The organism is Geminocystis sp., assembly GCF_041753295.1.
Taxonomy (GTDB): Bacteria; Cyanobacteriota; Cyanobacteriia; order Cyanobacteriales; family Cyanobacteriaceae; genus Geminocystis.
On the sequence record NZ_JBGSUU010000084.1, the window covers coordinates 57,672 to 112,031 of the forward strand.

Genomic DNA, 54,360 nt, shown 5'->3' on the forward strand with positions numbered 1-54,360 from the left:
AAATATTTTAAAACGTATCGAACCTTTAATTGTTTTTAGTTATAATATCAATAAAGAATTTGACACTTCTTGGCGAAGATTAAACTCTTTTTCTGTGGAAGAATTAATGACTTTAAATATTGACGAAAAAAATGCTTTAAAAATTGTTATTGAAAGGCAAAAAAAAGGAAAATATCAGTCTCTTTTAGATGTGAGAAAACGTACAGGAATTCCTATTAATATTTATCGTCATTTAGTTTAATAAAAATTTTAAAAACTTCTTAATAATTTACTAAACTATTATTAATTTCCTCTATTAACAATAATAATTTTATTCCCAATAACAGCGTTACGAGCTAATAAATTATTATTAGCATCTTTGATGTTAAACTTATAGAAATTAAGGTTTTTAACTTTATCAAAAACATCATTAACAACATTATTTTGCTCATTTTCTGTCAATTTATACCAATCTTGACTAAAGGTAATTACTAAGTTATTTGTGCTAAAATTTGCTTCTATATAAAGAATTAATTTATTTCCGTATTTATTAGTTATATTTGTTATTTGATTTTCAATATTTGTTAATAAAGATTGCTCTGGAGTTACATTTAAGTTTAATTCTTCTACTTTAGAGTCTTCTGATAAATTGTTGGTATCTATTTCTAAATTTGTATTTATTTTATTTTCTGAATTTGACTCTATCTCTTTAGATTCTGGAGAAATTTCTTCCTCAACTTTTATTTCTTCATCAGGATAATTATTTATAGGAGTATCTAATTTGGAGAGATGATTATTTTCAATAGTTGGCATTTTATTTGTTACCAAAGTTTCTTTATCTTCAACAATTATTTTTTCTTCTTTCGACAGCATTACTAAATTATTTGACTTTAAATTCCAAATAATAATATTAGTAATTAGACTAATAATTAAAAGAATTATCAAGATTAAGTTTAGATTAAATTTTCTTTTAGTTTTGATTCTTCCTTTTATTGTCTTATTCTCAGGATTATTTTCTGATATATCATTATTTTCGGGTAATTTATTTCCTGTTTCATTTTCATTAGTAATACTAGCTTTTTTTAGTTGTAAATAATCTACTAAAGCATTACTAGAATCGACTAAATTTTCAACTATGGTTAAGTTAGGTAAATCTTCAATAGAATTATTTTTAATGATTTCTATAGCTTTTTCAAGTTGAAGAATAGTTCTTTTTAATGATATTTTTATTTGAATAGATAAGCTTTTATCCGACTTTTGTGAGTTATCAAGCATATTTTATAGAAAAGTAATAATAAGATGAAAGTTAAATAGTTATTCATGAAAATTTTATAGGTTAAGAAAGAAAATTTCAATTATTTAATTATGTTATATCTCTTAATTCTCTTTCTCAATTAATAATTTACCATACTCAAAGCAAAAAAGTCATTACTAATTTATTTAATAATTTTACTACCTCTTTTACATTACTTATGATAAATTGAAAGTAAAAATTAACTACTTTTATCTTTTAATATTTATGGTTAATCAAATCTTATTTAAAAAAAAGATTAATAGACTTTTATTATTTCTCTTTATCTTAATATTTTCTTTCGGATGTACATCATCTCAACCGCCTTTAGAATTTGCACCAAATGGGGAGATAATTAAAAAAGCTATTCTTTTAAATTTAGAAAAAAGTTATAGTAACTTGAGTCGTCAACTAAATACAGAAAAATCAGAGATAAAAATTAATAAAATCGACGTGATTCAAATAAAACCTAATCTAATCTTTAATTTACCTACATATCATTTAGAAGGAAAATATCAAATTATAGTCAAGAAAACTTCATTTCAAAAAAAGATAATTAACAATACATTTAATATTGATTTACAACGACAATCAAAAGGCGATACATGGAGAATATTAATCAAAACTCAAGAAAATAAATCTGAAAAATATTTTAGTTATTTAATTAGATAATATGTATTTTAATTTACAGTTTTTAAATTTATTTAGATTTAACATACTGTCAGATTAAGTTATCTTAAAATGTAGCTATGGTAATAAAGTTTTAAATTTTGTGCTGATAGAAAGATTAAAGGTTTATCTACAGCATTATCGGAATAATCGTTTTAACTTTTTAATAACATTAAACATCTTACTAATTCAATAACATTGGCTACTCTAAAAAATTAATAATATTATCTCAGAGGTTAAATGATGAAAATACTTTTATTAGATGATTTGGTAAATCAAGGGGTTATAGCTTCGGAAATAAGAAGATCATTAAGTATAAATTGTTTTGGAAAAACTTTTCATCGTAAATCTGATTTACCTAAAAAATTTAAAGAAAAAGCATTAAATATTTGCAAAGAAATTCTTGATATAGGAAAAGAAAGTTTTATCCTTGAAACTAATTATTCTTATACTATATGGGAAGAAGAAATTGCAGTGAAAGAAAAGATTAAACCGGAATATTTATCAACAGTTTCTGGGGAGATTAGGGAAAATAAAACAGAAAAAATAAATGATATTCCTTTACCCTTATCCTCAGAAAATAGTAGGGAATTGTTAGAAACAAATTCATCTATGAAGGAAAAAGATGGTAATAGGGAAATATTTGCAGTAGAAAATAAATATAATCTTTTTCAATATACTTCTAGGGAAGATAGAGTAGAAATTATCAAAAAAAGTAATAGTAATAGACGAATTTCGGCACAACATTCAGAAGAAATGGAAGATATAAAAACCTATAGAGGAGTTGTGGTTAATAACAATAAATCTATAGAGGAAGAAATAATTGTCGAGGAAAAAACTATCTCTAAACATAAGGTAAAACCAAGAACTTATAGAGGTATTACTTATTAGTTATTTTTATACTTGCCTTGAATTTTTAACCATAAATCTTCCACTATGGTATAAAAAACAGGTACAAAAATTAAGCATAAAATGGTAGAGGTTAATAAACCGCCAATAATTGCCACTGCCATTGGTTGTCTTAATTGTGCACCTACACCCCACCCCAATGCAATGGGTAACATTCCTAAAATAGTCGAAGAAGTTGTCATTAAAATTGGGCGCAATCTAGTTATTCCCGTGGTTATAATTGCATCTTGACGAGACATTCCTTTTTTTCGCAATTGATTAGCGTAATCCACTAACAATAAAGCATTTTTATCTAATAATCCTAATAAAAAAATTATTCCTAACAGGGAAATCATACCGAAGGCGCTTTGGGTAAAGAGTAATCCTAGCATTGCGCCAACAATAGATAAGGGTAATGATAAAGCTACTACGATGGGTTCTAGTAAACTACCAAATAATGCCCAAAGTAATAATAACATGAAGCTGATAGATAAAACAAAAATGATGCCAAATTGTCTGGCAATTTCTTCCATTCTTGCAGAATCTCCTCCAAGGGAAAGGGTAACATCAGAGGATAAAAGAGGTTGAATTTTCTTCTTGACTTCCGTAGTTAAATCTCCCAAGGCTTCATCTTTTCCTAAATTAGCCGAAAAAGTTATAGCTCTTTTACCGTTAAAATGTTCGATAATGTTTATATTATTGTTTTCTTCTGTAGCATTTTCTGAGGGTGACATCGTTAAATCTGTTAAGGCTGAAAAATTTGCTAATTTTCCTTTAACTTTATTCCCGCTTTGATTCAAAGAAGTAAGATTATCTCCTAATAAACGAAAAGAAAAAGGTTTTTCATCTCCTGTGTCAACAAATTTAATATCTTCTACACTGATATTTACTCCTTTGATAACGGGTAAAGTTTTTCTAATCTTATTTTGTACCTCAAAAGCATTAATTTTTCCCTCACTTTTTAGCTTAATATAAATTTTACCTAAATTTGGTTGCCCTCGAAAACCAACAATATTAAAAATAGACTCGATTTCGGGAATGTCTAAAATTACTTCCTCAATTTTTTCTCCTATGCGGCGAGTGCGTCTTAAAATAAAGCCATTGGGATTTTCTTTAATTTCTCCTAACCAGTTAAAGCTAGAGTTATCTTGATTAATAGAGGAATTTTTTTCCTGCTGATTTTGATTAATATTCCAATCACTAGGAATTTTCGGCAATTCGGTGGTATAAATAATATTAAATTCTGCTCTGTCTAATTGAGGAATAAAACCTTGAGGAATAAAGGGAATTAAAGCGATACCGATGATAAAACTGATTAAAGCGCCAATTAAAACTATTTTACGGTGAGATAATGACCAAATTAATAAGTTACTATATTGTTTAACTATTTTGTGACTAATATTCATCATTAAAGAATTTTCTAGGTTTTGCTGGTGGTTTTTCCTTTTTAACCAAAACATCGCTAACACAGGAGATAAAGTGCGCGCTACTAAAAGAGAAATTATCACGGCGGCGGAAACCGTTAACCCAAAAGGCTTGAAAAATTGCCCAACATTACCGCTAGTTAAGGCAACGGGTAAAAAAACAGCGACGATGGTTAAAGTGGAAGCTGATACAGTTAAGCCAATTTCATCGCTACCTTTTATGGCTGCTTCTTTCGGTGAGTAGCCATTTTCGAGATGACGCATAATATTTTCCACATCCACAATGGCATCATCCACAACAATACCAATGACTAAGGCTAAAGCTAATAAAGTAATAGTTTCTAAATTAAAATTACCTATCGCCATGACAATAAAAGTGCCTAGTAAAGAAATAGGAATGGCTAAAGCGGTGATAAAAGTAGCAGTAAAATTACCAAGAAAAGGAAAAATGACTAATACTGCCAAAATAATTGCTAAGACAAGAGTGTCAATGGTTGCCTGAGTTGCTTCTTTGATATAATTTGCTTCGGTTTGCGCCACATTTATCGTTATCTCACTCAAGGAAGATGACAATTTTTTCATGACAGACTCAACGGATTTCACTACCTCTAAAGTATTACCATCTCCCCGTTTAATAATAGAAATTCCTAAACTTTCTTTACCGTTAAAACTGACAAAACTAGGAGTTATTTTTTCATCTTCAGGAAAATCTAACCCCAAAATATTTACCTTTAAAATACCGTCAATATTTTTTAAAGCTGGAATAATCTTGTTATTGGCTATTTCCGCTATGTCTGCTAAACTTTTTTTCTCGCTAGTTAAAACATAACTAATGGCTGAAGATTCATTGAGATTATAGGGGATAATTTCAATTTTTGTATTTTCTGGCAAATCAACATTAGCGATGGCTTTTTCAATAATTTTCGTCGCCGAATCAAGAGTATCTCCCGCAAAAAAAAGAGAAGTAATTATGGTTTCAGATTTGAAAGTAGAAGAGACGATATTTTCGATAGATTCAAGATTTAATAAAGGTTTTTGCAACGGATTTGTTAATTTTGTTTCTGTTTCAATGGCAGTCTCAAAATTTCCCCCAGCGCGAATAATCACTACAGGAAAAGTCACGTCAGGAAATAAGGCATATTGAAGAGAAGAAAAAGCCAGTAATCCTGCTACACTAACCGCTATCCAAAAATTAATCGTTAACCAAGGATGTTGAATGGCAAGGCGAGAAATATTTAACCGTTGGCGTAAAGAAAAATTCATGAAGAATAATTAATAATTAAGATATAACTAAAAATAAACGTTATTGTTTAAAGCTATTGCCTGATAATTGTTAACTGTCCACTGCTAACTGTCAACTGCCAAATTATGTCAGAATCAAATATTCCTCCTAATAACACCCCAGAAAATTTCATTGACGATTCTCTAACTCCTGAAGAATTAGAAATTTCACCACAAGAACCTGTAGCCTTTAAGACACTTTTTAGTGGTATAATGGAGATGTATAGTGATGAAGATACTGTAGCAAATTATCTCAATGATCATCAAGGGTGGTTTGTACGATGCGCTTCACCAATGAAAGCAAAACCTTTCGGCGAAAACGGTTATACTTTGATTATCGGTAATTATGGCGCTTTTGGCTACAATGTTGAACCAGAAATGACTGTAATACTCACTACTCCACAGTCTAAACATTATTCGATGTATTCGGTGACAAATCCTGAATTTAATAATCAAGGATACGAAGTTAACTATATTTCAGATATGTATATAGAGTCAATACCTGTTTCTCAAGCCTCTGTCGGCATCGAAAAAGTTTATCATCAACAAGGAAAAAACTCTCTGCCTGAAATTATTACTAAAATTAACTGGCAGTTGAATTTACAAGTAAAAGTCAGATTTCCTCATTTTATCTATAAATTGCCCATGTCTATTATTCAGAATACGGGCGATCGCCTTTTAAGTCAAATAGTTAAGCAAGTATCTCCTCGTTTAAGTTATAAAGTACAAAAAGACTTTCATTGTCGTTTCGATTTACCTATTCCACCGAAAACTGCACGCACTTTTAATCCTGTAAAATGATTTTACACAGGAATCAAATATTAGTCAAATTATCAAGAATAAATTATGAGTGAAAATAATCTCAATTTATGGAGAATAATAACATCTGTAACGGAAAAAGCTTTAGCCACAAAAGTTTTACATCCCATGGCGACGAAATATCAAATTGTGGAAGAAAATGACATAAAATTTATTGTGAGAATTTTAGATAACTTAAATCAAAAAGATAAAGCTAAGAAAAAACAAAAAGAAAAACAGAAAGAATCTAACTCAAATTTTAATCCTTTTTTACCCTACGAAAAAGATTTATTTATTGCGGATATTGAGGAAAATCATGTATTAATTCTAAATAAATATAATGTAGTTAACCATCACTTATTAATTATTACCCGTGAATTTGAATCTCAAGAAAATATCTTAACCCTTGAAGATTTTACAGCTTTATGGATAGTTTTAAAACAAATAAATGGCTTAGGTTTTTATAATGGTGGTAAAATAGCAGGAGCTTCTCAACCTCATAAACATTTACAATTAGTACCTTATCCTTTAGTGGATGAAATAGATACTATACCTATTGATGATTTAGTTTTAAGTAATAAAAAAGAAGATAAAATCATTAATCTAAAATCATTTCCTTATCTACAAGCAGTTGCTTTTTTTGAGGATATAACCGATAAATCTCCTGAAGAATTAGGGAAAATAACCTTGGATTATTACTATCAATTACTAGAAAAATTAAACATTAACATTGAAGATAATAAACCATTAATTCATTATAATTTATTAATCACAAAATCTTGGATGATGATAATACCTAGAAGTAAAGAAAAAATGAAATCAATATCTATTAACTCTTTGGGTTTTGCAGGTGCTTTATTAGTAAAAAATGAAGAAGAATTAGAGTTATTACTAAAACATAAACCATTAGAAATTTTAGCTATAGTAGGTTTAAATTAGTTACACTAATAAAATGATAATTCCAGAAAAAAACATCATAATTAACTGTGTTTTATTGACAAAATATAATCTTTAAATTAAGCATAAATTATCAATATACCTATATAATTTCTCAATTATTTCTAAGAATTTGAGATGATTTTAATAGTTGATAACCTATAGCTAGTTAAGTTATTAATCATTTCTGTTCAATTTACGTTAACATAAGATCTTTGTGCTAAAAAAGAGTCAATTATTTAGTACAATAGAACTTCTATTAGTATTTAATAAGTTGAAAAAATATTATGAAAATTGTCTGCTCTCAAATTGATCTAAAAAATAGTCTATCATTAGTAAGTCGTGCTGTGCCTAGTCGCCCTACTCATCCAATTTTAGGCAATGTTTTATTAGTAGCTGAAAAGGGTAAAAATCAGGTGACTTTAACGGGTTTTGATTTAACTTTAGGTATGAGAAGTAGTTTTACTGCTGAGGTAGAAGAAAGAGGTACAATTACTTTACCAGCGAAGTTATTGAATGATATTATCGGACATTTACCCGAAGGGGAGGTTAGTTTTTCTTTTGATGAGGAAGAATTAGATGATAATCCGATGGTTGCCATTAATTCTCTTTCTGGTAAGTTTCAGTTACGAGGAGTAAGGGGTGACGAATATCCTGAATTACCAACTATTGACACCGATGACAAGTTTTTATTGCCTGTAACAGCGTTAAAAGAAGGCTTAAAAGGTGCTTTATTTTCTGCTAGTAGTGACGAGACTAAACAGGTTTTAACGGGGTTACATCTAACTCGTGAAGTTGATGGGTTAGAGTTTGCGGCAACCGATGGGCATCGTTTGGCAGTGGCTAAAATCAGTGAGGAAACAGAAACCGACAATAGTAGTAATTTTGCTCTTACTATACCGTCACGAGCGTTGAGAGAGTTAGAAAAGATGATGGCTAATTCTTCTGCTGATGATTTTGTTTCGTTATATGTTGATGAAGGACAAATAGTGTTTGAATTAGATAATCAAAGTTTAACCAGTCGTAGGTTAGATGGTGCTTATCCTAATTATAATCAGCTTATACCGAAAACTTTTGAGCGTTTTATGGTAGTTGATCGTAAAATGCTTATCAATAGTTTAGAACGAGTTTCTGTATTTGCTGATGGTAAAAATAACATGGTTAAGTTCAACCTAATAGCTAATACTAATGAACTTATTTTATCAGTAGAAGCTAGAGAGTTAGGTAATGCTAAAGAAGCTGTTAATGTCGAAATTACTGGGGATGATTTTCAAATTGGATTTAATATTAAATACTTAATGGATGGTTTAAAAGCGATAAATTCCGATAACATTAAGTTTAGTTTAAATGGTGCTACTCAACCCGTTATTATTAATCCTTTAAGCGGTGTTGATATGACTTATTTGATTATGCCTGTTCAAATTAAAGAGTAATTTTAAAAAATAAGTAATAAGTAATATAAAAATAAGTAATTTTAAATTTATTTGATGCTTTTTTTTGATTGAAAAACCTCGTTAATATCATTTAATTAGGGTTTACTGTTGAAAGTCAAAAAGTTATAATAATCAAAGATTTAAAAATAGTATAATAGAAAAAAATACACAGTTTTAAGAATTTTTATTTAAAAACTCAACACTCTTAATACTATTTTCTCAATATTTTTTCTGTAATTATTATTAATACTAGATTGAGAATATAATTTATAAGTATTTCTCTTAACTCTTCTCTCCTAACTCCTCTCTCCTAATTTTCATGATTAATTTTTAACTGTTTTTTAGCATCTTTAAAAGCATCTTTCATTACTGCTTTAATTTTTTCAGGATTCGGTTTTTTTCCTCCCACAATATCACCAAAATAAGCACAAGCACCTTCACCCAAAGCCCACGTATATGCCCCTGCCCAACTAGCCGCTACAACCGCACCAAAACCGGGTATAAATTTAATTAACTCTCTACCAACAACTTGGGCTAAAAATCCTCCAGCGATGGCACTTATAATTCCTCCAGCTTGAGAAGGGTTAATGGTTTGTCCATAAAGTCGTCCTAAAACCCCTACCATTGTCACTTCTAAGGCAGTTAAAACGGGCATGGTGGCAAAGGGAAGAGGCACGGCGGCAAGGGTTACGGCTATCACCGAGAATGCTAAAATATAGCGTCTAGCAACGTTTTTATAAAGGTTTCCTAACTGAGAATTAACGGTTTCATCTAATAATTGATGAATGGTTTTTGCTTCCGCTGAAGGTAGTAATTCGGCTAAAGAATCTCGGAGATTTTCTAAACCATAAAAAACAGGAATAAATCCATCTTCTTCTAAAGTAAAGTCAATTAAAGTTACTTGATCAAATAAATCACTAAATGTATTTTTTATCTCACTAAATGCCCTATCTATTTCGGGAAAATTAGGAGGATATTTGGGATGATTACTGTCGAGATTAGGATAAAGTTCATGTAAAGAAGTTACTACTAATAAACAAGGAATTTGAGGGTATTTTTTCCTAAGATTTTCAGCAATATTTTTTAAACTATCCGTAGCAAAATCATTAATTTTTACTGTCAGAATTAAAATCCTTGCTCGTTTAGTTTCGATGTCTAATTGAGTAGTTAATTCCGTGATGATTTCTTCCGTATTTTTATCAACATCACCTAAACCAACAGTATCAGTAAAAATCAGTAAAGGCAAATCTTCAGAAGGGTAAGCGTAACGCTTTGTGTATTGCGTATGAGGACGAAAACCCTGCCCCACAATTTCTTCCCCAACTCCTGTCAAACCTCTTACAATAGAGCTTTTCCCGGCTTGGGGTTTACCGATAAGTAACGCTTCTGTGGTAGGCAATTGCGATCGCACAGACTCTAAAATATTAGCAATTTCTGTTTCATCAACTTTGAATAAATCAAGAGTTTTTTTAATAGATGGAAGTTTCATAAATTACTTAATAATGAATAATTAATTATGCTCAATTATGTCCTTAAATCCCCAATGCTTTTCATAGATATTACCCAAAATTTGGAAGTAAAAAGGCACATCAATTGCCATAATATTCATGACGAATAAAAGGTAAATTAACTACTTCTCCTTGCACTTTTCCAATGTAAACTTTTAAGCCAATATCTCCTGCTTTTGTGCGAATATAACCTAGGGCAAATTTTTCTGATTCTGTTTCTAAATAACTGGTTATTTTACCAACTTTTTCTCCTTCAATGGTAATAATATTATCTATTTCAGGATTAATAGATTTATCTAATTTTATTCCCCAAAGTTTTTGTTTAATGCCTTTATAAGTATTTAAACGAGCAATAGTTTCTTGTCCGATATAACAACCTTTATTAAAAGAAATTGCATCCCATAAACCACTTTCTAAAGGATTATATTCATCTGTTAATTCTTTATTAGATGTAGGTTTTCCTTGTAAAATTCGTAAATTTTCGTAGTCTTTATCATTTATTAAAATAGGATTTTTTGATGTTATTCTATCCCAAATATAAGAGGCTTTTTCTTGAGAAATAATTAAATTAAATCCTGTTAATTTTAAGTTACAACCAACGGTAATAATTAATTCTATATCATCAATTTTAATAATTTTATGGGTAAATTCAGCCGATTTTAAAAAGTCAGTATCAACCCATTCTGATAATAAATCTAAACTTTTTTCACCGATTAAAGTAAAAATTTTATACTCAGTAGTTATATCTTTTATCCCTACTTTATCAAAGGGGAAAATATATCTATCCATCCAATCATATAACTTTTTATTTTGTGCTGGAGAAACTAATAATAAAACTTCATTTTCTTGAATATAAGCACTAACTAAATCAATATTTCTTCCTGTAGAATTAACAAAAACTGTATCACAACCTTCTCCTACTTTTAAACCTTGAATATCATTAGTAGTTTGATTATGTAAAAAACGAAGTTTATCATCTCCTGTTACTTTTAATAAACCAAAATTACTTCTGTCAATTAAAGCTAAAGAATTTTTAATAGTATCAATATTAATCATATTTTTTATTATTATTTTTAAAATTATTCAAGATAAAATTTTCAGCTTGAATTAGAGTTTCAGGTGTGCCAATATCTAAAAAAGGTGTTTCCGTTATATGTACTTTTATTTTACAACCTTGATTGAGTAATTTGGGGAAAACATCATATTCAAAACTAAGAGGTTTTTTATCGGGAAATTTGTTAATAACTGAGTGTTTAAATAAATAAACTCCAGCATTAATAACGCCTTTTCCTTGTTGTTTTTCAGCAAAACTAATTAAATTATAATCATCATCATATTTTAACGAACCATAACGAGAAGCATCAGGTAAAGATAACCCTAAAATAACCCCATCAACCTCTTTATTTTCTAACAAGTTATATAAAGGTTTTAAATCAGTAAAAATTAGAGAATCACCGTTAGTTATTAACCATGAAAAGGGTTGTTGATTTGATAAATTTACGGCATTAATAAAACCTCCTGCTGTGCCTAAAGGTTCACTTTCTTGATAACAATTTACAGTAATATTTTTTAGATTTTGCTCCTTAAAATAAGATTCAATAATATCACCTAAATAACCAGTAGAAAGAATAAAATTATCAATATTTTGTTGATGTAAATAGTTAATAATCCATTCAATAAAAGGTTTATTTGCTACTTCTGCCATGGGTTTAGGAATATTAGGCAATAGATGTTTAATTCTAGTACCAAATCCTCCTGCGAGAATAACCGCTACTGTATTTTTGATTTCATCATTTATCATAAAATAGTTATCTATAGTTTAAAATTAGTAATAAATAAAGGAAATATTATCGACAAAAAAGATTTTATTATAAACATAATATTTAAGATTAAATTTAGTTTCTTAACTAACTTATTTAGCTAGATTTTTTAAAAGAATGATTTTAATTTATTGATTATTTTATCTACGGAAAAAGGTTTATTTTTAATAATATTTGGTATATTTTCAGAGAAGGATTGTTGATGATCAAAAAAGCTATTAATTTCTTCAAATATTCTTACTATACGTTCTTTTATTAAAGGTAAACGATAATTATTAACAATATCAATATTAGCTGAATTATCTTGCCAATTTTCCACTGCTTTTAAAATTCTTTGAACATCATATTCTTTAGAATAAACTCGCAATTTATGACAATTAAAGCTAGGATCTAAATAGTCTGATAAAGCATCATTTAAACTAGAAAAAATTGTACATCCACAAGCTATTGCTTCTAACGGCGGTAAGCCAAAACCCTCACTAGCTTTAGCTTGTACCCAATATTCTGTAGAATCATAAAGATAAACTTTAGTTTGATTAAAAATAGTGGCTAAATCTTCTACCCAATAGTCAATTAAAGTCAAATTACAGTGGGGATTTAAGGCTGGTACTAGGTCTTCAATTAAATATTTTGATGACTTGCGTTTCTGTACTAATACATCAATCTTTCTTTCTTCTTGTTTATTCTGATATTTGTCAGAAATCTCGTTAGGAAGATAAAAAATAAGGTTATTCGGTGCAAATCTTCCCCAATAGCCTTGAGAATGTTTACTAACGTTTATTATCGGCACTTTTGATGGTATTTTAAACTTGTATCCCGTACTATGTGCAAAATAAACTACATTAAAATCTTTAAGTTTTGTTAAAAGTTCTTGAATATGAGGTCCCCAATGAATAACATAAATATTATTAGTCGCACTAATGTCTTTAATTACGTCATTTAAGAACAAAATATCCTTCTCTTTTTTCTTATAAGTAACGGGTTGAGCGTAAAAAAAAGATTGTGTCATAGCCATAAATCTTAGTTGCGCAATATGTCCACCGCTATGGATATTCATTTCAGGAAAGAGAAAATACAGATTCCGTTGTGTCATGAATAGTGAATAGTGAATAATGAATAATGAATAATGAATAATTAATAATGAATAATGAATAATTATTAATTTTAATAAGTTTAACCTCAATTCTTCTACTTATTACTTATTACTTATTACTTTATTTTTAAACGTTAGAATAAATAGTATTGCGTAAAATAGTATAACCCTTGATTAATTCTTGAATGCCTCTGGCTAATGTCCAATCAGGAGTAAAACCAGTACTTAAAATTCTGGCATTGGAAACAATATAATCTCTTTTATCAGGATCTTCGCCGATAGGTGCTTCAATATAATAGAAATTGGGTATTTGTTTCTGAATTTCGGCACATAGCTCTAATTTAGACAAGTTAGCGTCTTCTAAACCAACGTTATAAGGTTTTCCTTTCATGGTTTCAAAGTTATCTAAACCGTGTAAAAATACTTTCACCACGTCACGAATATGAATATAATTACGCTTAAAGTGTCCTTCAAATACTACCACCGTGCGATCGCTTACGGCACGATAGACAAAATCATTGACAAGTAAATCAACTCTCATACGAGAAGACATACCAAAAACCGTAGCCAAGCGGAAACTAATACTATTTTCTCTTTCTAAAATGGCTTTTTCAGCTTCTACCTTAGTAACACCATAGGCGGAAATGGGACGTAATGGACTTTCTTCGGTACACATTTTACCTTTTTCCCCGATGCCGTAACCACTGTTAGTAATCGGCACTAAAAATCTTTGCTCTTTACTTGCTAAACGACATAACATTTGAATAGCATCTCGATTGGTGGTTTCTGTGGCAATTTTATCTCTACCGCATAAAGGCGCACCAACTAACGCCGCTAAGGGAATAATGACATCGGCATCTTTAACTAAGTCTTTCATTAGACTTTCTTCACGACAATCACCCCTTACTACTTTAAAAGTATCGTATTGACAACACTCTGCGAGGCTATTTTGACGAAACATAAAGTTATCAACTACAGTTACTTCATAGCCTTTACTCAATAATACAGGAGTTAATACTGAACCGATATAACCACCGCCTCCGGTAATTAAAATTTTCATAATTAGAATATTAAGTTTAAATATTGATTAATGTTTTGCCGTATTTAATCATAAAGGATTACGGTAATTAGGAATTAGCAATTACTTAAAGTGCTGAAGGAGGACGTACATAGTCCACTCCCACAGAGTTTAGGTATAATTTAATGGCTTCTGGAGTGTTTCCTTCATAGGCTACTTTACCATGATCTAGCCAAATTGTGCGATCGCATAAATCTTTAACATATTCGAGGCTATGGGAGACGAACAAAATTGTACTACTTTGTTCCCATAAACTTTGAATTCGAGCGCGGGATTTATGGGCAAATTTAGCATCCCCAACGGATAAAACTTCATCAAGGATAAGAATATCAGGTTGTACATCCGTAGCGACAGAAAACCCTAAACGTGCTTTCATTCCAGAAGATAAGGCTTTGACTGGCACTTCTCCATATTCTTCTAATTCTGCAAATTCAAGAATTTCATAAGTGCGACTTTTCATTTCTTCTTTAGAATATCCCAGTAAAACACCGTATAAAATGATGTTATCTTTAACAGACATATCCATATTAAAACCAGCCCCTAATTCAATTAAAGGAGCAATATTTCCTCTAATTCTCACTGTACCAAAAGTCGGATCTAAAATGCCACAAATAACTTTTAATAAAGTAGATTTACCAGCTCCATTTGAGCCAATAATACCTATTTTTTCCCCACTTTTAACAACAAAATCAACATCTTTTAAAACTTGTTTTTTAGCAGGTTTAACATATTTTCCTTGAAGAAAAGAAAAGACTGTTTTTTTCAGATCATAAGAAAATTCTTCTTGAGTTCTACGCCATAATGAAACATTATTTAATCTAATAACTTCTTGATCCATTTTGATAAAAATAAAGGTAATAAATAATATTTAAAATAAAAAACTTATTTAAAGTAAATCCATGAAAGATGATTGTACACGACGGAAAAATAACCACCCTAAAGTTAAAATAATTATGCCACTAAAAAAACCTTTCATCAAGTGACTAATTTCGGGAAAAGTACCTTCTAAACTTATTTGTCTAATACTTTCAATAATAGGTACTAAAGGATTAAGATAAAGAAAAGGTTGTACTCTTTGAGGCACAATTTCCGCAGGATAAAATACAGGACTGGTAATCCATACAATAAAAGTTGTGATTTCGTAAAAATAACCTAAGTCTCTAAAAAAAACAAATAATGCACTTAAAAATAAACCGATTCCAGTACATACTAAAACTAAAGCAATAAAAGGGAATAATAATAAAAATGCAAAGAAAATATTATGAGTTTTTATTAATGTAACTATGATTAATAACGGTAAAGATCCTACCACAAATTGAAAAACATTTGCCGCAATCATTGATAGTGGAAAAACTGGTAAAGGTAACTTTATTTTATTTAATAAATCACCATTAACAACAATGCTACTTAATGCTTGAGTTGTAGAAGAATTATAAAAATTAATTACTAATAAACCAGTGAAAGCAGCAAACATATAATTAATAATAGAATTACCAAAATAAGAAGCAAATGTTGCTCCAAAAATAACAGTATATAAAATAGTCATAATAATGGGATTTAATAATGACCAATATACCCCTAAAAAAGAGCCTCGATAACGAGTATTTAGACTTTGTGGAACTAACACAGATAATAATTCCCAATAACGAATAATCTCATGCCATAATGGCAGTTTTTCTATGGTATTTAAAGTGTTTTTTTTGCTTAAAATCATAAGTAATTAGAAATAATAATTAACTATTTTTTATCTGATAAAATTATTCTATCTTAGAGTTATATCATTTTTATGGCATTATGTATTGTGATTAACTCGATTATTTATCACTATAAAATTAATAAGTTATCAAGTAAATTCTCTAGTGTATCTAATAAATTATTTGTTGAAAAGAGATCCTTAAGGTAAACTTAACCAAAGATTTAATCTATCATCTTTAAGAAAAAAAATAATTTAATTTCCACAATGATGACTAAACAAAAAACGGCTTTAATTACTGGTGTTACAGGGCAAGATGGTTCTTATTTAAGTGAATTTTTATTAGATAAAGGTTATAAGGTTCATGGTATTATTCGACGTACATCAACTTTTAACACGGACAGAATAGATCATATATACCAAGATCCCCATCAAGAAGATGCTAAATTTTTCCTTCACTATGGAGATTTAACGGATGGTACTACTCTACGACGTATTTTAGAAGAAACACAACCTGATGAAGTTTATAATTTAGGTGCTCAATCCCATGTTAGAGTAAGTTTTGATACTCCTGAATTTACCGTTGATAGTGTCGCTATGGGTACTTTAAGATTATTAGAAGCCGTCAGGGATTATCAACAAAGAACTAATGCTAATATACGTTATTATCAAGCTGGTTCATCGGAAATGTTCGGAAAAGTACAGGAAATTCCTCAAAAAGAAAGCACTCCTTTTTATCCCCGTAGTCCTTATGCTTGTGCTAAAGTATATGCTCACTGGCAAACTGTCAATCACCGTGAATCTTATAATCTTTTCGCTTGTAACGGTATTTTATTTAACCATGAAAGTCCTCGCCGTGGTGAAACTTTTGTCACCAGAAAAATTACCAGAGCGATCTCCCGTATTATAGCAGGACAACAAAAAAAACTATACTTAGGGAATATTGACTCAAAAAGAGATTGGGGTTATGCTAAAGATTATGTTGTGGCTATGTGGTTAATGCTGCAACAAGAAAACCCTGATGATTATGTGGTAGCGACAGGAGAAACCTATTCCGTCAGAGAATTTTTAGAATTAGCTTTTTCCCACGTTAACCTAAAATGGGAAGATTATGTTGCCTTTGATGAGCGTTATTTACGCCCTGCGGAAGTAGAATTATTAATAGGAGATCCTAGTAAAGCTAAAGAAAAGTTAAATTGGAAACCTAGCGTTACATTCCCTGAGTTAGTAAACTTGATGGTAGATGCGGATTTAGAAGCATTAGGTATTACTGATGGGGACAAAGTAAAAGACATAGCTTATATTCGTCAAAATATGTTGCACAACGTCAATTAGTAGGGGCGAATGGTATTCGCCCGAATGATATTCGCCCAAAAAAAGTATTCCCCCAAAGAGGGTTAATGTTATTAACCCCTACAGTCAATCATCAATTATTTATTATTATGTTAGATTTAAGTACAAAAAAAATTCTTGTAACTGGTGGCGCTGGGTTTTTAGGTAAACAAGTTGTCGCCGAATTAATTAAAGCTGGGGCAAATCCCGATAAAATAACCATTCCACGCTCAAAAGATTGTGATTTAACCCAGTGGGAAAACTGTCAAAAAGTTGTCGCAAATCAAGATGTAATTATACATTTAGCCGCTCACGTTGGCGGAATTGGCTTAAATAGAGAAAAACCCGCCGAATTATTTTATGATAATCTCATGATGGGTACTCAATTAATCCATGCCGCTTATCAAGCTGGAGTCGAAAAATTTACTTGTATTGGCACTATTTGTGCCTATCCTAAGTTTACTCCTGTACCTTTTTTAGAGGAAGATTTATGGAATGGTTATCCAGAAGAAACAAATGCACCTTATGGCATTGCTAAAAAGGCTTTATTGGTACAATTAGAATCTTATCGCGCACAATATGGCTTTAACGGTATTTACCTTTTACCAGTAAATTTGTACGGACCTGAAGATAATTTCGATACTCGTAGTTCTCATGTCATTCCTGCATTAATTCGTAAAGTTCACGAAGCACAACAAAGAGGCGATAAAATCTTACCCGTATGGGGTGATGGAAGCCCAACTCGTGAGTTTTTATACTCTAATGACGCAGCTAGAGGTATTGTTATGGGTACACAAAGTTATAATAGTTCAAACCCCATCAACTTAGGCACTAATTCTGAAATTACTATCAAAGATTTAACACAATTAATCTGCGAATTAATGGGATTTGAAGGTGAATTAGTGTGGGAAACTGACAAGCCAAATGGACAACCTCGTCGTTGTTTAGATACTTCTAAAGCAAAAGAAGCCTTTGGTTTTACCGCTAATATTGGTTTAAGAGAAGGTTTAAAAAATACCATTAATTGGTATCGAGAAAATAGTTAATAATTATTGGTATTTTACAAAGAGGATGATAAGGAAAATTTCTTCCTTTTCCTCTTAAATAGCGTAAAATTTTAGATATTTAGACTTGTTAAATGTCAAATAAAAATATCAAAAAATTATTCCGATAAGTTATTAATTAAGGTTTGTTAATGGGAATCAGAAAGCTAGAATAATCAATGCTTTAGATCTATCTAATAGATTAACAAAAAAGTGTGCAGTTTTAAAGATTTTTATTCCTCAAATCAAAACTTTTGATCTTATTCTTTAGAATACTTCTATAAGTATATATATTATTTATAGTCTCAAAACTTTTATTCTTTAGTATTTCCCCTATCTCCCCGTTTCCTTTTATCTCCTATCTCCTAATTAGTAAACCCTTTTTTACTTTTACGATTAGACAACTTTTTCAATTCTCCCGTTTTTATCCAGTGTAAATGTTGATTTAATAACTCTTGTAAATTATAATTTTTAACAATAGTTTCTCTAGCTTTTCTCCTAATTTTTGCCATAATTTCAGGGTTATCTAAAGCATATTCTACCTTATCAGCAATATTTTCTGGAGAGAAAAACGGCACGAATAAACCATTATAATTATCTTGGATTAATTCTTCTACAGGTTTAGTTTTTGAAGCCACAACCACACAACCAGTTGCCATTGATTCTAACATTGACCATGATAAAACAAAAGGACGAGTTAAATAAATATGTGCTGAAGAGACTTGCAACACTTTTAAATAATAATCGTAACTCAATAACCCAGTAAAATGTACTCTACTTAAATCCAAGGATACTTTTTCTAACATCACATCTTTATAGGTTTTACCATCAGGTAATTGTTTCCCATAAGCCACACGATTTTGACCAACTATGACAAAATGAGTATTAGGGCGACGTTTTTGTAAAATATCAATAGTTTCAATAAACTGAGGAAAACCCCGATAAGGTTCCATACCTCTGGCTACATAAGTAATAATTTCCGTAACCTTGCTTAAATCTAAATTAATTTCAGGTATCACTAACTTTGTGTCGGCATTAGGCTTAAAAAATTCTGTGTCAACACCGTCATGTAAAACCGTTATTTTTGACTGATATTCTGGAGGAAATTGTTGTTTTTGCCATAATGTCGGGGATAATCCCCTGTCACAGCTATATAAATCAATCAGAATAGGTGCATTTTTAACCCTAATTCTAGCTTCATCATCCGCCGAAAGAGGATCACTGGGATCGAAATCGGCATCACTACCATGAGCATTATAAAACCACTCAAAATAACATAAAAATTTGGCACGAGGAAAAATATCTTTAATAAATAAAGTTGGCCCCCAGCCCGAATGACCATATACAATATCAGGATAGAAGCCTTCCTGTTTTAATTGAGTTGTCACACGATAAATTGCTTGTCCCTGTAAAACAGCATTTTCTAAATTACGAATATAGTGATGAGTTTCGATTTTAGCTTCTCTCGAAGGTTGATAAATTATCTTTTTTATCCCCTCTATTTGTCCTTCTTCTCGCTTTGTAATAAAAATTACTTCATAATTAGAGTCTTTCCCTAAAACTTGACATAAATGACGAAATTGTGCGGGAAAATTAGGGTGTATGAATAAGACTTTTGTTTTTTCTTTAAACATAAGCTAAAAGTATTTTTTTTTACGGAAATAATTACAATTTAAGTATAAAGTTTAACCATAGAAATTTCATTTTAATCTCATTAAACTTAATAAGTATAAATACTCATAAATATTTACTATCTTTTGTAATCATAAAATATTCACCTTTACAAACAATAACTTATGTTGTAAATTGGGTAGAATAATTGATAAAAAAATATACAAAGAATAGATTTAAAAAATTATAATTTAGTCACAGTGATAATAGTGAGTAAATGATAGAGTTTTTGGTAGTAGAGGAATTAAATGAATATCGATAAATAAACATTAGAGGTTAAGATCATGGAACTAATTATTTGTTTAGCATTAGCTTTGTCAGTTTTTTTATTTTTAATTACTTGTATCGTAGGTATCGTTTCCGCTCCAACTCCTATTCTTTTAGCTATTTTACTCGGAGGAATGTTACTTACCCAAAAATCTATCACTAAGTTTAATGAGTCTGACATAACCTTGGTGGATGAAAGAGATAAAAATAGAATTGAAAAAGTCGAAATAGCTTCTAATCCAGAAGTTAATCAAGGTGAATTTAAAACTAAAAATTCTATGACTTATCGGGGTTTTAACTATAATCGAAATAATAACCTTGATAAAACTGTTAGCTATAAACCCAGTGGCGTAACTCATTATCGAGGAGCAATTATTGATAAAAGTAAAGAAAAAATAGTTTAAATTCAGCTCGTGGATTAATCTAAAAATACTTAATCGAGAAATTTATAAATTGCCTAACCTCGATTATTTTGAGTAAAGGCATTGATTTTACCTAAAAATTCTTCTGTAAGTTTACTAAAAGCTTTTGAACCGCTAGAATTAGGAGAAGTTAATACCGCCGGCATAAATAAATCTATGGCTTTCGCTACATTTACATCCATAGGAATATCCGTAGTAAATAGTTGATCTATGCTAAAGTCTTGTTTAACTCGTCTAATTACTTGATCATAATACTTGTCATAACGTCCAAATATCCCCCCAGCTTCAGACAAAATAAACACAATCCCTAATAATCTTAAATCAAGAGGGTTATTATCTTGATGATTCTCTTTTAACTTTTTAACTCTCCTTTCTAATAATTGTATCCCTACTAATGATAACGGTTCAGGACGTGCTGGTAATAAATAAAAATGACTAGCCGCAATGGCGCTTCTGGTGAGAAGATTATACCCGGGTGCGCAATCCATAATAATAAAATCATAGTCTTCTATCACTGGTTGTAGAATATTACGGATTAATAATCTTTCAAAATTATTCCACACTGACTCAAAATTTTCGATTTTATTTTCGTTAACGGCTTGTTGATGCAACATTTCCGATACCACATATTCATCGTATAAATCTATATCTCCGGGTAATAACTCTAACTGAGGTAAGCCACAAACAGATTTAGTAATTAAGTCATGAATATCTAATTTCGAGTAGGGATTAGGCACAATTATATTATCAATTAAATAACTCAAAGTTTTGCGCTTTTTCCTTAACTTCCCAAATTCATGGGGCGGTAATAAACTTAAAGTCGCACTAATTTGTGCATCTAAATCTAAAACTAAAACTTTTTTATTAAAATTTTTGGCTAATGAAGTAGCTAAATTTACCGTTAAAGTTGTCTTACCTACACCGCCTTTCATATTAACGGTACTAATGATATATCCCATAATATTTATTGTAAAATATCCATAATAGATTGTTTTTGTTCTTGATCATATCCCCAACGAACTAAAAACTCTTGATATATACCTTTTTCTTCTTTAATAGTATTCAGTAATAATGCTATTTTTTCTTGAATTTGTGGCATTGATAATTCTTGAATTAAATTCAAACTTCTTTGAGTAACTCTTGCTGATTTTTCCGACATTTCTACATTTTCATTTCTTTCGTGGGTTATTTTCATCGCCGTTGACATGGCAATATTTTTTACTAATAACTCACTAACAATTTCAGGAGAAGTTTTTAAACCTTCAATAATACCTGATGATTTTTGATCAACCATAGCATTATCACTGGTTAAATAAGTAACAAAAAACCCTCTAGCTCCGTTTTCTGATAAAACTAAACATGATACTATAGTTTCTTTTTCTTCTTCTGATAGTTGTGAAATTTGATTGATAAAGTTTTCTGTTAAAGAAATCGCCTCTTCAAAGGTAATATTTTTCTCTGCTGTTAAATTCATAAATATCCTGTCACAATAATCTTATAGTTGCTTACTTTATAACAATTTTAAACAAATTCAGGTGAATTCCTATAACTATTTCCTTATTTTATTACAATAATTATTACATAAAAAATACTAAACCTAAAGAAATTAATAAAAATTAACCTTAAAGATCCCTATCGTGATAAAATTGTGACAAATAATTTCCCAAGAATCTAGCCGTCAAAGTGATCAATACTGAATCAACTCCCATGACAACCATCTCTCAAACCACTGATATTGAGAGTTGTACCCCAGAAGTAAAGGAAGATTCTATGAAAGAGTTTTATCAACTCCGTAATAATCTCCTCATCGGTACTATTTTAATCGCTGTCGTTAGCTTTATTTTAGTTTGGTGGTTTTATAGCTTCAATACTAGCCTCAATTATTTATTAGGGGCTTGTTTCAGTTTGGTTTATGTGAATATGTTGGCGAGGGAAGTTGAAAGAGTTGGTACGTTTAAAAAACGTATTGGAATGACGAGATTGGCGATTTTCATGGGTTTAATTATCGTTGCAACTCAAAGGCAACAACTACAAGTGATTCCGATTTTTCTCGGTTTCATGACTTATAAAGCCTGTATCCTTTTTTATATTTTACCTAGTAGTTTATTGGGCAATCTAAATAAATCAGATAAAAATGGCTAATTTTATGATAAATTGTCAAAGATTCCTAAAATCAGGAAAAATCTTGTTCAATGGACCTTGCAAATACATTAAATCTATTAAACTCTGTTAATTTAGCAGCTATCGAAGTTGGAGAACATTTTTACTGGGAGATCGGTAAATATAAAATACATGGACAAGTATTTCTTGTCTCTTGGTTCGTAATTGGTGTTCTACTTGTAGCTTCAATTGCTGCTACCCGAAATGTTCAAAGAATCCCGACGGGTTTCCAAAATTTTATGGAATACGTCCTTGATTTCTTGCGCGGTTTAGCTAAAGATCAAATCGGTGAAAAAGAATATCGCCCTTGGGTACCTTTTATCGGCACATTATTCTTATTTATATTTGTGTCTAACTGGTCGGGTGCTTTAATTCCTTGGAAGTTGATTGAAATCCCCGAAGGAGAATTGTCCGCTCCGACTGTTGACATCAACACTACCGTAGCATTTGCGTTATTAACATCTTTAGCATATTTTTATGCTGGAATTAGTAAAAAAGGCTTAGGTTATTTCGCTGATTATGCCCAACCTTCTCCCATTATGGTACCTTTCCGTGCCATTGAAGATTTTACTCGTCCTCTTTCCCTAAGTTTCCGTTTATTCGGGAATATTCTAGCGGATGAATTGGCGGTAGGAGTACTGGTTTTATTAGTACCTTTAATTGTACCTTTACCTTTGATGATCCTCGGTTTATTTACTAGCGCTATCCAAGCGTTAATTTTTGCAACCCTAGCGGCTTCCTATATTGGAGAAGCAATGGAAAGTCACGGCGAAGAACATCACGATTAATTTATAGCTAATAGTTAGATTCACTTAATTAACTATAAATTAATGACTATTTTACTTAATATTAGATAGTAGTTTGTACCTTGACAACTTAAGACATATAGTTTTACATTGTTGTCAATAATTTTAGGTACGAAAGTCTGACTAAAATAAGTCATAAAAATAATCAAACTGGCTATCATAAAAACCCAAAATATAGTTAAATACTTTTTGGGATAAAATTAATGACCATTGTGTGATTAACTATCATAAGAGAAAGATTGCTCAATTCGTTCTCTTATAAAAACCAAAAACTAAATTTTTTGTAGTACTAAATTAATTAAAAGGAAAAAGAAAGAATTATGGAACCATTAGTCGCTGCTGCTTCCGTCATCGCTGCTGCTTTAGCTGTAGGTTTAGGAGCTATCGGACCTGGTATCGGTCAAGGTAATGCTGCAGGTCAAGCAGTAGAAGGTATCGCTCGTCAACCCGAAGCTGAAGGTAAAATTCGTGCTACCTTACTTCTTAGTTTAGCGTTCATGGAAGCACTAACTATTTACGGTTTAGTTGTTGCATTAGTATTATTATTTGCCAATCCTTTCGCCTAATAAGTTAATTAGATCTAGGATAACTCAAAGTACAAAATTCAGGTATTAGGTTTTAGGTTTTTCGAGATTTTTTTTTGAGAAATCTGATCCTAAAGCCTAAGTACTGAACAAAATATACAATTGCAGTAATATTTCTAAGCATAATTGCACATTAGAAAAACGGAACAATTAAATTCTGCCCCTAAGTCAAATTATGATGACACAATGGATTTTATTAGCAGAGCAAACCTCAGAAGGAGGATTGTTTGATCTTGATGCTACTTTGCCTTTAATGGCAATTCAGTTTTTACTGTTAGCAACAATACTCAACATCCTTTTCTATAAACCTTTAGGTAAAGCAATTGATGATCGAGCTAGTTATGTTCAAGGTCAAATTGCTCAAGCCAAGAAACAAAAGGAAGAGGCTTTAGCCCTTGCTCAACGATACGAACAAGAATTAAAAGAAGTCCGTAAGCAATCTCAAGGTATTATAAGTACTGCTCAATCTGAAGCTCAAAAAATTGTATCAGATCAGATACAACAAGCCCAGCAAGAAGTAATTGCTGAACGTCAAAAAGCATCAGAAGAAATTGAAGCGGAAAGAGTTGAGGCTTTATCTGCTTTAGAGCAGGAAGTGACAGCTTTAAGCCGACAAATTCTTGAGAAAGTGATCGGCCTTGAATTTGCTCAATAACAAGATAAACAAGAAATGATTGTATAGAATATCTGTACATTCTAATCTCTTGTTTTCTCTCCCATGAAAACGCCTATTAAATATTAATTATGGTGACTTTATTTTATCTAGCCACTGAAGAAGCTGGGGGTGGATTTGGTATAAGTTCAGATATTCTAGGCTCTAACGTGATCAACTTAATTATTATAATTGGGTTGTTGGTAGTATATGGCGGAAAATTCATCAGTAATTTACTCACTCAGAGACAAAACAAAATTGCTGAGGAAATTCAAGAAGCAGAAAATCGTGCCTCCGTCGCTGCTAAAGCATTAGCTGAAGGAAAAGAGAACTTAAATCAAGCTCAAACCAAAGCAAAACAAATCAAATCTGATGCACAATCCACTGCTGAAAAACTCCGGGAGGAAATTTTAGCACAAGGACAAAAAGATATTGAAAGAATGAAAGCTACCGCAGTGCAGGAATTAGATTCCGAAAGAGCAAAAGTTGTAGCCGGTTTGAAAAAAAGAATTGCTGTATTAGCCCTTGAAAAAGCAGAACAGCAGTTACGAGAAACCGTGAAGGATGAAAACGTCCAAGGTAAGCTCATTAGTCGTGCTGTAGAGCAGTTAGGAGGTTAAATTTATGCAAAGTGCAGTTACCGCCGAAGTCGTAGAGCCTTATGCTGAAGCCCTAATGTCCCTAGCGAAAAGTCAAAATTTAGTAGATGCCATTAGTCAAGATGTGCGCTCTTTAATTAATTTAATTCAAGAGTCTGCGGAATTAAAAACTTTTTTGATTAGCCCATTAGTCAAGGCAGAGGACAAAAAAGCCGTTATTAGAACAGTAGTAGGAGAGCAAATTAATCCTTTTTTGCTCAATTTTTTGCTGTTATTAGTTGATAAAAGACGTATTAGCTTTATTGAAGGAATTTGTGGGAAATATCTCGAAATTCTACGGAAGTTGAATAACGTTGTTTTAGCCCAAGTTACCTCCGCAGTTAGATTGTATGAGGGTGAATCTGAAAAATTAGTCACTAAGATCAAAAATCTTACAGGGGCCGCAGGTGTAGAAATTGAGACTAGAATTGATCCTGATATTATTGGTGGTGTAATCATCAAAGTTGGTTCTCAAGTTTATGATGCTAGTCTCAAAGCACAATTACGCCGTATCAGTCTCAATATACTCTCTGCTAACTAAAATAACACCTCTCAAGGGTTTACTACAAACTGTTCGTAGTATTTAAAATCATAAACCATCACAGGTTTATTAAAAAAACGATCAATTGTATTAACAAGCAAACTTTTAAATATAAGTCGCTAAAAATAAGAAATTATGATCAGACCAGACGAAATTGCTAGTGTTATTCGCCAACAGATTGAATCTTACGATCAAGAAATTAAGGTTTCTAATGTCGGAACTGTCTTACAAGTTGGCGACGGTATCGCTCGTGTCTATGGCTTGGATAAAGTCATGTCAGGAGAACTCGTAGAATTTGAAGACGGTACTATTGGTATCGCCCTTAACCTTGAACAAGATAATGTTGGGGTTGTTTTAATGGGTGATGGTATCGGGATTCAAGAAGGTAGTAGTGTTCAATCTACTGGTAAAATTGCTCAAATTCCAGTAGGTGACGTTTTAGTTGGTAGAGTTTTAGATGCTTTAGCTCGTCCTATTGACGGTAAAGGGGATATTGTTTCTACCGAGACTCGCTTAATTGAGTCTAATGCCCCTGGTATTGTTGATCGTAAATCTGTTTGTGAACCTATGCAAACTGGTATTACCGCTATTGATGCGATGATTCCTGTGGGCAGAGGTCAACGAGAATTGATTATCGGCGATCGCCAAACTGGTAAAACTGCTATTGCGGTAGATACTATCATTAACCAAAAATCGGAAGATGTTATTTGTGTTTATGTAGCCATCGGTCAAAAGGCTTCTACTGTTGCTAGTGTAGTGGATACTTTAAGAGAAAAAGGTGCTTTAGATTATACGGTAATCGTAGCGGCTAATGCTAACGCTCCTGCTACTTTACAATATTTAGCTCCTTATACTGGGGCGGCCATTGCTGAATACTTCATGTATAAAGGAAAAGCCACCCTCGTAATTTACGATGACTTATCTAAACAAGCTCAGGCTTACCGTCAAATGTCGTTACTATTACGTCGTCCTCCCGGTCGTGAAGCCTACCCCGGAGACGTATTCTACTTACATTCTCGCTTATTAGAAAGAGCAGCAAAATTAAGTGATGAGTTAGGAGGTGGTAGTATGACCGCATTACCTATTATCGAAACTCAAGCAGGAGACGTATCCGCTTACATTCCTACCAACGTAATTTCTATTACCGATGGTCAAATTTTCCTCTCTTCTGACTTGTTTAACTCTGGTTTCCGTCCAGCTATCAACGCTGGTATTTCAGTATCTCGTGTGGGATCTGCGGCTCAAACCAAAGCCATGAAACAAGTTGCGGGTAAACTAAAATTAGAATTAGCTCAGTTTGCTGAATTAGAAGCATTTTCTCAATTCGCTTCGGATTTAGATGCGGCAACTCAAGCACAATTATCTAAAGGGCAACGTTTACGCCAGTTACTCAAACAACCTCAAAACTCTCCTTTAGCCATTTGGGAACAAGTAGCTCAAGTATATAGCGGTATCAATGGTTTATTAGATGATATTGCCGTAGAAGAAGTGGTGGAATTTGTGGCTAGTTTAAGAAGTTACATCAAAAACAACAAGCCCAAGTTTGTGGAAATTGTCAGTAATGAGAAAAAATTAACTGACGAAGCAGAAACTTTGTTAAAAGAAGCCATCGTTGAAGCTAAACAGGCTTTCTCTGCTTAATTGATTAATTAGTCTGTAATTTGTGGTGGGCATTGCCCACCTATGCAGATTTTTCCATTACTAATAACTAATTTTTAATTATTAATTAATATTATGTCTAATTTAAAAGCGATACGAGATCGTATTGACTCGGTAAAAAATACTAAAAAAATTACTGAAGCAATGCGTTTAGTAGCAGCAGCGAAAGTTAGAAGAGCTCAAGAGCAAGTTACTGCAACTCGCCCTTTTGCTGATACTTTAGCACAAGTGCTTTACGGCTTACAAAATCGTCTCCGTATGGAAGAAACCGATTTACCTTTACTTAAACAAAGAGAAGTTAAAACTGTTGCTTTATTAGTCGTAACGGGAGATCGTGGATTATGTGGAGGATATAATACAAACATAATCAAAAGAGCTGAACAAAGAGCGGCAGAATTAAAAACCCAAGGTATTAACTATACTTACATAACGGTAGGTAGAAAAGCTAGTCAATATTTTCAACGGAGAAATGAGCCTATTGCTCAAAAATATTTTGGTTTAGAGCAAATTCCTTCGGCTAAAGAATCTGCGGCTATTGCTGATGAGTTATTATCTTTGTTTTTCTCGGACACCGTTGATCGAGTAGAATTAATTTACACTCGTTTCTTATCTTTAATTAGTTCTAAACCTGTTATTCAAACTTTACTACCTTTAACTCCTCAAGGTTTAGAAGTCCATGACGACGAAATTTTCCGCTTAACTGTGCGTGGTGGTAATTTTCAAGTGGAAAGAGAAACTGTCGCTAATTCTGTGGGTAACTTTCCTCGTGATATGATTTTTGAACAAGATCCCGTTCAAATTCTGGATTCTCTTTTACCTTTATACATTAATAATCAACTTTTGAGATCATTACAAGAATCTGCTGCTAGTGAATTAGCCGCTAGAATGACTGCTATGAATAACGCCAGTCAAAATGCTAGTGATTTGATGAAAACTTTGACTCTTTCTTATAATAAAGCTCGTCAATCATCTATTACGCAACAAATTCTGGAAGTTGTTTCTGGTGCAAATGCCTTGGGTTAATATTCGGAAATATTATCTCATCTTCCGCCCCTCTCTTCACGGAGAAGGGTTTTTTTATTATTTTACTTCTTTTGTTTTATTTACTGACTAGATTTTGAGGTTATAAAACCTGATAATGGTTCTTTCACTGGTTTTCCTACTTCCCGAGGATATTGTTTAGGAGTAATTCTTGTTTTTTCGATATAGATACAATGACGAATATGATTCTTTATAGGTGTATTTTTATTAATAATTTTCGTTATTTTTCCTCCTAATTGATCAGCAATTTTTTCGGTTATTTCTTTTTCTTCTTCAGATAAATTTCCTCTATATAAAATAGCAATTCCTCCAAGTTTTAGTAAAGGTAAACTATATTCTAAACATACAGAAATTTCGGCAACCGCTCTAATTAAGGCAAAATCATATTGTTTTCTATAGTTTTTATCTTGTCCAATAATTTCTGCTCTATTAACTAATGTCTCGATATTTTTTAACTTTAACTTATGGGAAAAATCATTAATAAATTTAATTTTTTTATTGGTAGAATCCATTAACGTTAATTTTGCTTCTGAAAATGCGATCGCAATAGGCAACCCGGGGAATCCTCCTCCTGTGCCAATATCAATAATTTTTTTATTGCTTAAATCATATTCTAAAATTGGTGCTAAAGAATCCCATAAATTTTTTTCCCAAAATTCTTCAATAGTAGTAATTCTGGTTAAATTTAAGTATTTATTAATAGCTAATATTTCATTATATAATTCTTGAAATAAGTTTAATTCTTCTAAAGAGGGTGTCCAATTTGTCGTATTTTGCCACAATTGTTCATAAGTGGGTAAGAGATTATTTTCTATCATAAATAAAGCTACTGAATCATAATTTTAAAAGTTTTACTTGCTTATTTTACTGTGAAATAATAAGTTTTTAACTATACACTTATAAATGATTTGTAAGAATTTTCACCCCTAACCTCCAATTTTTTGGGAAATTAACTAATTATTTTCTTACGACTCAAATAAGATTACTATAGCTCATCAATAATTAAATTTTAAAAAATAAAATGAGGACATATACAATGGGGAAAAAACACGAAAATTATGAAATTCTTAATTTAATAGGTTATGGTTTATCAAAGTTTAATCATGATTTTATAAAAGAATTTGGCTTTGAAACAAAAACGGCTTTTTATCAATATTGCATCAGTGTAGGAATTTGTAAAACTGTTGGTATTGTAAAAAATAGAATGGATTTATTTGATTATTTTTTTCCTGATAATGGACGCAAAGGATGGTGGCAAAAAGGAGATGCTTACATTCATAGAAAAATTCAAATAGATTCTTTATTTGGTGATGCTGACGTTATTTCTTATGCAAATATTATCAAACTTTATTTAAAAGAAAATTTTAAAATCCAAGATTTATCTTTAAAAGAGAATCCTTTAATCAAATCTAAATTTAAACAACTTCAAATGACTGGTTTAGAAGCCGAATTATACTTTTTAAATAATTTTAAATCCCTTGATTTATTTCGAGAAGGAAAAATTGAAGATGCAAGACTTTATGGAGATGGTTATGATTTTCAAATCAATGTAAATAATAATTTTTTTTTTATTGAAGTAAAAGGAATTAGAGAGAAAAAAGGGAAGTTTAGATTAACCGAAAATGAGTATCAAAAAGCGAAAGAATATCAAAATCAATATATTTTAAGTGCTATTTTAAATTTGAATGAAATTCCTATTATTAAACTAATCGAAAACCCTATTAATAATTTAGATTTTAAAAAAGTATCTGTTCAACAAAAAATCAAAATTGAATATTATTTATATAATCCAATCTTTATTGAAGCATTTTAGGAAATTAATTTATATATTTATTTTTAATTACTTTTATATTAAAATATATAATTATCAATTATGATTCATCTTAGGGGTGTTTATACAAAAGAAAGATTGTAAAATTATATACTAATTGAAAAAATACTCAAGACGCAAGAAAACCATCAGAAAAGAGGTTATAAATTGGATATACAAATTTTAAGGAGATATTACCGTTGGCTAAAGAAAGATTGGACGTATTATTGACACAGAAACAATTGTGCGACACAAGAGCGATGGCACAAAAACTGATTAGAGCTGGAAAAGTAAGGGTAAAACAACATATTATTGATAAACCGGGTACATTAATTGATATTGAAAGTTTCATTGAAGTAGAAGCAAAACCGCCTTTTGTCTCTAGGGGAGGAGAAAAATTAGTCAAAGCCTTAGATGAATTTAACATAAATATACAAGGGAGAATTTGCCTTGATGGTGGTATTTCTACAGGAGGATTTACTGATTGTCTTTTTCAAAAAGGAGCAAAAAAAGTTTATGGTGTGGATGTAGGATATGGACAAGTAGCTTGGAATATAAGACAAGATGAGCGTTTAATATTATTTGAAAGGACTAATTTTCGCAATCTTACCGTAGAAAAACTTTATCAAAACGAGGAAAAGGCAGATTTAGCCGTCATGGATTTATCTTTTATCTCTTTAACCAAAGTTTTAGGCAAATTATGGGATTTTTTAGCATCACCGAAAGATATTATCTTATTAGTCAAGCCTCAGTTTGAAGTAGGTAAAGATAAAGTCGGTAAAAATGGCGTGGTGAGAGATTCTCGTTTACAAGCAGAAGCTATTTACCAAGTTTTGATGGAAGGAGTTAAATTAGGTTGGCAATATCAAAGTTTAACATGGTCTCCCATAACTGGCCCTGCTGGAAATATTGAGTTTTTATTATGGCTCAATGAAACGAAAGAAAATGATCCTCCGACTCTTCAAATGATCGAAGAATTGACCAGTAATAGCCAAAAACAGTTAAAAATGAGTAATTAATTATTATTTACTTAATTCATAACCGTTTCTTTAGAAATATCTTTACTGGTTATGGGTTGACTCTTCGGTTTTTGGGATTGTCCCGAAGCATTGGAAGATAAAGATTGATCTAAAGTAATTTTGATTTTAGGACCAGAACTAGCTAAACGGATGATCATACCATCTTTAACCAATACTTTATTAATTTTTTTGCCATTAATGAAAGTACCATTAGAACCTAAATTGATTAACGCCCAATCATCCCCTCGTGGTCTAATTTCAAGATGATGACGAGATACGACTGCACTATAAAGAACTACCTCATTGTCATTAGCTCTTCCAATTCTAATTACTGAATTTGGCTCAAAATTCCATTTTTGAACTGCAATTGATTTGAGAGGATGTAAAAGAGTTAAGGTAATCACCGACGTTTCATCTGAGTAAAGATTATTTCTTTTGTTATAAGTCAAATAGAAGGTTTTTAACAAGTTTGACTCGATACACTCTCATATTTTACATGATTTAGTTCATAGTTGATACTTCCTAATCATTTAGGATCAATTTAAAAGCATTTAGGAACAACTAATAGAGATCCACAATAATCCATAAGATGGTTTTAAAATATAAAACTTTGATTAGTTTTAGCTGATGAAAGAATAATTGTTAATTGTTAACCATTAATTTTTATAATAGCCCTGCGTTAGATAATCCTAAAATAAAACCAGCTCCCAAAATATGACCAAAACTAAGGGTTGCTAATAATTCTGGTAAGCCAAATTTTTTCCATAAAGATGGTTTTTCTACAGGTAAATCAGGACCTATTCCTGCTTTTTGAATGGCAAATCGTCCGATAAAAACTGCTAATAAATTCGCTGTAATCATTATTATTGCTACATTAAGATTCCATTCTACCGTCTGAGGAATATTGGCTAAAAGGTTATCTGATAGTAAAAGATTCATCGTGCTAATTTAATTTGATTTATGTTAACTATTTTTGTTATGTTAGTAGCTATGGTGCTTTTTTGTTGATTCTCTTAAAGATTATTAATCATTTTTATTCCTGAAGTTTGACTTATTTTTTATTATGCGCGTCAAAATATGTGGTATTACTACCTTAGAACAAGGTTTAGCCATTATTAATTTAGGAGCTGACACTCTTGGCTTTATCTGTGTTACACAATCTCCTCGATATGTTAATAATGAAATCATCAAAAATATTATTCTACAATTACCGAAAGAAATAAGTAAGATAGGTGTATTTGTGAATGAGAATATCGAAAATATTATTAAAACTGTGCAAGAAACAGGATTAACAGGAATACAGTTACATGGAGACGAAAATCCAGCTATTTGCGCTCAATTAAGAGAATTTTTGCCAGATATTGAAGTTATTAAAGCCTTTCGTTATCAAAATTCAGAGTCTCTAGCTTTATTAGAAAGTTACATCCCCGTCATTGATACAATTTTATTAGACGCTTATGAGGAAGGGATTTACGGTGGTACAGGAAAGACTTTTAACTGGTTACATTTAGCAGATTTTCGCCCTTCTCGCCCTTGGTTATTAGCAGGAGGCATTAATCCTGATAATGTTTTAAGTGCCTTAGAAAATTTAAAATGTGATGGTATCGATGTATCTAGTGGTGTCGAAATCAGCGCAGGAAATAAAGATTTAGAAAAAGTTAAACAATTATTTCAACAGTTAAATAGCGTTAAAAACGAACTTTATTCTTCAAATTGACCAAAAAATGAGCATATTTAAGGTAATTTTTGCCTAATCCACGCTTTTCTAAACCATAGGGAATATTAGCTTCATCAAGAATCCACTGAGTATAAGTATTACTATTAGGACCTGGGTAATAACGATAAACATAATTATAAGGATATTGTGAAGAACTTTCTCGAATAATTTTGGTTAAAATTTCTGCCTCTTTTCCTTGCCACTGAGTTTCTCGCCAACTATCGCCGTTACCTACTCCTTGAGTAATAGTCATGAGATTTTGATGTAAATGTCCCCAACTTGACATGACTAAATCTTTACTTTGCCAAATTTCCCAACGTTCACTATAACTTTTTTCGTGAATCACAAACCAATAATGTACTGCAATTAAACCCAAATAAGGAATTTTTGCAGCCCTTAAATCAACTTTTAAGTTCATAAAAAGGTAAAGAATAATGTAGAATAAAATCCGTACTTATTTTTTAAGATAAGTTCTCGTCGTCATTGTAATAGATTTAGACTCGTGAGGAGTAATGTTTAACCTGATAACCGCAGTAACTCGATTAACAAAAAAATCATCAAATCCTAAAAATCTCTCTTTTTCATCGGGTTTGCTGATAAGTATCTTAACTGTTATTATCACTAATAGTTTAATCCTTGTCAAACCGAAATTAGTACAAGCGCAAACTATTCCCGTAACGGCATCTTGGCGACAAGCATCTTTTCCTGTGGAGAATTTTCAGGCTTATACTTCTGGTTTTGGTTATAGAATACACCCTGTAACAGGTAGCAGACAATTTCATCAAGGTTTAGATTTAGCCGCCCCTTTAGGTAGTTATGTTCGTAGTTGGTGGAGTGGGCAAGTCGTAGGACTTTCAGATCATACAGCTTGTGGTACGATGATTAAAATTCAATCAGGAAATTGGACTCATATCTATTGTCACTTAATGGGAACTGTAGAAAACACAGCAAAAGGAACAGTTTTAGTTGATCGTAGTGGTGGAGTTGTATTGTGGCAAGGACAAAATGTCCCAGCAGGTGCGAGAATTGGAAGAGTAGGGATGACAGGAAGAACTACAGGTCCTCACTTACACTGGGGGTTAATGTATAACGGTAATTATGTTAATCCTGCTGATGTGTTACGTCAAATGTTCGCCCAAAAAATTTAGAAGGTTAAGAATAAAATAACGAATATTTAGCAATTACTAATATAAAAAATATTTTCTCTATTAATCATTAGATAAAAGCTCAAAAAAACTATCCTCTAAATCATAACCAAAAATTTGTGTCATAGCTTTAAGTCGAGAATTCCCCTTGAGATTTTGCTGTTTTAACCAAGTATAAAGGATAAAAGTTTTTCCCATAATAAAAATATCAAGAGCTTCAGAATTATATTGTATTCCTTCCGTACGATTAAAGCTGTGAGGCACAAGCATCGCCGTATATCTAGCTAATTCACCATCACGCCAATTTAGACAAAAAGGCAACCAAGGATAACGACTATCTAAGGCTATAAACCAAAGTCTTATTTCTGGTATTTCTGATAATTCACGAGGATCATTTTTTTCTTGAGGATAATCAATATTAAATACTATTTGTTGTTCTAATGTTAAAATTTCTTGACGTTTTTCTAAGTCTTTAATAACTATTTCTACGGGAGATAAATCTAATTGATTAATGTGATTTTCGTTAATTTTAATATCAATAGTCATAATAATTCGGGGTTGCTGAAAAAGTGCTTTGGTGAGGTTAGAAGATAAAAAATGAGAAATTATTATTTATGATTAATTCCAAGCTGGATGAGAAAATAAAGCATCAATAACTCTAACACCACGCAATTGATTTGATAAGGGTAAATGTCCTGTTGGTGCGCTTAAATCCCAGATAAATTCTTGAGGATATTTTGTCCATTTATTCCCTGCTTTCCATTGTAATTTTTCCCATAATTGTGGATAGTTTTTTCCTAAAGATAACCACATTTGACGCTGAATTTTATAACCAAATTTTCCTTCGGAATATACCTGCCAAAGTATATCTATTAATTGTAAATCTGCTATGGAAATTTTCTCAATTTCGGTGAAATAAACCCACTTTCTTTCTATAGCTGTTTTTCCGACTAATTCGCATAATTTTACTCTGGTTAATGCGTCTGCTTCTTGATATTTTTGATTAATTAGTAATTGTTGTAAATCGTTAAAATCAACGTTTTTTTCTGAAGTTAATTTAACTATACCTTTAGGAAAATATAGATTAATAAATTTTTTATTTTCTTCTTTATTGTCTTGTTTTAATAATTGATAAATCTTACCATTAATAGGATTAGGTTGATCTTTATTATTGAATAAAAACTCTCTTAAAAATTGGTAGCCATCATCTCCTTGATTTATAAATTCGTTGATAAGGGATAATTTATTTTTATCTGAGGTTTGATTAAATTTTTCTTTTAATATGTCTAAATCACTCATTATTGATTAATTTTAAAGTTATTTATTATAGTATTTATATGATATAATTTAGTTTAATAATTTTATATAAACTTGTTATATTTTAGCTTAATTATCAGGTTTATAGGGAAAAGTTAACCAGATAAACATAAGTCAATAAAATAGCAATTATTGCTCCCATAAGAGTATTTAAAACATTAACTATTTCATTAGTTAACCAGTTAAATTTAGTTTGTAAAGTTGCTCCAATTAAACTCTCTAAATTAGTAGCGATAAAGGCAGATATTAAACAAATAATTATCCCCATACCATCAATCATGTTGATACCATAACCTAATAAAGCAATGGCAATACTAGCAATAATACCAGCAATAGTACCTTCAACACTGATTGCCCCTTCAGTGCCTCTAGGTACTGGTTTAAGAGTGGTAATCAAAAAAGTGTTTTTACCGTAGGCTTTTCCGATTTCACTAGCACAAGTATCAGATAATTTGGTGGCAAAACTAGCGACATAACCGATAACAAAAAAATGTTGCCAAGAAAGAGGGGCAAAAACATAACCTAAAGCACATATTGTGGCAATTAAGGCACTTCCCCAGACATTTTCAGGGCCTCGAACCCCTGAGCGTTTTTCGGCTATGCCTTCGGCTTCCTTCTGCTTGATACCTACTTTAGTAATTCCTGAGCCTACTAAAAAATAAAACATCACTACCAAATAACCTTGCCACTGAAAACAACCCCAAACAATCATTCCTAAAACCCAAGCATTTAGATAACCCATAACGGTTAATAATTTTTTGGGAGAAATTAAGGCGATAATGATAAGAAAAGTATTTAAAATAGTGGCAATTAACCAAGAATTAGACCAATCAAAGTTAAGATTTATCATAGTTATTTGGTAAGTTTTAAAGATGCTTTTTTTTGATAAATTTGTGATTAAACAGCCACAGGTTGAGATAAATAACCTAGTTTTTCTAAACTTTGTAATACTTTATTTACGCTTTCCTCTAATTCCTCTAAGTCAGTGCGACACTCAATTTCAGGGTTAGTAGGAGGTTCGTAAGGATCACTAATACCTGTAAACAGTTTAATTTCACCACTACGCGCTTTTTTATATAAACCTTTAACATCTCTACCTTCACAAACAGATAAAGGAGCGTTAACAAAAACTTCAACAAAGTTACCGATTTTTTCTCTAACTTCTTCTCTAATAGCACGATAAGGAGAAATAGCAGATACAATAACAATAACACCGTTACGAGTCAGAAGATTAGAAACAAATCCAATACGGCGGATATTCTCGTCTCTGTCTTCTTTGCTGAAGCCTAATCCTTTCGTTAAGTTTGTGCGTACTATATCACCGTCTAAGACTTCTAATTTATAGCCTTTTTCTCTTAATTTTATCTCTACTTGTTGACTGATAGTGGTTTTTCCAGCACCGCTTAAGCCAGTAAACCAAATAGTTACGCCTTTTTGTTCCATGATCTTGATTATATTGATTAATTATAGGACGTTATATCCCTAAAGTATTTTACAAGGGTAAGAAGCAATTAACAATTAGCAGTTAAAAATTAGTTATTCTAATCGGAAAGTTTAATTCTATATCTAGTTTTATTTTTTTGTAGCTTTTGATTCTCTAACTAATCCTGATGTAACTATTGTGACAAGGAAATTTTCAAGAAATTAATAAAAAAAAATTATGATGCAGTCACTAAAACTTGATTTTCAGTTTTGCCTTTTTTACTGGTTTTTTCTCTCAATGCTACTAACAATGAGTCAACATTTGCCTTAGCATCGCCAAAAAGCATTTTGGTATTTTCTTTGTAGAATAAGGGATTATCTACTCCTGCGTAACCAGTAGCTAAACTACGTTTCATTACAATAGAGCTTTGAGCTTTCCAGACTTCTAAGACAGGCATACCTGCAATAGGGCTATTTGGATCTTCTAATGCGCTAGGATTAACAGTATCATTAGCACCGATAACTAACACTACGTCTGTATCGGGAAAATCTTCGTTAATTTCATCCATTTCTAACACGATGTCATAAGGCACGTTAGCTTCTGCTAATAAAACATTCATGTGACCGGGTAAGCGCCCTGCGACAGGATGAATCCCAAAACGCACGTTAACTTTACGACTTTTTAAAATTTTGGTAATTTCAGAAACGCCATGTTGAGCCTGAGCGACAGCCATACCATAACCCGGTGTGATAATCACACTTTTAGCATCAATTAATAAATCGGCAACTTCGTCAATATTCGTTGCAACGACTTCCCCAACTTCTTGGTTAACATTGGAGGTAATAACTTTATTGCTTCCTTCCCCAAAACCGCCTAAAATTACGCTGATAAAAGAGCGATTCATGGCTTTACACATGATATAACTCAGGATAGCACCACTACTACCAACTAACGCACCAGTAATAATTAACAAGTCGTTACTTAACATGAAACCTGCTGCTGCTGCTGCCCAACCTGAATAACTGTTTAACATGGAGATAACCACAGGCATATCAGCGCCACCGATAGCGGCAACTAGATGAATACCTAATAAACAAGCAATACCCGTCATGATGAGTAAAGGTTGTAAGCCAGATTCGGTGTTAAGAAAGTCATAACCGAAATAAATAATTGCGCCTAACATCCCTAAGTTGAGAAAATGTCTAGCAGGTAACATGAGGGATTTTGAACTAATGATAGCGCGTAGTTTACCAAAAGCCACTATCGAACCAGTAAAAGTAACTGCGCCAATGAAGACACCGATATAAATTTCGATTTGATGGATAAATTCTTCTGCACCAATTAATCCAGATTCGGGTTGTAAATAGTTACCGACTCCCACCAAAACGGCGGCTAAACCAACAAAACTATGTAAGATTGCCACTAATTCTGGCATGGATGTCATAGCGACTCGACTAGCTAAAATTGCACCAATAATCACGGCAGGAATAATAGCAGTAATTAGGGTTGCATAATTTGTCACATTGGCACTAAAAGCTGTAGCTATAAATGCGATCGCCATGCCTGAAATACCGTAAATATTGCCTCTTGTGGCGGTTTCTTGGTTAGATAAACCGGCGAGACTGAGAATAAATAAGGCACTAGCGGTGATGTAGGCAACTGTTATGAGGTTACTTGTCATAAATATTTAATAAAATAGTTTTAGTAATTGACAATAGAGAATTAATAATGCTCTAATAATAGGTTATTCAATTTATGGATGTTTAATTGTTAAGAATCTTTTTAAGATATATTTATTTATTGATTTTTATTTATTGTAAAACATAAATTTGTATGAAATAGATATACTTAAACATAATTTAGTCATTAAAAAATGAAATTATTAATATTAACCAAACAAGAAATAAACGCTTTTCTTTGGATATTAGGAATATCTCTTTTTGGTTTAATCAGCTTATTTCAAGCTAACACATTATATTTAGTAAATTCAACAATCCGTTTACAAAAAATTAAGGCATCTAAAACGGAAACTAAATCACGCTTCATAAATTACCTCTGCGGTGGTTAAGATTTCTTTTTTTCTAATCCAATTACTACTTCTCTTTAAATTATCCTTAAAAATTATATCTATATCTCGATTAACTAAGTTTTTTAAATCTGTTTCCATCAACTGAAAAAAAGTCAAATTTAACTTAACATCTGATGATAAAGTAATCAAAAAATCAATGTCACTATCAACATTAAAATCATCTCTTAAAATTGAACCAAAAACAGCTAATTGTTGAATTTTAAACCGTTGACAAAATTTAATTATTATATCTTCAGATATTTCTAAACTACTGTCAATTTTTTGTTTGAGATTCTCTAATTTATAATTAGTTATCATTAATAAAAATTATTTTATTTCAATTACATTTTAAAATATTTAACTTAAATATTAATTGTTAATTGTCCAATTATTAGCTTATTTTCTAAACATTTTAAGCATTCTTTGAGTAACGAGAAAACCACCTGAAATATTAATTGTGCCGACTAAAATTGCGATCGCACCTAATATACTTGTAGCTGAACCTGATTCACCAGAAATCTGCAACATACCACCAATGATAATAATGCCACTGATAGCGTTAGTTACACTCATTAACGGCGTATGTAAAGCTGGGGAAACATTCCAGATAACTTGCCAACCGACAAAAACTGCAAGAATAAAGACAGTAAAGTGAGACAAGAAAGATTCAGGTGCGCCAATACCGATACCAATTAAAGCTAAAACAGCTAAAATTGCCCATAATAAACCGCTATTGCTTTTCTTCTCTTTCTTACTCTCAGAAGTAACGATTTTTGCCTCTGCTTTAACGGTAGCGGAAGGTTGAGCAATTTTTGGCGGAGGAAAAGTCACATCTCCTTCATAAGTTACTAATGCACCTCTAATTACTTCATCCTCAAGATTAACAGTGTAATTATCATTACCTCCCATATCCTTAAGTAAATGCCATAAATTTGTGCCGTAAAGCTGACTAGATTGACTTGCCATGCGACTAGGTAAATCCGTTAAGCCGATAATTGTCACTCCGTTATATTGATAAATTTCGTTAGGTTTTGTAACCTCACAGTTACCACCTTGCTCGGCGGCTAAGTCAACAATAACACTACCTTGACGCATACTACGCACCATTGCTTCGGTGATGAGTTTGGGGGCAGGTTTACCCGGAATTAAGGCAGTAGTGATAATAATATCGACTTCTTGGGCTTGTTGGGCAAATAAAGCCATTTCCGCATCGATAAATTCTTTACTCATAGTTTTAGCATAACCGCCCTCTCCTGAGCCATCTTCAGCAAATTCTAACTCTAAAAATTCACCCCCTAAACTCTCAATTTGCTCTTTTACTACCAGTCTAGTATCAAATGCCCTTACTATAGCACCTAAACTTTTGGCAGTGCCAATGGCTGATAATCCTGCTACTCCTGCACCAATTACCATTACTTTTGCTGGAGGCACTTTTCCTGCGGTGGTAATTTGCCCTGTAAAAAATCTACCAAAGTTATTAGCAGCTTCAATTACAGCCCGATAACCTGCGATATTTGCCATACTGGATAAAGCATCTAATTTTTGTGCCCGACTAATTCTAGGCACAGCATCCATAGCGAATACCGTTGCTTTTTTCTGTGATAATTCTGTTAATAATTCAGGATTTTGAGCAGGATAAATAAAGCTAATTAAAGTTTTATTATTATCTAATAAGTTTACTTCTTCTTTTTGAGGGGGACGCACTTTTAAGATAATATCCGCTTCCTGCCACAATTGTTCTCTATTATCAATAATTTTACACCCAATTTCTTTATAAGAAAGATCACTAAAACTGGCTTTTTCTCCTGCATTCGTCTCAACTAAGACGGCAAAACCAAGTTTTTGTAATTTAGTCGCTGTGTCTGGAGTAGCAGAAACTCGACATTCCTGAGGATAAATTTCTCTAGGAATACCTATTTTTAAAGCTATTTTTTGAGAATCAATTGTTTTATCATCTGTCATAATTCTTTGATTGGTAAATTCTTTTATTTTTACTCTTATTTTTGTCATCGTAAAATGATTATAAAATTTTGGTGCTTAATTTAAACTTCTTTTACTAATTGAGCTTTTATTTTTTACAATTCTTTACTTATTTCTAGTTATTTACTTTAAAAACCAGCTATAGCATTTAACCAAAATCTTAAATTATTCTTAATTTTTCCTCATCATGATAATTATTAAAAAATTCCTTAAAAAAATTTTAAATCTGTTTATTCATTAATTTTATGTTATCTTTACTTTTTACTTAATCTTGGTCATAGTTTAAATCATGAAATTATTTAAAAAATATCCTCTCATTATCACCGTTAGTTTTCTTCTCCTTAGTTGTGGTTTTCAACCCTCTTCTGTTTCTAGTAATGATGAAAATATCTCCTCAGAAATTACTCCCATTGATAATACTTCTCTTGCCCAAAATCTTCCCATAGGTGCTAAATTAATAATTGATGATCAAGAAATTGACTTAGAAATCGCTGAAACTCCTGAGCAACAAAGCATTGGTTTAATGTATAGAGATGTAATTCCTCCTAATCGTGGAATGTTATTTCCTTTCAATCCCCCTCAAACCGTTAGTTTTTGGATGAAAAATGTCTCTATTCCCCTTGACATGATTTTTATTTCTGAAAACGTAGTTAAACATATTACTACCGCCCCACCATGTAAAGTTGAACCTTGTCAACTCTATAATTCTAATGTACCAATTGATCAAGTTATTGAGTTAGCTAGTGGTAGAGCAAATGAACTAAATATCAAAGTTGGCGATCGCATAAAACTCGAAATATTAGAGAGTAAAAAAAATAATTAAAATTAATTAACCAAATTTTAATGAACAGGGTTATAATATTCTATCTAAATAATAAAAGAAAAAAGCTATTTGAATTGCAATAATCTGTTCAAGGAAAAACTAATTTTGCAACTTGTTAAGATTTATCAATAAATTCCGATGCAATAAAAGCATAAGTGAACTGTTAATTATATATAAGTAAGATAAATTTACGTTATAAAAAACAGCACGAAAAATCTATTATATATTTACTTATCGTATCAAATACAATATTACATTAGTAAAAATAGATACATTTATTATATGTATTTTTAGGAAAAATTTTCTCATAACTATAAATTAGGGAAAGAAAAATTGTCATATTTATATCTCTTTTTTTATAATTATCTCAAATTTAAGTCTCATTTTATTATCAATTTTAAAAACTTTTTAAACAACATTTTTAAATTAAAAATTAATTTTATGCCTAGTGTAACTTATCATCGTTTTATAAAATTTTTGCAAGAAGAAATCAATCTACCGCAAGATTCCATAGCTATTGCTCAACGTTCTGTAGATCAAAATTTAGGTTTAATTCCTATGGTATTATGGCAATATGGACTGATAAACTTAGAACAATTGGACAGAATTTATGATTGGTTAGAAACCTATTAAAACATAGTTTATTATTGTTTTTTAAGATAATTTTTATCAATATCAAATAAATAAAAATAAGTTACTTTTTTTATGAAAAATAGCAGTAGTGAACAATATCTTTAGTTTATGAAATTACTCAGAGTTTAAAGGAAAAATCAACGATTTTAACTGTGCTAAAATTGACTTTCTAAACTTTATCGATGAAATAAAGACTCTAAGTATTTTTGTTCTGCTCCAAAATCTCAGCTTTATACTTAATCAATTCGACAAATTTATATACAAATCTTAATTGTGAGTCGGAAGAAAATAATCAGTTAATTTCCCTAGGAAGGCAAAAATCCTCATTAATAGTTTAGTTAGGAATCTTGAAATAACAGGAATATGATTGATAATAAAAGAAAAATTGTCCAGTAACGTTAGTAACTATAGATCAAAAAATTAATTACTTTCTGCCCTTAATGACTAATACTAAGTAATTCTGAGAAATTAACCTAAAAATTCTTAACATAAGTTAACATAGAATTTAACAATAGTAAAAAAAGTTCAAAACTCAGATTAATAAGAGTAACTGATAAAATAATCTTAAATATATTAGGAGACTATCCACTTGTGAGTAAGAATAATAAAAAATGGCGTAATGTCGGACTCTATGCAATTTTAGCTGTAGTTGTGGTTGCTTTAGGTACGGTGTTTTTAGATCGCCCTCAAACAAATCAACTAAGCTGGAAATATAGTCAGTTTATTGACGAAATTCAAGGAAATAAAGTTGAAAGAGTTAATTTGAGTGCAGATCGTACCGTAGCAGTAGCAACAGCTAGAGATGGACAAAGATACTTAGTTAACTTGCCCAATGATCCTCAATTAATTGATATTTTATCCAATAACAACGTAGATATTTCTGTTTTACCTCAGAGCGAAGAAAGTTTCTGGTTTAGAGCCTTAAGTAGTTTATTTTTCCCCATTTTATTGTTAGTCGGATTGTTTTTCTTACTCCGTCGTGCTTCTAGCGGCCCTGGCTCTCAAGCGATGAATTTTGGTAAATCTAAAGCTAGAGTACAAATGGAACCTCAAACTCAAGTTACTTTCGGGGATGTAGCAGGAATTGAACAAGCAAAATTAGAATTAACTGAAGTTGTTGACTTTCTCAAAAATGGTGAACGTTTTACTGCCATTGGTGCAAAAATTCCCAAAGGTGTGTTATTAGTAGGACCTCCGGGTACTGGTAAAACCCTTTTAGCCAAAGCCGTTGCAGGGGAAGCAGGTGTTCCTTTTTTCAGCATTTCTGGTTCAGAATTTGTAGAAATGTTTGTTGGTGTTGGTGCTTCTCGTGTTCGTGATTTATTTGAACAAGCTAAACAAAACGCCCCTTGTATCGTATTTATCGATGAAATCGACGCAGTAGGTCGTCAACGGGGTGCAGGTTTAGGCGGTGGTAACGATGAACGGGAACAAACCCTCAACCAATTATTAACAGAAATGGATGGTTTTGAAGGTAACACTGGTATTATTATCGTCGCTGCTACTAACCGCCCTGATGTCCTTGATTCGGCTTTATTACGTCCCGGACGTTTTGATCGCCAAGTAGTAGTAGATCGCCCTGATTTTGCCGGCCGTGCTGAAATTCTTAATGTCCATGCCCGTGGTAAAACTTTAGGTGCTGATGTGGAATTAGAAAAAATTGCCCGTCGTACTCCCGGATTCACTGGTGCAGATTTATCTAACCTTCTCAATGAAGCCGCTATTTTAGCCGCTCGTCGTAACTTAACTGAAATTTCTATGGACGAAATTAACGACGCAATTGATCGTATTTTAGCTGGTCCTGAGAAGAAAAATCGGGTCATGAGCCAAAAACGCAAAGAATTAGTAGCTTATCATGAAGCAGGACACGCTTTAGTAGGTGCTTTGATGCCAGACTATGATCCTGTTCAAAAAATCAGTATTATCCCCCGTGGAAGAGCAGGAGGCTTAACTTGGTTTACTCCTAGTGAAGATCGCATGGAATCTGGTTTGTATTCTCGTTCTTACTTACAAAATCAGATGGCTGTAGCTTTAGGCGGACGTATCGCTGAAGAAATCATCTTCGGTGAAGAAGAAGTAACTACTGGTGCATCTAACGATTTACAACAAGTAGCAAGAGTCGCCCGTCAAATGATTACCCGTTTCGGCATGAGCGATCGCCTTGGTCCTGTAGCATTAGGTCGTCAAAATGGTAACGTATTTATGGGACGTGATATAGCATCAGATCGAGATTTTTCTGATTCTACCGCTTCGGCTATTGATGATGAAGTGAAAAAATTAGTAGATCAAGCATATCAAAGAGCGAAACAAGTATTAGTAGAAAATCGTACAATTTTGGATAAGTTAGCTGATATGTTGATTGAAAAAGAAACCGTTGACGCTGATGAGTTACAAGATATTCTTAACAATAGTGAAATCAAAATGGCAGCTATTGCATAAAATACTGATGCTAATTCTAGCAGCTCGTTTTCATTAAATATGTCCCTAAATCCCCAATTTTGGGGACTTTTTTTTACTAATTTTGAAAATTTACATATTTATTACTATTATATAAACTAATTTTCTGGGGTTATAACTTCATTAATTTTACCTAAAAAATAGTCCTCTTTATATTTAAGATTACGAGAAATTTCTAAGGCTTTTTGAAAAGATTTAATAGCTGAAGAAGAATCTTGTTTTTGACGATAAATTATACCCATAGAATCATAACTATTCATTAAACCATAAAGATTATAAGAAAGTTGTTGCACTTTAATTAATTCTTGATAAATAGCCAAAGCTGAATCTAATTGCTCATATTCTTGATATAGTTTCGCTAATTTTTGTAAAGAATCTCCTGCTACGGCGTATTGTTTTAACTCCCATGCCATATTAAAGGCTTCTTGATAAGATTTTGTTGCTTCTTCAGGTTTTTTCAAAGTTTTATAATCATCACCGATGGCAATTTTTAAAATAGATAAAGCTAATAAATTTTGATTTTTGAGATAACTTTGGGCTAATTCTTGTTTATATTTAAGGGCATTTTCTGGTTGAATAATTGCACTATTAATTTCTGCTAATTTTCGTAAATAAATTCCTTCTGCTAAATAGTCTTGATTGATTCTGGCTATAGTTAATAACTCTTCATAAATCGGTTGAGCACGATAATAATCAAACTTAGCAAAATAGAATTGTCCTAGTTTATCTAAACTGATTTTTATTTTATCAGGCTCATTATTTAAACGAGCTAATTCTAAATTTTTTTGATTGATAGTAATAGATTTATCTAAATTATGTAATCCTTCATAGGCATCTATAAATAATGGTAAAAGCTCAGAATTTATCTCATTATTATTCGTAGATTCAGCCTCAACAATTAATAGTCTTTCTGTTAAAAAAGTAATATCTTCATTGCGACTTTTTTCCCAAGCAATTTTACCAACTTTACTAATCATTTTCACTTCAGAATCTACTCCTAAAGCTCTACTTAAATTAATGGCTCGATACCATAAACCAAAAGCTAAATCAACATTACCAGCTAATAATTCACTATCGGCTAAAGTATCTAATTCCGTTATTTTTTCTTGGATTCTTTTTCTTTCTAATTTTGTTAAATCTCGATTTATTTTAGGTAATAATTCATCTTCAAAATTAACTAAAAGAGGATTGATTTTTTCAGGAATTTGAGCAAAAGTTATTTGCGGTGGAAAACTAATTATTAATAACAGAGAAAAAAAACAATTATTGACAATTTTGTTAGTAAATAAATTCATAAAATTATAAGCTATTGTTGACGATAAACCCTTTATGTTCAATAACATTCAGAAAAATCTGATTAGACTTAAGTATTTTAACGTGAACGAAAAGTCAGTTTTATAAATACAAGGGAATAATAATGATAAGATAACTATTGCGATGTATAACCATTAAATAAAATTATCGCAAAAGATAAGGTAAATCATATATTTAATTAAGATGGCAAAAGTTTTAGTATCAGACTCCGTAGATGAAGCAGGAATTAAAATTCTTTCTCAAGTGGCTCAAGTAGATATAAAAACAGGATTATCTCCCTCTGAGTTAGCTGGAATTATTGGTGAATACGATGCTTTAATGATTCGTTCTGGTACTCAGGTAACACAAGAAGTAATTGAAGCTGCTAATCAATTGAAAATTATTGGCCGTGCTGGGGTGGGGGTTGATAACGTAGATGTACCTAGTGCTACTCGTAAAGGTATTGTCGTAGTTAATTCCCCTGAAGGAAATACCATAGCTGCAGCCGAACACGCTTTAGCAATGATGCTTTCTCTTTCTCGTCATATTCCAGATGCTAACGAATCGGTAAAAGCGAAAAAATGGGATCGTAAAAATTTCATGGGTACAGAAGTTTACAAAAAAACTTTAGGTGTCGTTGGTTTAGGAAAAATTGGCTCTCATGTTGCTAAAGCAGCAAAAGCCATGGGTATGAAAATTTTAGCTTATGATCCTTTTATATCCCAAGAAAGAGCGAATCAATTAGGTTGTACTTTAGCAGATTTAGACACTATTTTTACTGAATCTGACTATATTACTCTTCATGTACCCAAAACCAAAGAAACCACTAACCTCATTAATGCTACTGCTTTAGCCAAAATGAAGCCTAGTACCCGCATTATTAACTGTTCTCGTGGCGGTATTATTGATGAAGATGCTCTCTATGAGGCATTAGTTAATGGACAAATTGCAGGGGCTGCTTTAGATGTATTTGCCTCTGAACCTTTAGGAGAATCTAGGTTAAGAGAGTTAGGTAGTAATGTTATTTTAACTCCTCATTTAGGTGCTTCTACGGCGGAAGCTCAAGTTAATGTTGCCATTGATGTAGCAGAACAAATTAGAGATGTAATTTTAGGATTACCTGCTCGTAGTGCCGTTAACATCCCCGGATTAAACCCCGATGTGATGGAAAAACTCCGTCCTTATATGCGTCTTGCGGAAACTTTAGGTAATTTAGTGGGACAATTAGCAGGGGATAGAATCGAAAGTTTTACGGTCAAGTTACAAGGTGATTTAGCTGATAATAATAGTCAACCCTTAGTGGTTGGGGCGATTAAAGGTTTACTCTCTAACGCTTTAAGAGAAAGAGTTAATTATGTTAATGCCGCCATTGAAGCAAAAGAAAGAGGCATTCATGTGATTGACAGTCGAGATGCTACAATCAAAGACTATAGTAATTCTATCTATTTAGAAGCTACGGGTACAAAAGGCACTCATTCGGTTCGAGGTGCGTTACTTAATGATGGTGAAATTCGTATTACTAACTTAAATGATTTTCCTGTTAACGTTTTGCCTAATAACTATATGCTGTTTACTTTACATAGAGATATGCCGGGTATTATTGGCAGAATAGGCTCTTTGTTAGGTAGTTTTAATGTAAATATTGCTAGTATGCAAGTGGGTCGTAAAATTGTTCGTGGTGATGCTGTCATGGTATTAACCATTGATGATCCTTTACCTGAAGGTATTTTAGCCGAAATCATTAAAGTTTCTGGAGTTACCGATGCTTATACTGTAAGCCTTTAATAATAGTAATGAATAATGAATAGTGAATAGTGAATAGTGAATAGTGAATAGTGAATCAAAAATCTAGATATTAAGTCTGATTCAGTGATACACATAACATACTTACTTTATAATTCAAGTAAGTTAATTACCTTTGTTACTGTTGAGATAACAGGATAAAAGAGTCAGCTTTTTAAATAAAAGTTTTCAAAACTGCGCACTTTTTTGTTGATGTAGTATGTACAAATTCTCTATACTTATAGGTTTCTGATTCCCATGCGCAACCCTAATTAGGAATGAGAAATTATCTTTACTCATTACTCATTACTCATTACCCATTATTCATTACCCATTACTTATGACAACTCCTTGGTGGGAAATAAAAATTAATCATATTCCAGAATTAGAAGATACTATATTTTGGCGTTTACAAGAGTTTGGCTGTCAAGGTACAGCATTAGCAAAGGAAGATAACACTTGGTTTATTAAAGCCTATATACCTGCTATTACGAAAGAAACTATTGATCTTGCAGCTCTTTCACTCTGGTTTGAACAAGATTGTATCTTAACAAATCAAGAAAGTTTAACTATTACATGGAAACTTATTGACGATGAAGATTGGGCTAGTAGCTGGAAAGATCACTGGCAACCTATGGAAATTGGCGATCGCTTTTGTATTTATCCAGCGTGGATTGAAGTACCCGAAGTATTAGACAGAATTGTAATCCGTTTAGATCCGGGCTCTGCTTTTGGTACGGGAGTTCATGCTACAACGCAACTGTGTTTAGAATCATTAGAAATGAGGTTAGGCGAACCAGAAAAAGAGTTAATAATAGCGGATATTGGCTGTGGATCTGGTATTTTGTCCATAGGAGCGAGATTTTTAGGGGCAAAACAAGTATTTGCGACAGATATTGATCCTTTAGCTACAAGAGCAACCAAAGAAAACATGGAGTTAAACGCCGTTGATAATATAGAAATATTTGACGGTAGTATTGAATTACTGAAATTAGTGCCAAACTTAAAATTTGATGGCATTGTCTGCAATATTTTAGCAGAGGTAATTAAAACCATGATTCCAGATATGCCAGAAATTATCAAACCAGACGGTTGGGTTATTTTAAGTGGTATTTTAGTAGATCAATCCATTGAAATTGCCACTATTTTAGAAAAAAATGGTTGGACTATAGCCGCTTTATGGAAAAGGGGAGAATGGTGTTGTTTAAATGCTCGACGTAGTAAATAACAAGTTAGGGTAAATAGTCTTAAAGTTTTGCCCTCAAACAAAATTGATAATCTCCTCCTACTTCCAATTGATAATCATATCTTTCTAAAAAACGACATAAAGACTCTTGAATTAAGCTACGCCCTAAAGTTGGTTTTACAGATAATTTTCCTTGACGAAAATGCCACTGAAAACACCATTCATAATCACCAGCATTAACTTTTCCTTTAATTTCTCCAGTATTCCAACATTGACCGATAATAGTTACGTTTGCAATAGTTTGTGGTAATGACATTGATGTAACAAATAAATGAAAGGGAGGAAAAATATATCTCAAATGAGTAGGGTGGCATTGCCCACAATTTTTGAAGATATTTCAAGAATTTAGGGTATAAATAATTTTAATACTAAAGGAGCAACGGAATTAATAATATTAACAAAAGTAGGATTTCCTTGATTACCCTTATTTTCCTCTGCATCGGTACTAGCTTTAACTAATTGTACAAAGCGAGTTGAAAGAATATAACCATCATCGTTATTTTGAGCTTTAAATAATTCTTCGGCTTTTTCGCCATCCTTAATCGCTGGATTTGTTTGCCCATAACGAGATTTGATAATCCCTCTACTTAAATAGGCTTGAGCTAAATCTGGATTCATTTCAATAGCTTGAGAATAATATTTCGCTGCGGTTTGATAATTTCCTTTTTTATCTTCCGAGACTCCCCAAGCGTAAAATTGTTCCGCACTACCAGCAGTAGCGGGGAGTCCTACTACTCCTTGTATATGAGCGTTAGTTATGTCTGTATTGTTTATGATTACTCCTTGTACATAAGCATTCCTAAAGTCACTATTGTTGACAATCGCCCCTGAAAGATTCGCCCCTGAAAGATTCGCACCATAAAAAGAAGCACCGCTTAAATTTGCATTGCGTAAGTCAGCACCTGTCAAATTAGCACGACTTAAATTCGCACCCACTAAATTCGCACCTCGCAAATTTGCACCTTGTAAATTACTCATCACTAAACCAGCATCACTTAAATCGCAATTTTCACATTGTTTTGTCTTTAGTAATTGACTTAAGTGACTATTATTTTCAGCTTTTACCTCATTACATAGTATTAAACTGGTGAATAAAAGAGGAAGAATAATCGTAAATTTATTCATAAAAATTTATTAACAACCATGAAAATTTATTTATTAATCATAACAGACCAACAAAATTAATTAGTTTGATTTAGAGGAATCGTAACTTAGCAAAATACTTTTTGTAATTTATTTACCAAACCATTTTTGATATATTTGAGTATAAGTACCATTTTCCTTGAGTTTGAGAATTGCTTGATTAATAGATTCTCGGTATTGACTATTTTGTTTCAGGGCAATACCGTAACTTTGAGGTTCAAAAACAGAACCTACTACCTTAACACTACCTGAACCTTTTCCTTGGGCATAATAGCGTAATACGGGAGAATCATAAATAATAGCGTTAATTTTGCCCTCTTCTAAAGCTACATAAGCCTCTTCAATGGTATTGTACTCAATTACATAATTAGGAGTATTGCTTAAAAAAGTAGCCGCAGTGGTTTCTTTTACAGTACCAATGGGTTTGCCTTTTAAGTCTTGAAAATCATTGATGTTATTACCTAATCCTTGAATTGTCAAAGCTGAAGTCACAGAAGCCGTAAAATAAGAGATTAAGACAACACCCGTAAACATCCATATTGTAGCTAAAATTCTTCCTGCTACACCTTTTGGGGTTTTATCTCCATAGCCTACGGTTACAACTGTCACCACCGCCCACCAAAAAGCCTCCCAAATTCCTTCTAAATATTTTTCGGGGAACATTTCTGAATTTTTTTTTCGCTCTAAATACCACATTAAATGTGCAGCAAAAATAATCATAATTAATAAGAATAAAATTGCACTCCAAAGAATAGGTGAAAAAACTAAACTAAAGAAAGTTTGCAAAGGAGAAATATTTTTTGTGGAGACTAAAATTTGTAATCCAGACTCAAAAAAAGGATAAGAAAAATCAACTTTTTGTTCTCTTTCAGAAGTAATAGTAATTCCTGCTACCCCAATATCTGTGTTATCTTCACTCACAGATTTTAGTAAATTAATAATACTTTCTTCTCCGTAAATTTCATATTCTATATTTAATTCTTTGGCAATTTCACTCCATAAATCAAGACTAAAACCGACATATTGTCCATTTTCTTCAAAAGCAAAAGGAGGAAAAGATTTCGTCGCTACTCTAACATAGTTAGATTTTTCTTGAGATGATACACTATTTATTGTTCCGAATATACAATAAAACAGAATAATTTTTACTAATAAGATTTTATTTATTATTTTATATTTACTCAATATTTTTCTAAATATCATTATTTTCTATAGAATGAATCTTAAGTATTTTTTTTACTATTATACTAAATATTTCATTATTACCAATAAAATTTAAGAATTTTAACCTATGAATAATATTTTAATTAATTCTCAATATAAAGTTATTGAAACCCTCGCTAATTTTCAGGATAAAAAAGTTTATTTAACAGAAAATATTAAAAATAATCATCAGCAATGTATTGTTAGGCAATATGTTTTAAATTCTTTTACTTCAAACTTAATTCATACTTTTATTAAATGTCGTCAAGATATTCATGACTTTTGTCAAAAGAATAATTATCATTTTTTCCCTAATTTACAAGATGTTATTTTTTTAGAAAATGAAATTATTTTAGTTGAAGATTTTATTCAAAGTATTAGCCTAAAAGAATTAATAGATGACGATAAAATTTGGTTAGAATCTGAGGCAATAAAAAACTTAAAAGTACTATTAAATAGCTTAAATATTTTACATAATTATAATTATATTCATCAAAATATTAACCTTAAAAATATTGTTCAATTATCGTCAAATTCAGAAGAATTATTAATTACTGATTTAGATATTTATTTTAATGATGAGTCTAATTTAATGATGACAGTAATGGTAGAAGATAAACTTTATTTACCTTTAGAAAAAATCAGAGGAAAATCTTTTCCTTCTAGTGATATTTATAGTTTAGGAATGGTCATAATTAGTATGATTATAGGTAAAGTTATTTTTGAATTAGAAGAAGATGACAATGGAAAAATTATTTGGGAAAATAAAGTGAATCTCAATGAAAAATTAGTCTTAATTCTTAATAAAATGATTATTCAAGAATCAACTAAACGTTATCAAAATATTAATGATGTTTTAACGGATATTAATTTATTTTTTCCTGAGTTTAATAGTAATAATCAATATATGCCTACAGAAATTATTATACCTGATTATAGTAATTTTGAAGATACTAAAAATCAACATCAAACAAATATTAATTCCTCCATATCCAATGATTCACCCAATTTTATTTTTGACACAGAAATCAATTTAAAAGTTGATGAGAAATTAGAAAATAATAAATTTACTGCCACAGAAATTCTTAATAATTTAAAATCTTCTTCTAATATACCTAAAAATAATTTACAAAATACCATCGAAAATACTATCTTAAAACAAAATTTAGCTTTTAATATATTTACTCATATTAAAACTCCTAAAAATATGATTATTAGTTTATTTGTTACTTTAATTTTAATTAGTTCTACTGCTTTTCTTAAAAATTATTTATCTACTCGTCATATTAATAATATCATTACTTCTTTAAAAGAATATCATACTAATAAAAAATACGATGATTGTATCACTTTAATTAATTCTAATGATGTGCAATCTTTATCTATTTCTAATAAAATTACTGAAGAATTTTTAGGTAAATGTTGGTTAGGATTAGCGGAAATTGAAGCATCTAAAAATAATTTTAGTCAAGCGATCGCCATTGCTGTTAAAATAACACCAGACTCCAAAGATTATCAAAAATCATTAAAATATATTGATGATTGGTCAATTAAAATAATTGAAGAAGCTAAAGATCTCTATGAGAATCAAAATAATTTGCCTTTAGCGTTAGAGAAATTACAAAAAATTCCTCAAAGTAGTCCAAGAAAAAAAGAATCTCTTGATTTGGCACAAAAATGGACAAATCAAACAGAAGAAAATCCTGTCATAATTTTGTGTCCGGGTCCTTTATGTCCTCAATAGTAAACAGTTTATCAAAAGTTAAAGATATTTGAGATTAAATTTTTTAAAGTTAGTAGTGTAAAACAAAAATAAACTAAAATAAAAATAGAAAGTATATTAAAAAACCCAGTAAAATTAAAACTAAGTTTTATGGAACATTGAAAGGACAATAATGATGATAAATAAACGAATAAATTTAATGTTAATTAGTTGTTTAACTTTAACCAGTGTTTTTACTACGGAAAATAGCTTTGCCCAAAAAGCCAAAAATAGCTATAAATGTATTAATAATAAAGGAATTCCCACAACTGTAGTAGATACTTCTAGGGGAAGATTACAATTAATTGTATGGCAAAGTGACTTTTTTAGAAATTCAGGTTGGACACCACAGAAAAGATGTCAAGAAGTAACAGCAAGATTTCAAAAATTTTCTGATAGTGGTAGTCTTAGATATGTAACCACTGGATTAATTGACAAAAAATATCCTGCTATTTGTGTTGGTCAAAAAACCCCCGGACAAGGTTATACTTGTACTAAAAATGGTTTACTAATTACTTTACAATCCGATGATAATCCCAGTGAAGTGCTAAAAACTCTTTTTAATAATGCAGCACAAGTCGGAGGAAAACCAGTGGTAAGAAATGATGGTAATTATGTTTTTCCTATGGAAGAATTTTTAAATCAAGCACAAACTATGGAAATTATGACGGAAGAAAATACTCCTAATATTATTAACGGTACTTAAACAAAACGATAAAAGAAATTAGGTTATAATTTTTGTATTATAACGTTTTTAGGTCAAAATGAAAGAAACAACATCTTCATCAATGCCACCATGTTTTAATCGCTGGTGTCAAAAAATAGATCCAGT

The 54,360-nt window shown here is 31.3% G+C and carries 55 protein-coding genes (1 of these 55 cut by a window edge); 28 read left to right on the plus strand and 27 right to left on the minus strand.

Annotated elements, in window-relative coordinates; genetic code table 11:
- Positions 1–241, plus strand: partial view of a helix-hairpin-helix domain-containing protein gene (locus tag ACEW8E_RS09210; protein WP_373480042.1) — the 3' portion only. Its footprint begins 461 nt before the window's first position; 241 of the gene's 702 nt are visible here — the last part of the coding sequence; its start codon lies off the left edge, out of view; its stop codon occupies positions 239–241.
- 41 nt (positions 242–282) lie between these two features.
- On the opposite strand, the gene ACEW8E_RS09215 is transcribed toward ACEW8E_RS09210, so the two are convergent.
- Positions 283–1,254, minus strand: coding sequence for a hypothetical protein (locus ACEW8E_RS09215; RefSeq protein ID WP_373480043.1), 972 nt, complete (start codon positions 1,252–1,254; stop codon positions 283–285).
- Between the two features lie 244 nt (positions 1,255–1,498).
- On the opposite strand from ACEW8E_RS09215, the gene ACEW8E_RS09220 reads away from it, so the two are divergent.
- Together ACEW8E_RS09220 and ACEW8E_RS09225 are read left to right on the plus strand one after the other, a co-directional pair.
- Positions 1,499–1,942 carry a hypothetical protein gene (locus ACEW8E_RS09220; protein ID WP_373480044.1) on the plus strand — a complete coding sequence of 148 codons (444 nt, stop codon included), beginning with the start codon at positions 1,499–1,501 and terminating at the stop codon, positions 1,940–1,942.
- Between the two features lie 240 nt (positions 1,943–2,182).
- Positions 2,183–2,830 carry a hypothetical protein gene (locus ACEW8E_RS09225; protein ID WP_373480045.1) on the plus strand — a complete coding sequence of 216 codons (648 nt, stop codon included), beginning with the start codon at positions 2,183–2,185 and terminating at the stop codon, positions 2,828–2,830.
- On the opposite strand, the gene ACEW8E_RS09230 is transcribed toward ACEW8E_RS09225, so the two are convergent.
- Positions 2,827–5,514: an efflux RND transporter permease subunit gene (locus ACEW8E_RS09230; protein WP_373480046.1), complete on the minus strand. Its 2,688-nt coding sequence runs from the start codon at positions 5,512–5,514 to the stop codon at positions 2,827–2,829. The genes ACEW8E_RS09225 and ACEW8E_RS09230 overlap by 4 nt on opposite strands.
- Positions 5,515–5,619: 105 nt before the next feature.
- On the opposite strand from ACEW8E_RS09230, the gene ACEW8E_RS09235 reads away from it, so the two are divergent.
- The 3 genes from ACEW8E_RS09235 to dnaN all read left to right on the plus strand — a co-directional run bounded on the left by ACEW8E_RS09235 (position 5,620) and on the right by dnaN (position 8,699).
- Positions 5,620–6,333 carry a DUF1997 domain-containing protein gene (locus tag ACEW8E_RS09235; protein WP_373480047.1) on the plus strand — a complete coding sequence of 238 codons (714 nt, stop codon included), beginning with the start codon at positions 5,620–5,622 and terminating at the stop codon, positions 6,331–6,333.
- 45 nt (positions 6,334–6,378) lie between these two features.
- Positions 6,379–7,269 (plus strand): DUF4922 domain-containing protein, encoded by an 891-nt coding sequence (locus ACEW8E_RS09240; protein WP_373480048.1) that lies wholly within the window; start codon positions 6,379–6,381, stop codon positions 7,267–7,269.
- 284 nt (positions 7,270–7,553) lie between these two features.
- Positions 7,554–8,699: a DNA polymerase III subunit beta gene (gene dnaN, locus ACEW8E_RS09245; RefSeq protein WP_373480049.1), complete on the plus strand. Its 1,146-nt coding sequence runs from the start codon at positions 7,554–7,556 to the stop codon at positions 8,697–8,699.
- 310 nt (positions 8,700–9,009) lie between these two features.
- On the opposite strand, the gene ACEW8E_RS09250 is transcribed toward dnaN, so the two are convergent.
- The 7 genes from ACEW8E_RS09250 to ACEW8E_RS09280 form a co-directional block, all read right to left on the minus strand.
- The gene (locus ACEW8E_RS09250) at positions 9,010–10,188 is read right to left on the minus strand and encodes a YcjF family protein (protein ID WP_373480050.1); all 1,179 of its coding nucleotides are present in this window, start codon (positions 10,186–10,188) and stop codon (positions 9,010–9,012) included.
- 100 nt (positions 10,189–10,288) lie between these two features.
- The gene (locus ACEW8E_RS09255) at positions 10,289–11,263 is read right to left on the minus strand and encodes a folate-binding protein YgfZ (RefSeq protein ID WP_373480051.1); all 975 of its coding nucleotides are present in this window, start codon (positions 11,261–11,263) and stop codon (positions 10,289–10,291) included.
- Positions 11,256–12,008, minus strand: a complete 753-nt coding sequence (locus ACEW8E_RS09260) for a nucleotidyltransferase family protein (protein WP_373480052.1) — start codon at positions 12,006–12,008, stop codon at positions 11,256–11,258. The genes ACEW8E_RS09255 and ACEW8E_RS09260 overlap by 8 nt, the downstream gene beginning before the upstream one ends.
- Positions 12,009–12,136: 128 nt before the next feature.
- Positions 12,137–13,120 carry a glycosyltransferase gene (locus tag ACEW8E_RS09265; RefSeq protein WP_373480053.1) on the minus strand — a complete coding sequence of 328 codons (984 nt, stop codon included), beginning with the start codon at positions 13,118–13,120 and terminating at the stop codon, positions 12,137–12,139.
- A 127-nt stretch (positions 13,121–13,247) separates the two neighbouring features.
- Positions 13,248–14,180 (minus strand): NAD-dependent epimerase/dehydratase family protein, encoded by a 933-nt coding sequence (locus ACEW8E_RS09270; protein WP_373480054.1) that lies wholly within the window; start codon positions 14,178–14,180, stop codon positions 13,248–13,250.
- An 85-nt stretch (positions 14,181–14,265) separates the two neighbouring features.
- Positions 14,266–15,036 (minus strand): ABC transporter ATP-binding protein, encoded by a 771-nt coding sequence (locus tag ACEW8E_RS09275; RefSeq protein WP_373480055.1) that lies wholly within the window; start codon positions 15,034–15,036, stop codon positions 14,266–14,268.
- Between the two features lie 48 nt (positions 15,037–15,084).
- Entirely contained in the window at positions 15,085–15,912 is an 828-nt protein-coding gene (locus ACEW8E_RS09280) for an ABC transporter permease (protein WP_373480056.1), read from the minus strand.
- Positions 15,913–16,161: 249 nt separating this feature from the next.
- Here ACEW8E_RS09280 and gmd point away from each other — a divergent pair, with 249 nt between their 5' ends.
- Positions 16,162–17,226 (plus strand): GDP-mannose 4,6-dehydratase, encoded by a 1,065-nt coding sequence (gene gmd, locus ACEW8E_RS09285; protein ID WP_373480057.1) that lies wholly within the window; start codon positions 16,162–16,164, stop codon positions 17,224–17,226.
- A 107-nt stretch (positions 17,227–17,333) separates the two neighbouring features.
- On the plus strand, positions 17,334–18,269 hold the full coding sequence (locus tag ACEW8E_RS09290; protein WP_373480058.1) for a GDP-L-fucose synthase family protein: 936 nt from the start codon (positions 17,334–17,336) through the stop codon (positions 18,267–18,269).
- Between the two features lie 362 nt (positions 18,270–18,631).
- On the opposite strand, the gene ACEW8E_RS09295 is transcribed toward ACEW8E_RS09290, so the two are convergent.
- Positions 18,632–19,900 carry a glycosyltransferase family 4 protein gene (locus ACEW8E_RS09295; protein ID WP_373480059.1) on the minus strand — a complete coding sequence of 423 codons (1,269 nt, stop codon included), beginning with the start codon at positions 19,898–19,900 and terminating at the stop codon, positions 18,632–18,634.
- 321 nt (positions 19,901–20,221) lie between these two features.
- On the opposite strand from ACEW8E_RS09295, the gene ACEW8E_RS09300 reads away from it, so the two are divergent.
- Positions 20,222–20,608, plus strand: a complete 387-nt coding sequence (locus ACEW8E_RS09300; protein WP_373480060.1) for a hypothetical protein — start codon at positions 20,222–20,224, stop codon at positions 20,606–20,608.
- A 53-nt stretch (positions 20,609–20,661) separates the two neighbouring features.
- Here ACEW8E_RS09300 and ACEW8E_RS09305 read toward each other — a convergent pair whose 3' ends face one another.
- Together ACEW8E_RS09305 and ACEW8E_RS09310 are read right to left on the minus strand one after the other, a co-directional pair.
- Positions 20,662–21,585 (minus strand): ParA family protein, encoded by a 924-nt coding sequence (locus ACEW8E_RS09305; protein ID WP_373480061.1) that lies wholly within the window; start codon positions 21,583–21,585, stop codon positions 20,662–20,664.
- A 5-nt stretch (positions 21,586–21,590) separates the two neighbouring features.
- Positions 21,591–22,100, minus strand: a complete 510-nt coding sequence (locus ACEW8E_RS09310; protein ID WP_373480062.1) for a hypothetical protein — start codon at positions 22,098–22,100, stop codon at positions 21,591–21,593.
- 296 nt (positions 22,101–22,396) lie between these two features.
- Here ACEW8E_RS09310 and ACEW8E_RS09315 point away from each other — a divergent pair, with 296 nt between their 5' ends.
- From ACEW8E_RS09315 to ACEW8E_RS09350, 8 genes are all read left to right on the plus strand, one after another.
- The gene (locus ACEW8E_RS09315; RefSeq protein WP_373480098.1) at positions 22,397–22,768 is read left to right on the plus strand and encodes an ATP synthase subunit I; all 372 of its coding nucleotides are present in this window, start codon (positions 22,397–22,399) and stop codon (positions 22,766–22,768) included.
- A gap of 50 nt (positions 22,769–22,818) precedes the next feature.
- Complete coding sequence (gene atpB, locus ACEW8E_RS09320; RefSeq protein ID WP_373480063.1) at positions 22,819–23,574, plus strand: F0F1 ATP synthase subunit A; 756 nt, start codon at positions 22,819–22,821, stop codon at positions 23,572–23,574.
- A 338-nt stretch (positions 23,575–23,912) separates the two neighbouring features.
- Entirely contained in the window at positions 23,913–24,158 is a 246-nt protein-coding gene (gene atpE / locus ACEW8E_RS09325; RefSeq protein WP_373480064.1) for an ATP synthase F0 subunit C, read from the plus strand.
- A 196-nt stretch (positions 24,159–24,354) separates the two neighbouring features.
- Positions 24,355–24,831 carry a F0F1 ATP synthase subunit B' gene (locus ACEW8E_RS09330; RefSeq protein WP_373480099.1) on the plus strand — a complete coding sequence of 159 codons (477 nt, stop codon included), beginning with the start codon at positions 24,355–24,357 and terminating at the stop codon, positions 24,829–24,831.
- An 89-nt stretch (positions 24,832–24,920) separates the two neighbouring features.
- Positions 24,921–25,448 carry a F0F1 ATP synthase subunit B gene (locus tag ACEW8E_RS09335; RefSeq protein WP_373480065.1) on the plus strand — a complete coding sequence of 176 codons (528 nt, stop codon included), beginning with the start codon at positions 24,921–24,923 and terminating at the stop codon, positions 25,446–25,448.
- Positions 25,449–25,452: 4 nt separating this feature from the next.
- Complete coding sequence (gene atpH / locus ACEW8E_RS09340; protein ID WP_373480066.1) at positions 25,453–26,007, plus strand: ATP synthase F1 subunit delta; 555 nt, start codon at positions 25,453–25,455, stop codon at positions 26,005–26,007.
- A gap of 135 nt (positions 26,008–26,142) precedes the next feature.
- Positions 26,143–27,648, plus strand: a complete 1,506-nt coding sequence (gene atpA, locus ACEW8E_RS09345; protein ID WP_373480067.1) for a F0F1 ATP synthase subunit alpha — start codon at positions 26,143–26,145, stop codon at positions 27,646–27,648.
- A gap of 93 nt (positions 27,649–27,741) precedes the next feature.
- Positions 27,742–28,689 carry a F0F1 ATP synthase subunit gamma gene (locus tag ACEW8E_RS09350; RefSeq protein ID WP_373480068.1) on the plus strand — a complete coding sequence of 316 codons (948 nt, stop codon included), beginning with the start codon at positions 27,742–27,744 and terminating at the stop codon, positions 28,687–28,689.
- Between the two features lie 80 nt (positions 28,690–28,769).
- Here ACEW8E_RS09350 and rsmG read toward each other — a convergent pair whose 3' ends face one another.
- Positions 28,770–29,525, minus strand: coding sequence for a 16S rRNA (guanine(527)-N(7))-methyltransferase RsmG (gene rsmG, locus ACEW8E_RS09355; RefSeq protein ID WP_373480069.1), 756 nt, complete (start codon positions 29,523–29,525; stop codon positions 28,770–28,772).
- 203 nt (positions 29,526–29,728) lie between these two features.
- Between rsmG and ACEW8E_RS09360 the strand changes: the two genes are divergently transcribed.
- Both ACEW8E_RS09360 and ACEW8E_RS09365 read left to right on the plus strand, forming a co-directional pair.
- Positions 29,729–30,520 (plus strand): DUF3883 domain-containing protein, encoded by a 792-nt coding sequence (locus ACEW8E_RS09360; protein ID WP_373480070.1) that lies wholly within the window; start codon positions 29,729–29,731, stop codon positions 30,518–30,520.
- Positions 30,521–30,717: 197 nt separating this feature from the next.
- Positions 30,718–31,536, plus strand: coding sequence for a TlyA family RNA methyltransferase (locus tag ACEW8E_RS09365; protein WP_373480071.1), 819 nt, complete (start codon positions 30,718–30,720; stop codon positions 31,534–31,536).
- 11 nt (positions 31,537–31,547) lie between these two features.
- Here ACEW8E_RS09365 and ACEW8E_RS09370 read toward each other — a convergent pair whose 3' ends face one another.
- Together ACEW8E_RS09370 and psaK are read right to left on the minus strand one after the other, a co-directional pair.
- Positions 31,548–31,940, minus strand: coding sequence for an FHA domain-containing protein (locus ACEW8E_RS09370; protein WP_373480072.1), 393 nt, complete (start codon positions 31,938–31,940; stop codon positions 31,548–31,550).
- Between the two features lie 259 nt (positions 31,941–32,199).
- Complete coding sequence (gene psaK / locus ACEW8E_RS09375) at positions 32,200–32,475, minus strand: photosystem I reaction center subunit PsaK (protein WP_373480073.1); 276 nt, start codon at positions 32,473–32,475, stop codon at positions 32,200–32,202.
- Between the two features lie 124 nt (positions 32,476–32,599).
- On the opposite strand from psaK, the gene ACEW8E_RS09380 reads away from it, so the two are divergent.
- Complete coding sequence (locus tag ACEW8E_RS09380) at positions 32,600–33,253, plus strand: phosphoribosylanthranilate isomerase (protein WP_373480074.1); 654 nt, start codon at positions 32,600–32,602, stop codon at positions 33,251–33,253.
- Here ACEW8E_RS09380 and ACEW8E_RS09385 read toward each other — a convergent pair.
- Positions 33,225–33,671, minus strand: coding sequence for a DUF3750 domain-containing protein (locus ACEW8E_RS09385; RefSeq protein ID WP_373480075.1), 447 nt, complete (start codon positions 33,669–33,671; stop codon positions 33,225–33,227). The two genes, ACEW8E_RS09380 and ACEW8E_RS09385, sit on opposite strands and share 29 nt — an antisense overlap.
- A 94-nt stretch (positions 33,672–33,765) precedes the next feature.
- Here ACEW8E_RS09385 and ACEW8E_RS09390 point away from each other — a divergent pair, with 94 nt between their 5' ends.
- Positions 33,766–34,401: a M23 family metallopeptidase gene (locus ACEW8E_RS09390; RefSeq protein WP_373480076.1), complete on the plus strand. Its 636-nt coding sequence runs from the start codon at positions 33,766–33,768 to the stop codon at positions 34,399–34,401.
- A 60-nt stretch (positions 34,402–34,461) separates the two neighbouring features.
- On the opposite strand, the gene ACEW8E_RS09395 is transcribed toward ACEW8E_RS09390, so the two are convergent.
- From ACEW8E_RS09395 to pntA, 7 genes are all read right to left on the minus strand, one after another.
- Positions 34,462–34,944 (minus strand): CRR6 family NdhI maturation factor, encoded by a 483-nt coding sequence (locus ACEW8E_RS09395; RefSeq protein ID WP_373480077.1) that lies wholly within the window; start codon positions 34,942–34,944, stop codon positions 34,462–34,464.
- 72 nt (positions 34,945–35,016) lie between these two features.
- A complete protein-coding gene (locus tag ACEW8E_RS09400; RefSeq protein WP_373480078.1) occupies positions 35,017–35,697 on the minus strand; it encodes a GUN4 N-terminal ARM-like repeat domain-containing protein in 681 nt (226 codons plus the stop codon).
- A 100-nt stretch (positions 35,698–35,797) separates the two neighbouring features.
- The gene (locus ACEW8E_RS09405) at positions 35,798–36,565 is read right to left on the minus strand and encodes a TIGR00297 family protein (protein WP_373480079.1); all 768 of its coding nucleotides are present in this window, start codon (positions 36,563–36,565) and stop codon (positions 35,798–35,800) included.
- A 47-nt stretch (positions 36,566–36,612) separates the two neighbouring features.
- Entirely contained in the window at positions 36,613–37,158 is a 546-nt protein-coding gene (gene cysC, locus ACEW8E_RS09410; RefSeq protein WP_373480080.1) for an adenylyl-sulfate kinase, read from the minus strand.
- Between the two features lie 215 nt (positions 37,159–37,373).
- Positions 37,374–38,819, minus strand: a complete 1,446-nt coding sequence (gene pntB / locus ACEW8E_RS09415; protein ID WP_373480081.1) for a Re/Si-specific NAD(P)(+) transhydrogenase subunit beta — start codon at positions 38,817–38,819, stop codon at positions 37,374–37,376.
- A gap of 354 nt (positions 38,820–39,173) precedes the next feature.
- Entirely contained in the window at positions 39,174–39,524 is a 351-nt protein-coding gene (locus ACEW8E_RS09420; RefSeq protein WP_373480082.1) for a nucleotidyltransferase family protein, read from the minus strand.
- A gap of 78 nt (positions 39,525–39,602) precedes the next feature.
- Positions 39,603–41,168 carry a Re/Si-specific NAD(P)(+) transhydrogenase subunit alpha gene (gene pntA / locus ACEW8E_RS09425; protein ID WP_373480100.1) on the minus strand — a complete coding sequence of 522 codons (1,566 nt, stop codon included), beginning with the start codon at positions 41,166–41,168 and terminating at the stop codon, positions 39,603–39,605.
- Between the two features lie 307 nt (positions 41,169–41,475).
- Between pntA and ACEW8E_RS09430 the strand changes: the two genes are divergently transcribed.
- The 3 genes from ACEW8E_RS09430 to ftsH3 all read left to right on the plus strand — a co-directional run bounded on the left by ACEW8E_RS09430 (position 41,476) and on the right by ftsH3 (position 45,081).
- Positions 41,476–42,009 carry a DUF192 domain-containing protein gene (locus tag ACEW8E_RS09430; protein WP_373480083.1) on the plus strand — a complete coding sequence of 178 codons (534 nt, stop codon included), beginning with the start codon at positions 41,476–41,478 and terminating at the stop codon, positions 42,007–42,009.
- A gap of 441 nt (positions 42,010–42,450) precedes the next feature.
- Positions 42,451–42,642: a DUF2949 domain-containing protein gene (locus tag ACEW8E_RS09435; protein ID WP_373480084.1), complete on the plus strand. Its 192-nt coding sequence runs from the start codon at positions 42,451–42,453 to the stop codon at positions 42,640–42,642.
- Positions 42,643–43,233: 591 nt separating this feature from the next.
- Entirely contained in the window at positions 43,234–45,081 is a 1,848-nt protein-coding gene (ftsH3, locus tag ACEW8E_RS09440) for an ATP-dependent zinc metalloprotease FtsH3 (protein ID WP_373480085.1), read from the plus strand.
- A 116-nt stretch (positions 45,082–45,197) separates the two neighbouring features.
- Here the strand turns inward: ftsH3 and ACEW8E_RS09445 are convergent, their stop codons facing one another.
- The gene (locus ACEW8E_RS09445) at positions 45,198–46,394 is read right to left on the minus strand and encodes a tetratricopeptide repeat protein (protein WP_373480086.1); all 1,197 of its coding nucleotides are present in this window, start codon (positions 46,392–46,394) and stop codon (positions 45,198–45,200) included.
- 202 nt (positions 46,395–46,596) lie between these two features.
- Between ACEW8E_RS09445 and serA the strand changes: the two genes are divergently transcribed.
- Both serA and prmA read left to right on the plus strand, forming a co-directional pair.
- Positions 46,597–48,177, plus strand: coding sequence for a phosphoglycerate dehydrogenase (serA, locus tag ACEW8E_RS09450; protein WP_373480087.1), 1,581 nt, complete (start codon positions 46,597–46,599; stop codon positions 48,175–48,177).
- 337 nt (positions 48,178–48,514) lie between these two features.
- Positions 48,515–49,402, plus strand: a complete 888-nt coding sequence (prmA, locus tag ACEW8E_RS09455; protein WP_373480088.1) for a 50S ribosomal protein L11 methyltransferase — start codon at positions 48,515–48,517, stop codon at positions 49,400–49,402.
- A gap of 19 nt (positions 49,403–49,421) precedes the next feature.
- Here prmA and ACEW8E_RS09460 read toward each other — a convergent pair whose 3' ends face one another.
- From ACEW8E_RS09460 to ACEW8E_RS09470, 3 genes are all read right to left on the minus strand, one after another.
- On the minus strand, positions 49,422–49,676 hold the full coding sequence (locus ACEW8E_RS09460) for a DUF3146 family protein (RefSeq protein WP_373480089.1): 255 nt from the start codon (positions 49,674–49,676) through the stop codon (positions 49,422–49,424).
- Positions 49,677–49,765: 89 nt separating this feature from the next.
- A complete protein-coding gene (locus ACEW8E_RS09465; protein ID WP_373480090.1) occupies positions 49,766–50,545 on the minus strand; it encodes a pentapeptide repeat-containing protein in 780 nt (259 codons plus the stop codon).
- Positions 50,546–50,653: 108 nt separating this feature from the next.
- Positions 50,654–51,766 carry a transporter substrate-binding domain-containing protein gene (locus tag ACEW8E_RS09470; RefSeq protein WP_373480091.1) on the minus strand — a complete coding sequence of 371 codons (1,113 nt, stop codon included), beginning with the start codon at positions 51,764–51,766 and terminating at the stop codon, positions 50,654–50,656.
- A gap of 88 nt (positions 51,767–51,854) precedes the next feature.
- On the opposite strand from ACEW8E_RS09470, the gene ACEW8E_RS09475 reads away from it, so the two are divergent.
- Both ACEW8E_RS09475 and ACEW8E_RS09480 read left to right on the plus strand, forming a co-directional pair.
- Positions 51,855–53,510 (plus strand): hypothetical protein, encoded by a 1,656-nt coding sequence (locus tag ACEW8E_RS09475; RefSeq protein WP_373480092.1) that lies wholly within the window; start codon positions 51,855–51,857, stop codon positions 53,508–53,510.
- A 151-nt stretch (positions 53,511–53,661) separates the two neighbouring features.
- Complete coding sequence (locus ACEW8E_RS09480) at positions 53,662–54,234, plus strand: COP23 domain-containing protein (RefSeq protein WP_373480093.1); 573 nt, start codon at positions 53,662–53,664, stop codon at positions 54,232–54,234.
- The last annotated feature ends 126 nt before the right edge of the window (positions 54,235–54,360 follow it).

Bases quoted from the DNA above. Each gene is read 5' to 3' on its own strand.
- ACEW8E_RS09215 (WP_373480043.1), bottom strand. From the start codon at position 1,254: ATGCTTGATAACTCACAAAAGTCGGATAAAAGCTTATCTATTCAAATA.
- ACEW8E_RS09220 (WP_373480044.1), top strand. From the start codon at position 1,499: ATGGTTAATCAAATCTTATTTAAAAAAAAGATTAATAGACTTTTATTA.
- ACEW8E_RS09225 (WP_373480045.1), top strand. From the start codon at position 2,183: ATGAAAATACTTTTATTAGATGATTTGGTAAATCAAGGGGTTATAGCT.
- ACEW8E_RS09230 (WP_373480046.1), bottom strand. From the start codon at position 5,514: ATGAATTTTTCTTTACGCCAACGGTTAAATATTTCTCGCCTTGCCATT.
- ACEW8E_RS09235 (WP_373480047.1), top strand. From the start codon at position 5,620: ATGTCAGAATCAAATATTCCTCCTAATAACACCCCAGAAAATTTCATT.
- ACEW8E_RS09240 (WP_373480048.1), top strand. From the start codon at position 6,379: ATGAGTGAAAATAATCTCAATTTATGGAGAATAATAACATCTGTAACG.
- dnaN (WP_373480049.1), top strand. From the start codon at position 7,554: ATGAAAATTGTCTGCTCTCAAATTGATCTAAAAAATAGTCTATCATTA.
- ACEW8E_RS09250 (WP_373480050.1), bottom strand. From the start codon at position 10,188: ATGAAACTTCCATCTATTAAAAAAACTCTTGATTTATTCAAAGTTGAT.
- ACEW8E_RS09255 (WP_373480051.1), bottom strand. From the start codon at position 11,263: ATGATTAATATTGATACTATTAAAAATTCTTTAGCTTTAATTGACAGA.
- ACEW8E_RS09260 (WP_373480052.1), bottom strand. From the start codon at position 12,008: ATGATAAATGATGAAATCAAAAATACAGTAGCGGTTATTCTCGCAGGA.
- ACEW8E_RS09265 (WP_373480053.1), bottom strand. From the start codon at position 13,120: ATGACACAACGGAATCTGTATTTTCTCTTTCCTGAAATGAATATCCAT.
- ACEW8E_RS09270 (WP_373480054.1), bottom strand. From the start codon at position 14,180: ATGAAAATTTTAATTACCGGAGGCGGTGGTTATATCGGTTCAGTATTA.
- ACEW8E_RS09275 (WP_373480055.1), bottom strand. From the start codon at position 15,036: ATGGATCAAGAAGTTATTAGATTAAATAATGTTTCATTATGGCGTAGA.
- ACEW8E_RS09280 (WP_373480056.1), bottom strand. From the start codon at position 15,912: ATGATTTTAAGCAAAAAAAACACTTTAAATACCATAGAAAAACTGCCA.
- gmd (WP_373480057.1), top strand. From the start codon at position 16,162: ATGACTAAACAAAAAACGGCTTTAATTACTGGTGTTACAGGGCAAGAT.
- ACEW8E_RS09290 (WP_373480058.1), top strand. From the start codon at position 17,334: ATGTTAGATTTAAGTACAAAAAAAATTCTTGTAACTGGTGGCGCTGGG.
- ACEW8E_RS09295 (WP_373480059.1), bottom strand. From the start codon at position 19,900: ATGTTTAAAGAAAAAACAAAAGTCTTATTCATACACCCTAATTTTCCC.
- ACEW8E_RS09300 (WP_373480060.1), top strand. From the start codon at position 20,222: ATGGAACTAATTATTTGTTTAGCATTAGCTTTGTCAGTTTTTTTATTT.
- ACEW8E_RS09305 (WP_373480061.1), bottom strand. From the start codon at position 21,585: ATGGGATATATCATTAGTACCGTTAATATGAAAGGCGGTGTAGGTAAG.
- ACEW8E_RS09310 (WP_373480062.1), bottom strand. From the start codon at position 22,100: ATGAATTTAACAGCAGAGAAAAATATTACCTTTGAAGAGGCGATTTCT.
- ACEW8E_RS09315 (WP_373480098.1), top strand. From the start codon at position 22,397: ATGAAAGAGTTTTATCAACTCCGTAATAATCTCCTCATCGGTACTATT.
- atpB (WP_373480063.1), top strand. From the start codon at position 22,819: ATGGACCTTGCAAATACATTAAATCTATTAAACTCTGTTAATTTAGCA.
- atpE (WP_373480064.1), top strand. From the start codon at position 23,913: ATGGAACCATTAGTCGCTGCTGCTTCCGTCATCGCTGCTGCTTTAGCT.
- ACEW8E_RS09330 (WP_373480099.1), top strand. From the start codon at position 24,355: ATGACACAATGGATTTTATTAGCAGAGCAAACCTCAGAAGGAGGATTG.
- ACEW8E_RS09335 (WP_373480065.1), top strand. From the start codon at position 24,921: ATGGTGACTTTATTTTATCTAGCCACTGAAGAAGCTGGGGGTGGATTT.
- atpH (WP_373480066.1), top strand. From the start codon at position 25,453: ATGCAAAGTGCAGTTACCGCCGAAGTCGTAGAGCCTTATGCTGAAGCC.
- atpA (WP_373480067.1), top strand. From the start codon at position 26,143: ATGATCAGACCAGACGAAATTGCTAGTGTTATTCGCCAACAGATTGAA.
- ACEW8E_RS09350 (WP_373480068.1), top strand. From the start codon at position 27,742: ATGTCTAATTTAAAAGCGATACGAGATCGTATTGACTCGGTAAAAAAT.
- rsmG (WP_373480069.1), bottom strand. From the start codon at position 29,525: ATGATAGAAAATAATCTCTTACCCACTTATGAACAATTGTGGCAAAAT.
- ACEW8E_RS09360 (WP_373480070.1), top strand. From the start codon at position 29,729: ATGAGGACATATACAATGGGGAAAAAACACGAAAATTATGAAATTCTT.
- psaK (WP_373480073.1), bottom strand. From the start codon at position 32,475: ATGAATCTTTTACTATCAGATAACCTTTTAGCCAATATTCCTCAGACG.
- ACEW8E_RS09380 (WP_373480074.1), top strand. From the start codon at position 32,600: ATGCGCGTCAAAATATGTGGTATTACTACCTTAGAACAAGGTTTAGCC.
- ACEW8E_RS09385 (WP_373480075.1), bottom strand. From the start codon at position 33,671: ATGAACTTAAAAGTTGATTTAAGGGCTGCAAAAATTCCTTATTTGGGT.
- ACEW8E_RS09390 (WP_373480076.1), top strand. From the start codon at position 33,766: ATGTTTAACCTGATAACCGCAGTAACTCGATTAACAAAAAAATCATCA.
- ACEW8E_RS09395 (WP_373480077.1), bottom strand. From the start codon at position 34,944: ATGACTATTGATATTAAAATTAACGAAAATCACATTAATCAATTAGAT.
- ACEW8E_RS09400 (WP_373480078.1), bottom strand. From the start codon at position 35,697: ATGAGTGATTTAGACATATTAAAAGAAAAATTTAATCAAACCTCAGAT.
- ACEW8E_RS09405 (WP_373480079.1), bottom strand. From the start codon at position 36,565: ATGATAAATCTTAACTTTGATTGGTCTAATTCTTGGTTAATTGCCACT.
- cysC (WP_373480080.1), bottom strand. From the start codon at position 37,158: ATGGAACAAAAAGGCGTAACTATTTGGTTTACTGGCTTAAGCGGTGCT.
- pntB (WP_373480081.1), bottom strand. From the start codon at position 38,819: ATGACAAGTAACCTCATAACAGTTGCCTACATCACCGCTAGTGCCTTA.
- ACEW8E_RS09420 (WP_373480082.1), bottom strand. From the start codon at position 39,524: ATGATAACTAATTATAAATTAGAGAATCTCAAACAAAAAATTGACAGT.
- pntA (WP_373480100.1), bottom strand. From the start codon at position 41,168: ATGACAGATGATAAAACAATTGATTCTCAAAAAATAGCTTTAAAAATA.
- ACEW8E_RS09430 (WP_373480083.1), top strand. From the start codon at position 41,476: ATGAAATTATTTAAAAAATATCCTCTCATTATCACCGTTAGTTTTCTT.
- ACEW8E_RS09435 (WP_373480084.1), top strand. From the start codon at position 42,451: ATGCCTAGTGTAACTTATCATCGTTTTATAAAATTTTTGCAAGAAGAA.
- ACEW8E_RS09445 (WP_373480086.1), bottom strand. From the start codon at position 46,394: ATGAATTTATTTACTAACAAAATTGTCAATAATTGTTTTTTTTCTCTG.
- serA (WP_373480087.1), top strand. From the start codon at position 46,597: ATGGCAAAAGTTTTAGTATCAGACTCCGTAGATGAAGCAGGAATTAAA.
- prmA (WP_373480088.1), top strand. From the start codon at position 48,515: ATGACAACTCCTTGGTGGGAAATAAAAATTAATCATATTCCAGAATTA.
- ACEW8E_RS09460 (WP_373480089.1), bottom strand. From the start codon at position 49,676: ATGTCATTACCACAAACTATTGCAAACGTAACTATTATCGGTCAATGT.
- ACEW8E_RS09465 (WP_373480090.1), bottom strand. From the start codon at position 50,545: ATGAATAAATTTACGATTATTCTTCCTCTTTTATTCACCAGTTTAATA.
- ACEW8E_RS09470 (WP_373480091.1), bottom strand. From the start codon at position 51,766: ATGATATTTAGAAAAATATTGAGTAAATATAAAATAATAAATAAAATC.
- ACEW8E_RS09475 (WP_373480092.1), top strand. From the start codon at position 51,855: ATGAATAATATTTTAATTAATTCTCAATATAAAGTTATTGAAACCCTC.
- ACEW8E_RS09480 (WP_373480093.1), top strand. From the start codon at position 53,662: ATGATGATAAATAAACGAATAAATTTAATGTTAATTAGTTGTTTAACT.